Origin of the sequence: Thiomicrorhabdus sp. Milos-T2, from assembly GCF_000702325.1 — a bacterium.
Taxonomy (GTDB): Bacteria; Pseudomonadota; Gammaproteobacteria; order Thiomicrospirales; family Thiomicrospiraceae; genus Thiomicrorhabdus.
The window spans coordinates 345,528-403,198 of the sequence record NZ_KL370892.1 but is presented as its reverse complement, the minus strand read 5'-3'; the positions used below and the strand labels follow the sequence as shown (position 1 = coordinate 403,198).

The 57,671-nt window shown below is 38.2% G+C and carries 43 protein-coding genes (1 of these 43 only partly in view); 21 read left to right on the top strand and 22 right to left on the bottom strand.

Features of this window, described 5'->3' with window-relative positions:
* The 3 genes from BS34_RS0111885 to BS34_RS0111875 all read right to left on the bottom strand — a co-directional run.
* Positions 1–600 carry the 5' portion of a diguanylate cyclase gene (locus BS34_RS0111885; protein WP_029408724.1) on the bottom strand. The gene continues 1,104 nt to the left of window position 1, outside the view, so 600 of the gene's 1,704 nt are visible here — the first part of the coding sequence; it begins with the start codon at positions 598–600; the stop codon falls past the left edge of the window.
* An 11-nt stretch (positions 601–611) separates the two neighbouring features.
* Positions 612–998: a response regulator gene (locus BS34_RS0111880; protein ID WP_029408723.1), complete on the bottom strand. Its 387-nt coding sequence runs from the start codon at positions 996–998 to the stop codon at positions 612–614.
* 63 nt (positions 999–1,061) lie between these two features.
* Positions 1,062–3,302 (bottom strand): PAS domain S-box protein, encoded by a 2,241-nt coding sequence (locus BS34_RS0111875; RefSeq protein ID WP_051640886.1) that lies wholly within the window; start codon positions 3,300–3,302, stop codon positions 1,062–1,064.
* A 376-nt stretch (positions 3,303–3,678) separates the two neighbouring features.
* Between BS34_RS0111875 and cmoA the strand changes: the two genes are divergently transcribed.
* From cmoA to BS34_RS12770, 5 genes are all read left to right on the top strand, one after another.
* Positions 3,679–4,416, top strand: coding sequence for a carboxy-S-adenosyl-L-methionine synthase CmoA (gene cmoA / locus BS34_RS0111870; RefSeq protein ID WP_029408721.1), 738 nt, complete (start codon positions 3,679–3,681; stop codon positions 4,414–4,416).
* Between the two features lie 358 nt (positions 4,417–4,774).
* Positions 4,775–5,767 carry a tRNA 5-methoxyuridine(34)/uridine 5-oxyacetic acid(34) synthase CmoB gene (gene cmoB / locus BS34_RS0111865; RefSeq protein WP_029408720.1) on the top strand — a complete coding sequence of 331 codons (993 nt, stop codon included), beginning with the start codon at positions 4,775–4,777 and terminating at the stop codon, positions 5,765–5,767.
* Between the two features lie 832 nt (positions 5,768–6,599).
* Positions 6,600–7,742 (top strand): sensor domain-containing diguanylate cyclase, encoded by a 1,143-nt coding sequence (locus BS34_RS0111860; RefSeq protein ID WP_029408719.1) that lies wholly within the window; start codon positions 6,600–6,602, stop codon positions 7,740–7,742.
* A gap of 14 nt (positions 7,743–7,756) precedes the next feature.
* Positions 7,757–8,827 carry an ABC transporter substrate-binding protein gene (locus BS34_RS0111855; protein WP_029408718.1) on the top strand — a complete coding sequence of 357 codons (1,071 nt, stop codon included), beginning with the start codon at positions 7,757–7,759 and terminating at the stop codon, positions 8,825–8,827.
* A 41-nt stretch (positions 8,828–8,868) separates the two neighbouring features.
* The gene (locus tag BS34_RS12770) at positions 8,869–12,873 is read left to right on the top strand and encodes an EAL domain-containing protein (RefSeq protein ID WP_158661018.1); all 4,005 of its coding nucleotides are present in this window, start codon (positions 8,869–8,871) and stop codon (positions 12,871–12,873) included.
* Positions 12,874–13,478: 605 nt separating this feature from the next.
* On the opposite strand, the gene BS34_RS0111845 is transcribed toward BS34_RS12770, so the two are convergent.
* The gene (locus BS34_RS0111845; protein WP_029408716.1) at positions 13,479–14,594 is read right to left on the bottom strand and encodes a pyridoxal-phosphate-dependent aminotransferase family protein; all 1,116 of its coding nucleotides are present in this window, start codon (positions 14,592–14,594) and stop codon (positions 13,479–13,481) included.
* Positions 14,595–14,695: 101 nt separating this feature from the next.
* Here BS34_RS0111845 and BS34_RS0111840 point away from each other — a divergent pair, with 101 nt between their 5' ends.
* The 4 genes from BS34_RS0111840 to BS34_RS0111825 all read left to right on the top strand — a co-directional run bounded on the left by BS34_RS0111840 (position 14,696) and on the right by BS34_RS0111825 (position 20,233).
* The gene (locus BS34_RS0111840; protein WP_029408715.1) at positions 14,696–16,132 is read left to right on the top strand and encodes an FAD-linked oxidase C-terminal domain-containing protein; all 1,437 of its coding nucleotides are present in this window, start codon (positions 14,696–14,698) and stop codon (positions 16,130–16,132) included.
* The gene (locus tag BS34_RS12395; RefSeq protein WP_051640884.1) at positions 16,132–17,106 is read left to right on the top strand and encodes an FAD-binding protein; all 975 of its coding nucleotides are present in this window, start codon (positions 16,132–16,134) and stop codon (positions 17,104–17,106) included. The genes BS34_RS0111840 and BS34_RS12395 overlap by 1 nt, the downstream gene beginning before the upstream one ends.
* A gap of 15 nt (positions 17,107–17,121) precedes the next feature.
* Positions 17,122–18,333 carry a glycolate oxidase subunit GlcF gene (glcF, locus tag BS34_RS0111830; protein WP_029408713.1) on the top strand — a complete coding sequence of 404 codons (1,212 nt, stop codon included), beginning with the start codon at positions 17,122–17,124 and terminating at the stop codon, positions 18,331–18,333.
* 220 nt (positions 18,334–18,553) lie between these two features.
* Complete coding sequence (locus tag BS34_RS0111825) at positions 18,554–20,233, top strand: formate--tetrahydrofolate ligase (protein ID WP_029408712.1); 1,680 nt, start codon at positions 18,554–18,556, stop codon at positions 20,231–20,233.
* 84 nt (positions 20,234–20,317) lie between these two features.
* Here the strand turns inward: BS34_RS0111825 and BS34_RS0111820 are convergent, their stop codons facing one another.
* A complete protein-coding gene (locus BS34_RS0111820; protein ID WP_051640610.1) occupies positions 20,318–21,472 on the bottom strand; it encodes an IS4 family transposase in 1,155 nt (384 codons plus the stop codon).
* Positions 21,473–22,043: 571 nt separating this feature from the next.
* Between BS34_RS0111820 and BS34_RS0111815 the strand changes: the two genes are divergently transcribed.
* The 7 genes from BS34_RS0111815 to BS34_RS0111785 all read left to right on the top strand — a co-directional run bounded on the left by BS34_RS0111815 (position 22,044) and on the right by BS34_RS0111785 (position 33,086).
* On the top strand, positions 22,044–25,043 hold the full coding sequence (locus BS34_RS0111815; RefSeq protein WP_029408711.1) for a methyl-accepting chemotaxis protein: 3,000 nt from the start codon (positions 22,044–22,046) through the stop codon (positions 25,041–25,043).
* Between the two features lie 627 nt (positions 25,044–25,670).
* Positions 25,671–26,651 (top strand): AAA family ATPase, encoded by a 981-nt coding sequence (locus tag BS34_RS0111810; protein ID WP_029408710.1) that lies wholly within the window; start codon positions 25,671–25,673, stop codon positions 26,649–26,651.
* 78 nt (positions 26,652–26,729) lie between these two features.
* Complete coding sequence (locus BS34_RS0111805; protein ID WP_029408709.1) at positions 26,730–27,665, top strand: DUF58 domain-containing protein; 936 nt, start codon at positions 26,730–26,732, stop codon at positions 27,663–27,665.
* A gap of 11 nt (positions 27,666–27,676) precedes the next feature.
* Positions 27,677–28,186 (top strand): DUF4381 domain-containing protein, encoded by a 510-nt coding sequence (locus BS34_RS0111800; RefSeq protein ID WP_029408708.1) that lies wholly within the window; start codon positions 27,677–27,679, stop codon positions 28,184–28,186.
* Positions 28,186–29,211, top strand: coding sequence for a VWA domain-containing protein (locus BS34_RS0111795; RefSeq protein ID WP_029408707.1), 1,026 nt, complete (start codon positions 28,186–28,188; stop codon positions 29,209–29,211). The genes BS34_RS0111800 and BS34_RS0111795 overlap by 1 nt, the downstream gene beginning before the upstream one ends.
* Positions 29,212–29,220: 9 nt before the next feature.
* Positions 29,221–31,335, top strand: coding sequence for a VWA domain-containing protein (locus tag BS34_RS0111790; protein ID WP_029408706.1), 2,115 nt, complete (start codon positions 29,221–29,223; stop codon positions 31,333–31,335).
* Between the two features lie 5 nt (positions 31,336–31,340).
* The gene (locus tag BS34_RS0111785) at positions 31,341–33,086 is read left to right on the top strand and encodes a BatD family protein (protein WP_029408705.1); all 1,746 of its coding nucleotides are present in this window, start codon (positions 31,341–31,343) and stop codon (positions 33,084–33,086) included.
* 503 nt (positions 33,087–33,589) lie between these two features.
* On the opposite strand, the gene BS34_RS0111775 is transcribed toward BS34_RS0111785, so the two are convergent.
* The 4 genes from BS34_RS0111775 to BS34_RS0111760 all read right to left on the bottom strand — a co-directional run bounded on the left by BS34_RS0111775 (position 33,590) and on the right by BS34_RS0111760 (position 38,608).
* Complete coding sequence (locus BS34_RS0111775) at positions 33,590–35,752, bottom strand: AMP-binding protein (RefSeq protein WP_029408703.1); 2,163 nt, start codon at positions 35,750–35,752, stop codon at positions 33,590–33,592.
* Positions 35,753–35,888: 136 nt separating this feature from the next.
* The gene (locus tag BS34_RS0111770; protein ID WP_029408702.1) at positions 35,889–37,214 is read right to left on the bottom strand and encodes an MFS transporter; all 1,326 of its coding nucleotides are present in this window, start codon (positions 37,212–37,214) and stop codon (positions 35,889–35,891) included.
* A 93-nt stretch (positions 37,215–37,307) separates the two neighbouring features.
* The gene (locus tag BS34_RS0111765) at positions 37,308–38,033 is read right to left on the bottom strand and encodes a DsrE family protein (RefSeq protein ID WP_029408701.1); all 726 of its coding nucleotides are present in this window, start codon (positions 38,031–38,033) and stop codon (positions 37,308–37,310) included.
* A gap of 2 nt (positions 38,034–38,035) precedes the next feature.
* Complete coding sequence (locus BS34_RS0111760) at positions 38,036–38,608, bottom strand: RNA polymerase sigma factor (protein ID WP_084151656.1); 573 nt, start codon at positions 38,606–38,608, stop codon at positions 38,036–38,038.
* Between the two features lie 228 nt (positions 38,609–38,836).
* On the opposite strand from BS34_RS0111760, the gene BS34_RS0111755 reads away from it, so the two are divergent.
* On the top strand, positions 38,837–39,298 hold the full coding sequence (locus BS34_RS0111755) for a DsrE family protein (protein WP_029408699.1): 462 nt from the start codon (positions 38,837–38,839) through the stop codon (positions 39,296–39,298).
* A gap of 84 nt (positions 39,299–39,382) precedes the next feature.
* Entirely contained in the window at positions 39,383–40,684 is a 1,302-nt protein-coding gene (locus tag BS34_RS0111750) for a porin family protein (RefSeq protein WP_029408698.1), read from the top strand.
* A gap of 349 nt (positions 40,685–41,033) precedes the next feature.
* Here the strand turns inward: BS34_RS0111750 and BS34_RS0111745 are convergent, their stop codons facing one another.
* From BS34_RS0111745 to BS34_RS0111705, 9 genes are all read right to left on the bottom strand, one after another.
* Positions 41,034–43,097: a M3 family metallopeptidase gene (locus tag BS34_RS0111745; protein ID WP_029408697.1), complete on the bottom strand. Its 2,064-nt coding sequence runs from the start codon at positions 43,095–43,097 to the stop codon at positions 41,034–41,036.
* Positions 43,098–43,245: 148 nt separating this feature from the next.
* The gene (locus BS34_RS0111740) at positions 43,246–44,196 is read right to left on the bottom strand and encodes an IS110 family RNA-guided transposase (RefSeq protein WP_029407270.1); all 951 of its coding nucleotides are present in this window, start codon (positions 44,194–44,196) and stop codon (positions 43,246–43,248) included.
* Between the two features lie 294 nt (positions 44,197–44,490).
* Positions 44,491–44,910 carry a secondary thiamine-phosphate synthase enzyme YjbQ gene (locus BS34_RS0111735; protein ID WP_029408696.1) on the bottom strand — a complete coding sequence of 140 codons (420 nt, stop codon included), beginning with the start codon at positions 44,908–44,910 and terminating at the stop codon, positions 44,491–44,493.
* 219 nt (positions 44,911–45,129) lie between these two features.
* Positions 45,130–46,314 (bottom strand): organoarsenical effux MFS transporter ArsJ, encoded by a 1,185-nt coding sequence (gene arsJ / locus BS34_RS0111730; RefSeq protein ID WP_029408695.1) that lies wholly within the window; start codon positions 46,312–46,314, stop codon positions 45,130–45,132.
* 381 nt (positions 46,315–46,695) lie between these two features.
* Positions 46,696–47,718 (bottom strand): ArsJ-associated glyceraldehyde-3-phosphate dehydrogenase, encoded by a 1,023-nt coding sequence (locus BS34_RS0111725; RefSeq protein WP_029408694.1) that lies wholly within the window; start codon positions 47,716–47,718, stop codon positions 46,696–46,698.
* Positions 47,719–47,835: 117 nt separating this feature from the next.
* Positions 47,836–48,333: an arsenate reductase ArsC gene (locus tag BS34_RS0111720; RefSeq protein WP_029408693.1), complete on the bottom strand. Its 498-nt coding sequence runs from the start codon at positions 48,331–48,333 to the stop codon at positions 47,836–47,838.
* Positions 48,334–48,351: 18 nt separating this feature from the next.
* Complete coding sequence (locus tag BS34_RS12900; protein ID WP_084151655.1) at positions 48,352–48,981, bottom strand: MTH895/ArsE family thioredoxin-like protein; 630 nt, start codon at positions 48,979–48,981, stop codon at positions 48,352–48,354.
* Positions 48,982–49,033: 52 nt separating this feature from the next.
* Positions 49,034–50,026, bottom strand: a complete 993-nt coding sequence (locus BS34_RS0111710; RefSeq protein ID WP_029408691.1) for a permease — start codon at positions 50,024–50,026, stop codon at positions 49,034–49,036.
* 10 nt (positions 50,027–50,036) lie between these two features.
* Positions 50,037–50,972, bottom strand: coding sequence for an MBL fold metallo-hydrolase (locus BS34_RS0111705; protein WP_029408690.1), 936 nt, complete (start codon positions 50,970–50,972; stop codon positions 50,037–50,039).
* Positions 50,973–51,071: 99 nt separating this feature from the next.
* Between BS34_RS0111705 and BS34_RS0111700 the strand changes: the two genes are divergently transcribed.
* Positions 51,072–51,428 carry an ArsR/SmtB family transcription factor gene (locus tag BS34_RS0111700; RefSeq protein ID WP_029408689.1) on the top strand — a complete coding sequence of 119 codons (357 nt, stop codon included), beginning with the start codon at positions 51,072–51,074 and terminating at the stop codon, positions 51,426–51,428.
* Between the two features lie 232 nt (positions 51,429–51,660).
* Here BS34_RS0111700 and BS34_RS0111695 read toward each other — a convergent pair whose 3' ends face one another.
* The 3 genes from BS34_RS0111695 to BS34_RS0111685 all read right to left on the bottom strand — a co-directional run bounded on the left by BS34_RS0111695 (position 51,661) and on the right by BS34_RS0111685 (position 56,218).
* The gene (locus BS34_RS0111695; protein ID WP_051640881.1) at positions 51,661–53,493 is read right to left on the bottom strand and encodes a Na/Pi cotransporter family protein; all 1,833 of its coding nucleotides are present in this window, start codon (positions 53,491–53,493) and stop codon (positions 51,661–51,663) included.
* A gap of 120 nt (positions 53,494–53,613) precedes the next feature.
* Positions 53,614–54,216, bottom strand: coding sequence for a flavin reductase family protein (locus tag BS34_RS0111690; protein ID WP_029408687.1), 603 nt, complete (start codon positions 54,214–54,216; stop codon positions 53,614–53,616).
* A 334-nt stretch (positions 54,217–54,550) separates the two neighbouring features.
* Positions 54,551–56,218, bottom strand: coding sequence for a 2-isopropylmalate synthase (locus BS34_RS0111685; RefSeq protein WP_029408686.1), 1,668 nt, complete (start codon positions 56,216–56,218; stop codon positions 54,551–54,553).
* A gap of 161 nt (positions 56,219–56,379) precedes the next feature.
* On the opposite strand from BS34_RS0111685, the gene BS34_RS0111680 reads away from it, so the two are divergent.
* Entirely contained in the window at positions 56,380–56,844 is a 465-nt protein-coding gene (locus tag BS34_RS0111680; RefSeq protein WP_029408685.1) for an Lrp/AsnC family transcriptional regulator, read from the top strand.
* A 53-nt stretch (positions 56,845–56,897) separates the two neighbouring features.
* Here the strand turns inward: BS34_RS0111680 and BS34_RS0111675 are convergent, their stop codons facing one another.
* Complete coding sequence (locus BS34_RS0111675) at positions 56,898–57,155, bottom strand: hypothetical protein (protein ID WP_029408684.1); 258 nt, start codon at positions 57,153–57,155, stop codon at positions 56,898–56,900.
* A gap of 177 nt (positions 57,156–57,332) precedes the next feature.
* On the opposite strand from BS34_RS0111675, the gene BS34_RS0111670 reads away from it, so the two are divergent.
* Positions 57,333–57,533, top strand: coding sequence for a hypothetical protein (locus BS34_RS0111670; protein ID WP_029408683.1), 201 nt, complete (start codon positions 57,333–57,335; stop codon positions 57,531–57,533).
* The last annotated feature ends 138 nt before the right edge of the window (positions 57,534–57,671 follow it).

The window sequence follows — 57,671 nt, the reverse complement described above, 5'->3', positions numbered from 1 at the left end:
AGGAAAATTGATATCTATGACTAATATATCTGGTTTAAAATTAATAATAGCGGATTCAACATTTTTTAACTCGGTAATAGACTCAACAATATAGCCAAAATGCTCTAACTGAGATGTCAAAAATAGATTTAACTCCTCATCGTCTTCAATGAGCATAATTTTTCTATTAAAAGTGGAATCGTTAACAGGAACGACGGTTTCCTGAATCAATGTTTGCCCAATAGGCGCTGTTGCAGCGCTAACCATGAGAGCTAAAAGACTTTCTATTTGTTCACTCTGCTCTTGAGTTAAAGCATGATTATTATTAGTCTCAATGATCCCTTTTAATACAATCTCCAAAGCACGCGAATCATTACTTAGTTGAGTATGAGTAAACGTCCCTGCCGAACCGGTGAGTGTATGAACTAAACGGTGCAGTAACTCCAAGGATTCTTGGGTTTCTGTTGCAGTCTGTGTTGCTATTTTTACAGACTGCCAGGCCTGGTTAATTTCTTCAATTCTAGCAGGCAAACTCTGCTTAAATTTAGTTTGCATAGCCAATAATTTAGCCCGAAACTGCTCTTGAGATGAGATTGAATTTTCTGGTTTTTGTTCCGACATAAGGTTCTCTTTTAACTTACCGCTCTTTGCCACAAAGCTTTAACATTCTCAGGTAAAGTCATAGGGTCAAAAGGTTTAGGAATCACATCAATCGCACCTAAGGCTTTATAGTTCTCAACTTCCTGTTGCTGTACTTTAGCCGTCATAAAAATAACTGGGGTATTTTTTAAGCTAGGGATTTTACGAATTTCTTGCAATGCGGTTGGTCCATCCATGGTTGGCATCATGACATCAAGCAAAATCAAATCTGGGGCAAACTCTTCAGCCGCCTCTACTGCTTGCTGTCCGTTTTGACATAACTTTAAGGTATACCCACCCATCATCTCTAAAGCCATTTGGGCAATCGATTGAATATCTGGTTCATCTTCTGCATAGAGTATCTTTTGAAGCTCTGCCATTTCACTATCCTTTAAAACTATTTAACGTGACTTAAATCAATCTGCATCATTTATTAATTATTATTAATTATTTTTAGTCACAATTTTTTCAATCTTTTCGACTAATTCGTTATTGGTTGTTCTAGATTTCACCAGCGTCTCTGCCACCGGCATTTTCTGGTTAATCTTAATATCATCCGCTGAGAAAATGACCACCTCTGGAGTTTTTGAAAGCGTTCTAATATATTCAATTAAATCGAGTCCAGAACCATCGGGTAAACCAATATCCAACAACAATAAATCATAGCAATTTTCACTTAGTAACTTTTTAGCTTCCGCTAAAGAACCCGCTTGATTCATTTTAAACTTCTCACCTAATAGCATATCAACGAGTTTACAAATATCCTCGTCATCCTCAACATGTAATATGCTATTTTCTTTTGAAGTAGATAGGTGATTAATACTGTTTTCAATCGCATCTATAAATGCAGACTCATCAATGGGTTTATTGATCCACTCAACAATGCCTGCTAGGGTTTTACCTTCTCTGACCTTGGTTTGATTGGCTTTAGCAGAAACAAACACAATCGGTAAATTATGCTGTTGAGGGTCTTCTCTAAGCTCTTTATACAAATCTACGCCATTTTTTCCCGGAAGCATAATGTCTAACGTCATGGCAACATAGTCATTTTCTTGAAGTAATTTTTTAGCGTCATCCGCGGTGTTTGCGGTATCCGAATCAAACCCGGCTTGTGCTAGCATTAATCGCAATAACGAAGCAATATCGGCTTCATCTTCACAAATTAAGATTCTTTGAGAAGGATTGCCAGTATCCTTAGGAATCGCTATCGATTTTTCAACTACAACCTGTTCAGGTAAATCGATATAAAAAGTGGTTCCTACTCCCAGTTCTGAAACAAACGCAATACGACCATTATGTTTTTCAACCATCGCTTTAGTGATGTTTAAACCTAACCCCGTTCCTCCTATCTGGCGGGTGTCGGAGGAGTCTGCTTGAGTAAACTTGTCAAAAATTTTAGGTTCAAGGGCTTTAGGTATTCCAGGCCCATGATCTGTTACAGAGATACGAATCTGTTGATGGTGGCGAATAGCAGCAATCACAATTTCATCGCCTTCAGGTGCAAATTTAGCCGCATTTGACATAAGATTATTCATCACTTGCATCAAACGATGCTCATCTCCATGAATTTTTGCCCCACTGACTTCATTGTCTAGTACAAATTTAACATTATGTTGATTTGCATAACCATGATTAGACTCAATCGCTTGAGTTAATAAATGTTCTACATCTACCGGTGCAAAATTAAAATCCATTTTTCCTGATTCTAATTTTGAAACATCCAAAATATCGTTAATCAACATCAATAAACGCTCTGTATTATTGTGCGCCATATTAAGTAATTTTTGAGCTTGCTCATTAAACTCACCAGCCATGCCGCCGGTTAAAAGGCCAATAGAACCGCGAATGGAGGTTAAAGGGGTACGCAATTCATGGCTTACCGTAGAAATAAACTCTTCTTTAATTTTTTCAGATTCTTTACGCTCGGTGATATCTCTAACAATTCCAGTAAACAAAATTTCGTCATTCACCACCATTTCACTCACTGATAACTCAAGAGGAAAAACCGTACCATCCTTACGCAATCCTTCTACCTCTCGACCTATACCAATGATTTTTTTCTCTCCAGTTTGTATATGGTGCGCTAGATATCCGTCGTGCTGGTCACGATAGGGGTTTGGCATTAAAATTTTGACGTTTTCACCAATGATTTCATCAGCAGAATAACCAAATATCTTTTCTGCTGCAGGATTAACCGTTTCAACACAACCTTTATGGTTAATCGTAATAATTCCATCTACTACCGTATCCAAAATAGCTTTATTTCGGTTTTGTAAGTCTTTCTGTTTTTTGGTCGCTTCCACTTCTGCAGAGATATCATTTATAACCCCTGTAAACATGATCTCACCAGAAACATTCATTTCTGAAACACTTAATTCAATCGGAAAAATCGAACCATCTTTACGTTGAGCTCTTACCTCTCGACCGATACCAATAACTTTCTTTTCACCGGTATCGTGATAATGCCCTAAGTAGCCATCATGTTCAGAATGGTATGGTTCTGGCATAAGTACTTTTACATTTTGACCTAGAAGTTCAGATGATTCATAACCAAACATCTTTAAAACAGCTGGATTAACCGTTTCAATAATGCCCTTTTTACTAATGGTAATAATTCCATCAGGTACCGTTTCAACAATCGCCCGCATACGTGCGGCACTGTCTTTTAAATGTTGTGTTTCCATAATTCACCGAATGTGGTTTTGCCCAAATCTCAGTCCACTTTGGCCAAAATAATAAATTTAACTTTAAGCTTCATTTTAATACAAATACTCGGGCATTCTGAGGATTATATTTAATAATTCAACATCGACCATTAATAATGGTTATTTTCAATATAAACAACAAGTAACCCTCTTTATCAACACCGTATTTATGCTTAAAAATTAGTAAAAATGTATTCTGCCAAAAGATAATTTCAGCCTCTTAGTCGTAAACCGAGTAAAACTTCAATAAAATAGCACAACCTACTTTAGATAAACATTACCAAAATGTTATAAAGAGGGATGATGATTTAATCTGAAATCTAACATCTAAAACAACTTAACCTTGAGAGTTGATATGCTAAAAACTAGCCAAAAAGACACCATTTATGCCCAAGCACACGAAGCCATTGGTGCCTTTCAGTTTGATGATTCAGTTGTAGCGGTTTTTCCAGATATGATTCAACGCTCAGTACCAGGTTATCAAACCATATTAACCGGCATTGGCGAACTTACTAAAGCCTATGCACAAGCCCATACCAAGCTCTATGATTTAGGTTGTTCATTAGGAGCAGCAGCCTTAACCATGCGTCGCAATATTGCTGTACCCGGCTGTGAAATTGAGGCTATTGATAATTCAGAGGCTATGATTAAACGGGCTGAAGAGTTCTTACACGCCTATCATTCAGATATTCCCGTGAATTTGCACTGTGCCAATATGACTGAGATGCCAATTCAAAACGCGTCAGTAGTCGTGATTAACTTTACTTTACAATTTATTGACCCAGAAGAACGTGATGAACTGATTAAAAAAATTTACCAAGGGCTGCAACCTGGTGGGGTGCTAATTTTGTCTGAAAAAATTCATTTTGAAGACAACAAACTCCAAAATGCCATAGAACATATGCATTTACAGTTTAAACGCGCCAATGGCTACTCTGAATTGGAGATTAGTCAAAAACGCAGCTCTTTAGAAAATGTGCTCATATCTGATACAGAAGCAGAACATATACAACGTTTAAACAATGCCGGCTTTACCTCAGCAGGCATATGGTTTCAGGCATATAACTTTGCCTCTTTTTTGGCGGTTAAATAGAAACTATTAAAAACAGAACCTTAACCACAAAGACACGAAGTCGCGAAGGTTTTTAAGTTACCAGGCCTGTAAAATCATAAAAACCATACATACCAGTCAAACCAAAAACCGTCACCCTCTGGCTTGACCAGGGGATCTTTTCCAGACAAACGAGATTATCGGCTCAAGCCCGATAATGACAGGGTTGTATTTTAGGTTCAAAACACACTTACCCTCTACTCACAAAGTTTAGTTTGCCACAGGGCATACCAGGCCTGTAAACCATTATTTCTTCATGCCTTCGTGACTTCGTGGTTCAATCTCTCAGTTGTTCGATATAATAGTCGCTCAGTACAAATATTAACAAACAAGGTTTCACGTGAAGCAGCATTACGATACATTTTGGGAAAAATTGGAAGACGAACGTTTTAATGAATGGAAAGCGCAACTTCCAGAGTTAATTAACACCGCATTGCATCCGGAAGGTAATGGTAATTTACCGCGCTGGTTAGATGGCTTAGAGCGTGTTCGTTCTTTTACCGGTAACACCCAATTTGATTTGAACCAGTCTGCCATTACCGTTTCCCAAAATAGTCCTTTGAATGAAGCTGAAAAACTTGAGCTAGAAGATGCCTTACGAGTGTTTCATCCTTGGCGTAAAGGGCCTTTTTCAATTCACCATATTTTTATTGATACCGAATGGCACTCAGACTGGAAGTGGGATCGTGTTCGCCCCCATTTAGCCAATTTAAAAGGTCGTAAAGTATTAGATATTGGGTGTGGTAGTGGTTATCACCTATGGAGAATGGCGGGTGAAGACACTGAACTCGCCGTAGGCGTTGACCCTAGCTTACTGTTTATGAATCAATTTTTAGTACTCAAACACTTTATTGGTGAAACCGTCCCCGCCTATTTCTTACCACTGACTTTAGAACAACTGCCTGTTGCTAAAAAAGGTGGTGCATTTGATACGGTATTTTCTATGGGGGTTTTGTATCACCGTCGTTCGCCGATTGACCATATTTATGAGCTAAAAAATCAACTTTTACCTGGCGGCGAAATGGTTTTAGAAACCATTGTCGTACCCGAAGAATACGGCCAATTATTAGTGCCTGGTGAGCGTTATGCACAAATGCGAAATGTGTGGTTTTTACCTTCAGTAAAAGAGCTAACTCACTGGTTAGAACGTTGCGGCATGCAAAATGTACGCTGTGTAGATATAGACCAAACCAGCATAAAAGAACAACGCACCACCGATTGGATGACGTGGAACTCGCTAGAAAGCTTTCTAGACCCAGAAGACCACAACAAAACCATAGAAGGCTACCCTGCTCCACTTCGTGCAGTAATGGTATGCAATAAACCTAAATAAACCTAAATAAACCTAAATAAAATCATAGATATTATTTAGCGAAAATTTATCCATTCAACTCAAATTTTAACTTACCAGGCCTGGTAATTTAGGTGTAAAAAATTAAACTTAATCTGACAAGACACCAATTAATTTCTAACCTAACTTGATCAAAATTCATTATTAGATTTGAGTTATTTTCCACTTTTGTGATGCCTAATATTGAAGTTTGGACAAACGCCATAAGTCCCCTTGTAATAAATGGTGCAAGGTTCTTAGTGTAGTGAACGGTAAAAAAACGCTGCTGTTTGAGCGTAGCGAGTTCAGCGTTTTCAGTTCACAAGCTTAGAACTTGCCCATTTATGGAGTGGGGTTTGTTTTTTGGTTACTTATTGCCAAATTGCAAAAAGTAACGGGAAGCCTGAGTGACAAAATTTAAGGCAAAGGCGTAATATTTAAAAAGGCTTCTCAATCGCTGTCGTCGTAAATCTAAGCTTTTACAATTTAGGTTTTTATTCTCTTGATTAAGGGCATTATTTTTTTATAGCGATTAATCTATTTTTTTACCGCAGTATTTGCTAATGTAACTAAATAATTTCTGAGTTTTACTTATTAGGAGAGACCTATGCACGAGAGTATGCTCGAATAAAAATGATTAAAATTCACCCGATTTTTGTTGTACCCCAAGGGTACTTCCGTTGGCCGACAACTTGCGAATAGCTAGCTATTCCCTGCGTTTTCCGCCGCAAACAAAGAACTCGACGCCCGAAGGGGTAAGTCGAGAATCAGGCAAATTTTCCCTCATTTTTCTTTCGCACCTATCTCGTGCAAAGGTCTCTAGGAAATAAATTTCATGACAACCAAACCAAGCAGTGAAAAATTTACCGAAATCTTAGGCCTTATTCTTGGCGCTTTGGTGGTTAGTGTGTTTGCTACCGCACAGCAAGTAGTAGTTTTTGGAGAGGTTAAACTGGCTGGCTATGTTATACCAGTTTTTATAGGCTCGGTTTCTGGCTTTTTTATTGCCAAATGGTTCGCTAAACTCTCTACTGCCAAAAAAGAGATACAAAACTCTCATGAACGCCTAAAACTGGTTTTAGAAGGCTCTGGAATTGGGCTATGGGATTGGTACCCTCACACAGATCAAGTTAACTTTAACAAAGAATGGTGCAAACAACTTGGCTATGCTTTAGATGAAATAGAACCCCATTTTAATACTTGGAAAAACCTAGTACATCCCGATGATTTAGCGCAATGTTCTGTTGATATTCAAAATCATATTGATGGTAAAACTGAGCTTTACCAAAATATCCATCGTATGCAGCACAAAGATGGGCATTGGGTTTTCATCCTGGCTCGAGGTCAAATCATAGAACGTGATAACAACGGAAAACCTTTTCGATTCACCGGCACTCATAACGATATCACTCACCTTAAAGAGGTAGAACATAACCTCGAAGAATCTAATCAAAAGCTGAAACAGCTCTCTTTAGTTGATGGTCTTACTGGGTTACACAATCGAAGGGCCATGAATGAACGCTTAATTCAAGAATGGGGTCACTGGAAACGAGAAAAAAACCCTGTTAGCATACTTTTGATTGATGTCGATTTTTTTAAAAAATTTAACGATAATTATGGCCACCTTAAGGGTGATGCATGTTTAAAACAAATCGCCCAAATTTTAGAACATAACGCCAAGCGAACGAATGACATTGCGGTACGTTTTGGGGGTGAAGAATTTTTAATCATTCTTGCCGGTACCACTCGTTCTGAAGCGCTCATTATTGCAGAAAACATTCATAATGATATTACTCGTTTAGCCATTCCACATAAAGATTCTGAGGTTGGCAATTTAGTGACGGTATCCATTGGGGTAAATGGTTGTGATGATACACAAGACTGTCCCTCCTTTAATTCCATCATTGAAGGCGCCGATATTGCCCTTTATAAAGCCAAAGAATCCGGAAGACACAAAACCTGTTTGTACAATGCATAATTATCCGAGCACCTATGTCAGTAAATATTGCTATGTCAGTAAATAGATTAGTAAAGATTTTTTCTAAGTTCGTTTTATCTATACCTTTATTGGCTAACCCCCTATTCTCTAAACCTTTATTAGCTATCACTTCATTCGTTAAATCATTAATCAAACCACTTGCGGTTTTGACACTCTTAACGATGCTGACTCCATTAATAACCAGTTGCGAAAAAGCACAACCTTTAAACATAGCTTATCACTCATGGATAGGTTACCAATTTCCTTTTTTAAGTGATCAAACCTCCGACGATTCCATGTTGCATTATCGCCAAACCGCTGATTCTGCCGAATCTATGCAATTACTTAAATCAAAGCAAGTGGATGCCGCTTATTTAACGCTTGATGAAGTCTTGCGCATGCAAGACCAGGGGGTTGATTTAACCGTTGTATTAATCGCAGATATTTCTGCTGGAGCAGATATTGTTTTAGGACAATCTAATATTACAAACGCTCAAGAAATCAAAAACAAAACCATTGGCTATGAAGCAAATGCCCTTGGTGAGTTTATGCTTTATCACTTTTTAAAAAAGTACCAATTAACCAAAAGTGACGTTAACCTCGTTAATATAGATGTGAAAAACTCAATTAGCGCCTTTAAAAATAAGCAAATAGATATTGTCATTAGTTACTACCCTATTGCACAACAGCTCATAAAGCTTAATGCCGTTACCTTATTTGACAGCCAAGAAATTCCAGACACCATCGTAGATGTACTGGCGATTAGAAACCAAATAAGTGACCAAAAACACCACCAAATATTAGACGCTGTTAAAAAACACTTTAACGGAGTAAACTACTTAAACATTAACTATGAAGATGGTAAATATCAATTAGCCTCTCTATTAGATACTAATGCGCAAGAAATTGACTACAGTTTAAGTCATCTTATATTGCCTTCAGAACAAGCTAATTACCGATTACTTAATGACAAAGCAGCGATTAAAAAAGTTCTTACCGAACTGACACAACAAATGAAAGCAACGGGCTTAATTCATAACTTATCCAATAAAAAACCCATTTTTACCGATGAGTTTATTCAATAAGGCCTATAGATATACGCATGAATATATGCATGAAAAAACGCATGAATAAACAATTGAAAAGCCTATTATTATTACTCTCTTGGTTAAGTTTAATCTGTGCCAGCTCGGCCAATGCAAACCAAACCTTAACCTTAGGCGTCTATCAATATCAATCCAAAGAATCAGTCACTAATCAATATACACCGCTTGCCAAATACTTATCTGACGCACTGCCTGGCTATAACGTAGCGCTTAAAGTTTATACCTCTGAAGAAATAATTAAGGCCGTTCATCGCAAAGAAGTGGATTTATTATTCGTTAATCCCAATCTATATGAAGTGGTGCGCCAAGAAGTTCTTTTAAACGGCGTTACCGCTACTCAACAAAAAATTTATAACGGGCAAGCTTTAGCCAGTTTAGGCGGGGTTATTTTTAGCCAAAAACAGAGCGGTATTAACACCCTGCAAGATTTAGTAGGCAAAACGGTTGCCATACCTACCTTTAATAACACTGGAGCTTACCGTGTTCCGCTTTATGAGGTTTACAAAGCCGGTATCAATTATAAAAAAATTAAATTCACTGAAGTTCAAAATAATGATTCGGTTGTTCAAGCCGTTTTATCCGGAAAAGCTCAGGCAGGGTTTGTACGCACCGGGATTCTTGAAAGTTGGTTAAAAAACCATCATTTAGCGATTGATGATTTGCATATTATTAACCAGCAAAAAAACCGGGCCTTTCCGCAACTTCTTTCTACCCGCCTTGTACCAGAATGGCCATTTCTTATTTTGCCAGGCCTGGATGACAACCTAAAACGCGATATTGTTGTTGCTCTATTTTCCCTTAGAGAAAATGACCCCGCTGCAAAAAAAGCCGGTATTGCAGGTTTTGTAGCGCCTTTAGATTACAAACCTATTGAAGAGATAGTAAGAGAATTAAAACTGCCTCCTTATGATATTCCCGAAACCATTACAACCACTGAACTATGGCATCAATATAAGTGGGCTATTCTGTGTATCATGTTCGCTTTAATCATTCTGCTTAGCTTTTGGCTGCGTTCTGAAAAACAACGCAAAACCATATTTGACCAGGAGCAAAGCTTATTACATCAAGCAAAAATTGACGAACTGCTTTTAAAACTACCTAAATTTGCTGAAACGCATAGCGAAGCAGAAGTCATGCAGTACGCTATGGAAAATATAGAAACATTAACCCATAGCCCCATCAGTTTTATCCACTTATTTGATGCTAAAAAAGAACAAATTGAGCTGGTTATATGGTCGCATGAAACCTTAAAAAACTATTGTCATGTAGAAAACTATGAGCCTCATTACCCTTTACAGTCCGCTGGTGTTTGGGCAGATGCCGCTCGTCAAAAGAAAGTAGTCGTTATTAATGACTATAACAACTATCCACATAAAAAAGGCTTGCCAGAAGGACACGCTACTTTATCAAGAATGATTTCTATTCCTGTAATAGATGAAGGAGAGGTGGTACTGCTCGCTGGAATAGGGAATAAAGCCAGCGATTATGTTAAAAGTGATATTGATACGTGTCAATTAGTTTGCAATGAACTTTGGAGATTAATGAAAAGCGACCGTTATCTTAAAAGCATTCGTCAACATCAAACTCAATACGCACGCTTGTTAAATGATTTAGGTAAAGATTATTTTGTGTTTTCACACAATGGCCTAGAAGGTGTTTTACTGTTTGTTTCTGAGGGTGTACAAGAAATCATGGAGTTTAAGCCAGACGAAGTCTTGAATAGGCCTTGGTTTGAAAAAGTGGAATGGGACAAAGATTCAATTGAGATTGGCTTACAATCTATTTCGGCTATTGTTAATAAAGATGTGACTGAAAATGACGTTAATTTATCGTTTATCACCCCCTCGGGCAAACATAAAACCCTTTATATACAACATCATGGGGTGTTTGAAGGAGGTAAACTCATCTCTATTGATGGGTTAGTGACCGATATTACCGATAAAATCGCTAGTCAAAATAACCTAAAACAAGCAGATACGGTTTTTACATCTGCCAATGAAGGCATTTTAATTTGCGATAAAAACAACCATATTTTGCGGGCTAATCAACGTGTATTTGACATCACTGGCTACAGCCAAGAAGAGCTCATTGGCTTTAACCCCAGAATATTTAGCTCTGGGCATCAAGATCATGCGTTTTACAAAAAAATGTGGCATGCCTTGTTAAAAAATGGTCTGTGGGAAGGTGAGATATGGAACCGTCGTAAAAACGGAGAACTTTATCCCCAAAGCATTAAAATCAGTACCGTTTGCAGTGAAAACCAAGAACCTCAATATTTTATTGCCCTTTTTTCTGATATTACTTACCAAAAAGAGCACGAATTACAGTTAGAAAAAATGGCGCATTACGACGCCCTGACTAAGTTACCTAATCGTTTTTTACTATCTGACCGAATTACCCAAGCGATTTCAAGGGTGCAGCGTAGTTCTGAAATGTTGGCGGTCATGTTTATTGACTTAGATGGCTTTAAACAAGTAAACGACCATTATGGGCATCAAGCCGGTGATTTTTTATTGCAAACGCTTGCTGCACGTTTTTCTGATACCGTACGAGAAAAAGATACCGTATCCCGCATTGGGGGCGACGAATTTATTGTCTTAGTGACTGATATTAAACATTTACAGGAGTTTGCTAAAATTGAAGCTCGTCTGTTAAAAGATGCTGCCGAACCCGTTATCTATGAAGACCATTCACTTGCTATCTCATGCAGTATTGGTGTGGTTTATTATCAAAACCAATATGCCCAAGAAATCGGCTCAGAGCAGTTAATACGCTATGCTGATCAGACCATGTACCAAGCCAAGAACCAGGGTAAAAATCGCATTCAACATTACCCATGGAATAACCTCAAAGGTAAAAATACCTTATTAACCGCATTGCAAAATAATGAATTCGTTCTGTATTTTCAGCCAAAAGTTGATTGTAAAAAGGGCAAAATTCGCTCATTAGAAGCCCTTTTACGCTGGAATCATCCAACAAAAGGTTTACTCGCACCCATTGAGTTTTTAAAACAGATTAACCAGTATGACTTAATGGATGAATTTACAGAATATGTACTAGAACAAAGTGTTAAGGCTTTAAGGTTTTTTAATGACGCCGGCTATGATATTGGAATTAGTCTTAATATTAATGGCACGTTTTTATTAAACCCTAAATTTAATCATCAATTAGTCCATCTTTTTGAGCAAGACCCCGATTTGAAACCGAAAAAGTTAACACTTGAAATTTTAGAAAGCTCAGCCTTATCAGAAGTTCAACGCATTTCTAGCCAAATTAAAACGTTGCAAACTAAAGGGTTTAAGTTTTCTATTGATGATTTTGGTACCGGCCATGCCTCTCTTAACTACCTAAAAAACCTTCCTGTTGACGAGGTAAAAATTGACCAAGAGTTTATCAAAGAGATATTCACTGAAACTAACAGTTTAAGTATTATCGAAGCCATTAAATCTATGGCCGAAGCTTTCAATTTAAGGGTTGTTGCTGAAGGTGCTGAAACCAAGGCCCATGTTCAACTCTTATTGCAGTTAGGTATTAATACTATACAAGGGTATGCTCTTGCAAAACCGATGACAAGAACCGATACCCTAGCCTGGCTAAAAAACCCTAATATAGATGCCACATGGCAAGACTTGTCTGAAGTAACACCTATTAAAAAGCATATTTTAAAAGCACAACTAGCTCATTTAGCTTGGGTAAATAGCATTGAAAATATTATTTTGCATGATGCGCCAATTGAAGATAAAAAAACTCTGTCATCAAGCCATTGTGAATTTGGTCACTGGCTAAAAGCTCAGGGACATGAAATTTTTACTCGTAAAGAGACATTCTCTGAAATTGACTTATTGCACCAACAGCTTCATGAACTTGCTAATCAGGCAATAGAATGCAAATTGGTTAATGATTTGCAAAGTGCAAATAAAGCATTAACCGTGTTAAAAGAAGATAGCCAAACATTTACTCATTTGTTACAAAAAAGCTTACCCAATCAAAATCTACCAGGCCTGGTAGATTTATTTAAAGCATAAAAAAACACCCTATATTTTTAATCCATATAGGGTGTTTCAGTTTTAACTTAAGTTTATTTTAAGTTTGGCTTACGCCTAGTTGTGAAGGTTGTAAATAAAATGTTCTACATTAAGCGCACTACATTAGGCCTAATACATTAGGTGTAAAAAATTAAACTTAATCTGACAAGACAACAGTTAATTACTAACCTAACTTGATAAAAATTCATTATCAGATTTGAGTTATTTTCCACTTTTGTGATGCTTATAATATGGAAGCTTGGGCAAACGCCTTAACTCCCCTTGTAATAAATGGTGCAAAGTTCTTAGCGTAGTGAACGGTAAAAAAACGCTGCTGTTTGAGCGCAGCGAGTTCAGCGTTTTCAGTTCACAAGCTTAGAACTTGCCCATTTATGGAGCGGGGTTTGCTTTTTGGTTACTTTTTTGCCAAATTGCAAAAAGTAACGGGAAGCCTGAGTGACAATATTTAAGGCAAAGGCTAATATTTAAAAAGGCTTCTCAATCGCTGTACTGTGAAGTGACTCCCAGAGTTGGTGTCCCACTTTTGGGGGTCACTTCACTGTCTGATTAAATCTAAGCTTTTACACTACATTAAGCTTTCTACATTACTTACCTAAAACGTCTTTAAGGGCGGCTAAACAAAATAAGACTTTTTCTGGTCTTGCGCTATCACCCATTAGACCAATACGCCAAACTTTACCGGCTAATCCCCCTAAACCAGCACCAATTTCTAGGTTGTAATCGTTTAATAGTTTGCCGCGTACTTCAGCGTCATCAAAACCTTCAGGAATCACTATTGAGTTTAACTGCGGTAAACGCTCGCCTTCTGGGACGACAAAGTTAATACCCATTGGTTCTAGCCCAGCTTTAAGCTGCTGATGTACCGCTGCGTGACGTGCATGAGAGGCTTCTAGGCCTTCTTCTTTTAACATCACTAATGACTCATGCAGAGCATAGAGCGTATTAACCGGTGCAGTATGGTGGTAGGCACGTTTAGCACCTTGCCCCCAATACCCCATCACCAGGTTTAAATCCATAAACCAACTGGGTACTCTAGTTGTACGATTACGCACCTTATCTAAGGCTTTTTCACTGAAACTCACAGGTGATAAACCGGGTACACAAGAGAGACATTTCTGAGTCCCTGAATAAATGGCATCAATTCCCCATGCATCCACTTTTAGCTCAACACCAGCTAAAGAGGTCACCGCATCTACAATGGTTAAACAATCATTGTCTTGCGCAATTTTACAAATCGTTTTAGCATCTGAAAGTGCTCCGGTAGAGGTTTCTGCGTGAACAAATGCGACAATCTTAGCGTCTGGGTTGGCTTTACAAGCTTCTTCTACTTTTGAAGGGGTAACGGCTGTACCCCATTCATCTTCAACCACAATCGCTTCACCGCCAAAACGTTCAATGTTCTCTTTCATGCGGCCACCAAAAACACCATTAATACAAACAATGACTTTGTCACCCGGCTCAACAAGGTTTACAAAACAAGTTTCCATTCCTGCTGAACCTGGAGCAGAAACAGGCATAGTTAGTGCATTTTCTGTCTGAAAAGCGTATTTTAGTAGTTCTTTGATTTCATCCATCATGCCAACAAACGCTGGGTCAAGGTGACCAATGGTTGGACGAGCCATAGCTGAAAGCACTCTTGGGTGAATATCTGATGGTCCTGGACCCATCAATGTACGAATTGGTGGATTAAAAGATTGCATATTGGGCGCCTTTTTTGAATAATAGGTTTTTAATAAAACTTGATTCAAATCAAGTTTTTCACAATTATAGTGTTAAACCGCAGTGAGATACAAGGTTAAAAATGGATGTTATTCAAGCTTTAGAAGAAGCATTAAACAAAAACTCTATCCTTTCAAGCGAAGAAGCTTGCAGACCTTACGAGTGTGACGGGCTTTCCGCCTATCGTCAAAAGCCCTTAGCGGTTGCGCTTCCAGAAGATATTGATGAGGTTAAACAAGTTCTAAAAATTTGTAAGGCTCATGATACTCCGGTCATTACTCGTGGTTCTGGAACAGGGTTAGCAGGTGGAACCTTGCCCCTAGAGAACAGCGTAATCCTAGGGCTATCAAAACTCAACAAAATTATTCATGTTGATCCTTTGCAAAGAACCGCCATTGTGCAACCGGGTGTTAGAAACATTCAGGTTTCAGATGCCGCAGCCAAATATAATCTTTATTATGCACCCGATCCGTCCTCACAAGTCGCCTGTTCAATTGGTGGTAATGTAGCCGAGAACTCGGGAGGGGTTCACTGTTTAAAATATGGTTTAACCGTACATAATGTGACCTCATTAACCGTATTAGATATGAATGGCGAAACCATTATTTTTGATGAAAAAGATGATGGCATTGATTTATTAGCACTATTAAATGGTTCAGAAGGCCTATTAGGTGTAATTGTAGAAATCAAGCTCAAGCTAATCCCCAAACCCGAAGCCGCTCAGTTAGTGATGGCCGCCTTTAATTCCGTAAAAGCCTGTGCAGATGCCGTCACCAACGTGTTAAAACAAGGCATTGTTCCAGCAGGTTTAGAGATGATGGATAAGTTCTCGATACAAGCTGCTGAGGATTTTGCTCAAGTGGGTTACCCCGTTGATGCGGCAGCATTACTGCTTTGTGAGGTAGATGGCAGTCACGATCAAGTTAAAGTGGATGCCAAGCGTGTCGCAGATATTTTGACAGAGAACGGTGCTTATGAAATTAGAGTGTCTCAAAATGAAAAAGAACGCATTGAGCTTTGGCAAGGCCGTAAAAATGCCTTTCCAGCCGTTGGGCGCTACTCACCAGATTATTACTGTATGGACGGCACTATCCCACGCAGTCGTTTAGCCTATGTTTTAGAAGAGATTGATCATCTCTCTGAAAAGTACGGTCTTAAAGTGGCCAACGTTTTTCATGCCGGTGACGGTAACTTACACCCTCTTATTATGTACGATGCCAATAAACCCGGTGAACTGGAAGAGACCGAAAAGTTTGGTCAAGAAATTCTTAAACTGTGCGTGGATGTTGGCGGAACCATTACCGGTGAACACGGCGTGGGTGTTGAAAAATTAGACTCTATGTGTCATCAATACCCAGAAGCAGAACTCGAGATTTTTCACGGTATTAAAGCGGTGTTTGATAATTCAGGCTTACTTAATCCCGGTAAGGCGATTCCAACTTTACACCGCTGTGCTGAACTGAGCCATATGCATGTGCACAATAACCAATTACCTCACCCTGAGCTGGAGCGTTTTTAATGTCTATGCAAAGCTCAATTTCTCATTATTCAGATCAAATTAAACAAGCTGTGGTCGATAAACAACTGTTGCAAATTGCCGGTAATCAAAGCAAAGTGCCAGTTGATGACGATGCACAGCTGCTCTCTATTTCTGACCATAGTGGCATTGTCAGCTATGACCCCGCTGAGTTAGTGGTCACCGTAAAAGCGGGTACTAAACTCTCAGAACTCAGTGCCGTTTTAGCTGAAAATAACCAAATGTTAGGTTTTGAACCGCCTGAATATGGAAATTCCACCATTGGCGGCACCTACGCTTGCTCGCTAACGGGGCCTTCTCGCCCTTTTAGAGGAGGCTTACGTGATTTTGTTTTAGGTACACAATTAATTGATGGCCAAGGCCGTGAAATGCGTTTTGGCGGTAAAATGCTAAAAAACGTCGCCGGTTATGATGTCTCGAGAATGTTATGTGGTTCAAAAGGCTCTTTGGCTCTTGTCACCGAATTAAGCTTAAAAGTCTTACCACTGTTAGAAGAAAAAACCTACTGTATTCCGATGCCCGAAGGGGAAGCGATTTTACTGATGAATAAAATGCAAGGAACGTCTTTACCCTTGACTGGCTGCGCCTATTTTGAAGGTCAATTTTATTATCGCGTAGCAGGTGAACACCCTACTCAAGACAATCGTGTTGAAGTCAGCGCCTGTTCTAATGCGGTTTGGAAAACCTTAAACCCTTTTCAACCGACCTTAGCACCCGGTGAAAAACTGTGGCGTTTAGATGTAGAAAGCACTAACCCCGCCATAGAAAATACCATTGCCGTGGGAATGGGCGGCACACGTCGTTGGGTGGCCAGTAAAAACAAACCGAATCACCCTTATGTGACCTTATGGCAATCACGTTTTGCACCACGAAACAATGATAAACCCTGTGTTCAAAAGATTAAAGCAGGTTTAAAAGAGGTATTTGACCCTCATCACATTTTTAAAGATTTATAAGCGACCTGTTTAACTATGCAAACTCAACTACCAAAAGACTTACTTGCGACCGAAACCGGTCAAACTGCCGATAAAATTTTACGTTCTTGCGTACATTGCGGTTTTTGCCTCTCTGCTTGCCCAACTTATGGCTTATTAGGCGATGAACTGGATTCCCCTCGCGGACGAATTTATCTCATAAAAAGCGTTTTAGAAGGCAATGAAGTGGGTTCAGATACCTTAAGCCATCTTGACCGCTGTTTAACTTGTCGCTCTTGTGAAACGACTTGCCCATCTGGAGTTGAATATGGTCACCTATTGGATATTGGACGCGAAATGGCGGAAGAGAAAAGTCCACGTAACCCAATACAGCGTTTAGTGCGCTACAGTGTTCGTAAAAGCTTAACCACCCCCTGGTTCTTTAATTTAGTGATAAAGACCATGCCATTTTTACGCCACTCTGAAGCCGTGCAATTTAGTGTGGATGAACTCACGCTTAAGCAAAAATTGCAGGACCAAAAAGAAGCGCTTAAATCGAGTGTATTGCTTATCTCCGGTTGTGTGCAGCCCGCTTTGGCTCCCAATATTAACCAATCCAGCATCAAAGTATTAAATCGTTTGGGGCTCAATGTTTTAGAAACGCCACAACAACAATGTTGTGGTGCAGTCGATCATCACCTATCCGGAAATGAAGACGCTAAAACCAAAATAAAGGCCAATATTGATGCTTGGATTGCTTATTTAGACCAAGGTGTGCAGGCGATTATTTCGAATGCCAGTGGTTGTGGGGTCATGATAAAAGATTACCCTCATCTAATGCGTGAAGACGCTGATTATGCTGAAAAAGCGCAACGTGTTGCCAAACATACCTTTGATATTGCTGAATTTTTAAGCACCCAAGATTTGTCTATTTTTACCCACTATAAAAATCAAAAGGTGACTTTTCATTCGCCTTGTACTTTACAACACGGTCAAAAACTACCAGGCCTGGTAGAAGATATATTGCGCCGATTAGGTTATCGAATCAGTCATGTCAACGATTCACATCTGTGCTGTGGTTCTGCAGGCACTTACTCAATGTTTCAACCTAAGCTATCTAAACAACTGCGTAGTAATAAGTTGGACAACCTATTGGAATCCAACCCTAAAATCATTGTAACTGCTAATATTGGTTGTTTAATGCATTTACAAAAAGGCACTAAAGTGCCGGTTAAACATTGGATTGAACTACTCTATACCGACTCTTGAGTAGTAGAGATAACAACATCAAGCAACAACATTAAGCATCAACATTGAACATAAGCATTAAACATAAGCATTAAATATAGACATCATAACCAGATGTAATCCACTCGTTGAACCCTCAGGCTAAACTAAGCGATAACAATTATAAATTATATGTAGTTTAGGATGTCCTAAGGACCTTAGGGTGATTAAATTATGGTGATTAAATACAGGAACTTCTATCATGTCTGACATCGAAATTGCGCAAAATGCCAAGATGAAACCCATCATTCACTTAGCTGAAGAAAAATTTGGCATCCCAGCTGAGCATTTAGATCCTTATGGGCACTACAAAGCAAAACTTTCACTAGAATATGTCGACAGCCTGTCTCACCAACGCAGTGAAGAAGGTAAATTGATTTTAGTCACCGCCATTAGCCCCACACCAGCGGGAGAGGGTAAAACCACGACCACCGTCGGTTTAGGAGATGCCTTAAACCGGATTGGTAAAAAAACCATTATGTGTCTTCGTGAACCTTCTCTTGGCCCTTGCTTTGGTATGAAAGGGGGCGCAGCCGGTGGCGGTTATGCTCAAGTGGTGCCTATGGAAGATATTAACCTGCACTTTACCGGAGATTTTCATGCCATTGGTGTGGCTCATAATCTACTTTCAGCCATGATTGATAATCACATCAACCACGGAAATGCTTTAGATATTGATCCACGCCGAATTAAATGGAAACGTGTGGTGGATATGAATGACCGTGCTTTGCGTAATATCACCATAGGTCAAGGGGGTCCAGCCAACGGTTATTTGCGTGAAGATGGCTATGACATTGTTGTGGCGTCAGAAGTCATGGCTATTTTATGTTTAGCAACCAATCGTGCCGATTTAAAAGAGCGTTTAGGGCGTATTATCATCGGTTATAAATCTGACCGAGTTACCCCAGTTTATGCCAGTGATTTAAAAGCTCATGGTGCCATGGCTGCGCTATTAAAAGACGCCATTAAACCCAATATTGTGCAGACGTTAGAAAACAACCTTGCCATTGTTCACGGCGGACCTTTTGCGAATATTGCCCACGGTTGTAACTCTGTGACCGCCACCCAAACGGCTTTAAAGTTGGCAGATTATGCGGTAACAGAAGCGGGGTTTGGTGCTGATTTAGGCGCAGAAAAATTCTTAAACATTAAATGTCGTTCGGCAAAATTAGCCCCATCAGCGGTCGTTATTGTGGCGACGGTTCGTGCCTTAAAATTTCATGGTGGCGTTGAACGTGACCATTTAAACCAAGAGAACTTACAGGCCTTAGAAAATGGATTTGAAAACTTAGAACGCCATCTTCATAACGTGACCCAAAACTTTAAATTACCGGCAGTGGTTTGTGTCAATCACTTTACATTTGATACCGATGATGAGACCGCACTTTTAGTCAAAAAAGTCGAAGCTTTAGGTGTGAAATGTATTATTTCTAAACACTGGGCAGAAGGCGGTGCGGGGGCAGAAGAATTAGCACAAGCCGTTGTAGAGATTGCCGAAAACCGTGACCCTGGGTTTGAATACCTTTACCAGCCAGAAATGCCGCTTTGGGACAAAATTGAGACCATTGCCACTAAAATGTATGGCGCAAAGGCCATTACTGCCAGTGCCAAAGTTAAGGCAGAAATTGCCCGAATTCAACCCCAATATGGCAACTTACCGATTTGTATGGCAAAAACGCAAATGTCATTTTCTACCGACCCCATGGCAAAAGGCGCGCCCACTGGTCATATCGTTGAAATTAGTGATATTAAACTAGAAAACGGTGCCGGATTTATTGTGGCCATCGCCGGTAACATGATGACTATGCCAGGCTTACCCAAAGTGCCAACGGCAGAACGTATTGATATTGATGATGCCGGCGTAATTACAGGCCTGTTCTAAAAAATTTAATGCAATTTCGCTCCTGAATCTTTAAACCTACCAGGCCTGGCACTAGTGTCCGGAATAATATTTCAGTACCACAATTCATATACCAGCCTCCCATAGCGGAAGTTGGTATTTCTTAAACTCTTCCCGTTGTTGTTTTCGCCTAAAGTATTCACTCTGCTGAATAGGTCTTTCAAACAACCCATGAGCAAGCCGCCAAAACGTTACTCTCAACGGTTCTGCTGACTTATTTTTCATCTGTTCAAGCTTAATCAATAGATACACAATAAGGGCTGATAGCACTTGGATACGAACAGCATTACTGTTTTGGCCAATGAAGCTTTTGATTTTGAGGTGTTGTTTAATCCATTTAAAAAATAATTCAATTTGCCAGCGTTGCTTGTATAGATGGGCAATCTCTTGAGCTGAACGCTCGAAGTCATTGGTAATCAATACCAATTCACCTTTATTATCGTCACGTTTGACAACAACACGGCGCATCTGGAATTGACCAAGACGTTTTTTCTGGCTTGAACCACTAAACTCAATGCATTGGTCTTCAAGAATATGAGGGGCTTTTTCATCGAGTTCGTAGGATTGTATGACGGTAATTGCCGCTCTTTTTTTCAAACGACAGACCAGCTGGATTTTTTGGTCATTGAGCTTTTTCCACCAGAGGTAGTCTAAGTACCCTTTATCCATCACATAGGTTGAACCTGGTTCTAAATTCCACTCTCGTGCTTGAGTAATATCAGGAATATTGGCCTGTGTGATTTCAAAACAAACAGGGACTTGGTTGGATAGTTCTAGTTGCATATGCAGCTTAAAGCCTGTGACTCGAGAACCTTGTACTGCCCAGTCAAAACCTTTACCGAGCAGTTGAATTGGAGAAGAGTCTATTAGATAGGTAAAAGCGTGGAGTTCTTTTCGTAATTGTCGATTCACACCAGCCATGAGTTGTTGGCAAAGTGCTTGGTAGACATCAGCAGAGCGTTTACGGTTTGCTTCAGATAATGTGCTGCGTTTCAGCTCTTTTACGCCTAAGTGGTAGTGGTGAGAGGATTGGGCGTTAAACCCTTCAACCAACTGGCGTAATGATTTAGTGCCACTAAGTTGTGCGTACATCATCGCGACTAATTGATTCCAGCTACTAAACCCTTTGGCGTGTTTATCGGTTTGATATTGATGAACAAGTGATTGAAAAGTGGTACGAATGGGTTTTAAAAATTGGGCAAATCGGGTAGAGTTAAACATAGCCGTAATCTCATTGTTTTTGAAGTCTATTTCGTGGTGGAAATACTTCTATCCTAGGAGTTACGGCTTTTTTGTCAAGGCTTTTAATATTTATTCCGGACACTAGTGCCAGGCCTGGTAGGTTTATTTTTTACCCTTTTTATTCGTTCAATCTCTTCCAACAAAACCCACTCAAAACAATAAATTTTAAATTTATCTTATATCTCATCAAGTTATGTACCCAATAGTGGCATTTAGTTTGCTTGCGCATTATTTAATTAAAATCATACTGAGACCTTTGCACGTGATAGGTGCGAAAGAAAAATGAGGGAAAATTTGCCTGATTGCGGCGGAAAACGCAGGGAATAGCTAGCTATTCACAAGTTGTCGCCCAACGGAAGTGCCCTTGGGGTACAACAAAAATCAGGTGAATTTTAACCATTTTTACTCGCGCATACTCTCGTGCAATGGTCTCATACTACATTTAGCCTTTCTTTAAAGATTGCCTTAAAGCTTACTTTGAAAGACGATACAATATTGAAACTATGCAATATAGAAGATACTAGTCTATACCCATTATAGGATTGTAATTATGCGAAATAATCAGCCGGTTACGCAAAAAGAAAAACACTTAAAAGAAGGGTTTCTTATAACTTCTCATACCGACCTTGTTGGTAATATCACCTATGCAAATGAAGCCTTTGTTGAAGCCAGTGGCTATACCCTTGAAGAGTTGATGGGACAACCGCATAATTTGCTGCGCCATCCCGATGTGCCAGAACAAGTCTTTGCAGATTTTTGGGGAACCATTCAGGACGGACGTCCATGGCGTCAAATTGTTAAAAATCGCTGTAAAAATGGGGACCATTACTGGGTTGAAGCCAATGCTACGCCAATGATTGAAAACGATGAAATCGTCGGTTATATGAGTGTAAGAACCCCAGCGACTCGAGAACAAATTACTCAAGCTGAAGCGGCTTATAAAGCGATCGCCGAAAACAAAATTAAGTTACGTAATGGTGAAGTAGATACATTAACACGCCGTTATAACCCGCTAGCTCACTGGCCACCTTTAGTCACCTTAATCCCCTCAGTTTTACTCGCTATTTCTAATGAAGTTTATAGCTTAGTATTTGGCGGTTCAAACTTTCTACTTGAAAACCTAGTCATTTTTATGACCTTGCTCTCTACAACCCATGTCGTTTATTACTTACACCGCATTAAAGGGGCTATCAGTGCCATTGATGAAATTGCCAATAACAACCTAAACGGTCAGATTAATACTCACGGGAATAATACATCGGGAACCATTAATAGACGCATTAAAACCTTACAAATACGCTTGGGTGCTCAAAAGAATGAAGTCATGGTGACTAACCGCCGTTCTACCCGTTTAGAAGCTGGTTTAGATAACCTAAATACCTATATTATGCTTGCGGATCAGGCTGGCACTATTACCTATTACAATGCATCACTAAAAGACTACCTGCGCGAACTTGAGCCTGAAATTCAAAAAGAGATAGCAGACTTTTCTTATGACAAGCTGTTACATAAAAGTGTGGCATGTTTATTTGAAAAAAATCCACATATTATGGAAAGTTTGATTAATTTAAAAGGAGAGGAAACTTTCAAATTTGAGTTTTTTGGTGCCCAGTTACAACTCTTATTAACCCCAATTCAAGACCATGATGGCCATCCTTTAGGGGTAGTCATAGAGTGGCAAGATATTTTCCAAGAGATATTTGTGCAGGACAGTATTGCCACCTTGGTTGATGATGCCAACCACGGTCGCTTACATTCAAGAGTTGATACTGAACAGCTTGAAGGTTTTTATAAAACCTTAGCTGAAGACATTAACAAATTAATGGATGGCTTACAAAACACCTTAAAAGACATCGCAATTTTAATTGGTGGCTTAACAGCTAAAGACCTAACAGTTAAGCCAGAAGGCCATCATGAAGGTCAATATGGCTGGACAATTAAAAACTTAATAGACGGCATCCACTCTTTAAGAGTCTCTTTTTGTAGAGTAAATAATCAAGCTGATGAGGTTACGCAATCAGCCAAACACGTTTCTAAAAGTAACCACGATTTAGCTGAGTCAATTAAACAGCAAAGTCATGAACTTTTTGCCACCTCATCAGCTATGCGACAACTCACTGAAAAGGTCAATGAAACCTCTCAACAAGCAAACTTATCAAATGAACTCGCTTTAAAAACTCAACAAAATGTTGAACAGGGTAATCAGAGCATGAATGAAACCATTCAAGCGATGCATGAGATTAACCAGGTGAGTGAACAAATTACCGGCATTGTTACCTTAATTGACAGTATTGCCTTCCAAACCAATTTACTAGCACTTAATGCGGCCGTTGAAGCAGCTCGTGCGGGTGAACACGGTAGAGGGTTTGCAGTCGTGGCTGGCGAAGTTCGTAACCTCGCACAAAAATCGGCTGAAGCCGCTAAAGATATTAAATCTTTAATTGACACCACTGCCTCTAAGATTGCTGATGGTACTGAAAAAGTGCAAAACACGGGTGAGTCCCTTCAAGAAATTATTCAGCAAGTGCATCAAATGTCAGAAAACATCTCTGGGATTGCAAGCAATGCATTATCACAGTCTCAAGAAATTGATACGGTGAACGAGAACATTAAAAACCTCAATCAAGCAGCAGATCACAATGCTACCTTAGTCATGGAAAACTCTTCTTTAGCGGATTATTTAGGCGATGTTGCCAATAATATGGATGACTTGGTAGGGGCATTTGAATTAGGAGAGTGCTCAGAATCAGAAGCAACCGGTTCTGAACTTAACCATAATGTACCTTTAATTTTAGTGGTTGATGACAATATTTCAAACCTTAAAGTCGCCACCATGTTACTTAAAAAATCTGGCTATGAAACTAAAACGGCATCCAATGGTAGAGAAGCCATTTTGCAGACTGGACGTTATCATCCTGCCGCGATTTTAATGGATATAGAAATGCCTGGAATGGATGGACTTCAAGCCTCTAAAGAACTAAGAAATAGTGGCTTCAAAAATCCAATTCTTGCTTATACAGGTCATTCTGATGAATATATTAATACCGTTGAGAAAGCGGGAATGAATGACATTGTTAAAAAACCGATTAATGCACAAGATGTTGTCAATAAACTGACTTTACAAAATGTAAAACCTAACTTGAAAAATTCAGAAAGTGTTAAGGCCAAGCGTCAAAATATTATTGAAAATTCAAGCAATGCAAAACAGTTCTCAGAAATGATTACTGCCCACTTAGGTTGGAAACTTAAAATTCGTAAATTTATTGATGGAGCCGATATTGGCGTTACCTACGATTCAGCTATTGACCATACCGCTTGTTCGTTAGGTAAATGGTATTATCAAGGAGCTGGTCAACAGCTTATGCATCTGCCTATTATGAAAACCTTAGGTGAAGAACACATGCAAATGCACCAATTAATCAAAGTGATTATGGATGCATTCCACATTGATGATTACGAAACCCTTGAAGCCTCTATTCTAAAAATGGATGCACAAAGTGATAAGGTAGTAGCTTGCCTTAACCAACTGATTGATATGGAAGGCGAATAAACAAACCTTTTAACCACGAAGACACGAAAGCACGAAGATTTCTAATATCTAGAGACCTTTGCACCCAAGGGCATAAACACGAGATAGGTGCGAAAGAAAAATGAGAGAAAATTTGCCTGATTGCGGCGGAAAACGTAGGGAATAGCTAGCTATTCGCAAGTTGTCGCCCATCGGAAGTGCCCTTGGGGCACAACAAAAATCGGGTGAATTTTAACCATTTTTACTCGTACATACTCTCGTGCAAAGGTCTCATCTAATACCAACTTAAATTTAACGAATAACCAAACTAAACGTAATAAATTAATCGCTGTTAAACTTTACAAATACTGAGTTTATAGGCGTGACTTAAGATTGTTAGGCTATGATTTTCGAATCACTTTTATTTGTTTTTTTAACCTTCGTGCCTCTGTGTCTTCGTGGTTAATTTTACAATACTGGATAATCAATCACAAAATACGGATACCCGTAAATTGTTAATACCCTTCTAAAACATCGTCAATCAAAACGACTAGGCATAAACCATCATGATAAGGGTTTATGCTTAATTCAATTGGCAATTATTTTTATATGATTTAATATAGTGGCTTCAAGATACTTTGCAGATGCTATTAATGAATAGGAAATATTGTGTCAGATACGGTTCAATCCCAATTAGCAGAACGATTTCAAGCTTTAAAAAGCCATATTAACCAACATATTATTGGTCAAACTCACCTAACTGAACGCCTTTTACTGGCTTTATTGTCAGATGGACATTTATTGGTTGAGGGCCCACCAGGCCTGGCTAAAACCAAGGCTATTAAAGTGTTGTCTGACATGCTAGAAGGAAGCTTTCACCGTATTCAGTTCACCCCCGACTTATTACCTTCTGATATCACCGGTACTGATATCTATCGCCCTGAAACCGGAGAGTTTGTCTTTCAATCGGGCCCCATTTTCCATAATTTAATTTTAGCCGATGAAATTAACCGTGCTCCCGCCAAAGTTCAAGCGGCTTTACTAGAGGCAATGGGTGAAGGCCAAGTGAGTATTGGTAAACGTAGTCTGCCAATGGAAAAACTATTTATGGTTATGGCCACCCAAAACCCGCTAGAACAAGAAGGAACCTACCCTTTACCAGAGGCACAACTTGACCGTTTTATGATGCATGTCAATGTGGATTACCCGGATGCAAAAAGTGAACACAAAATTTTAGAATTGGTTGAAAACGAAGCTCGCCAAGCCACTCAAAAACCGATATTTGATGCCTTAACGCAAAATGACCTGTTTGCGGCTCGTGAGGCGATTCTTGACCTACATATGGCTGAATCTATCAAAACTTATATTGTAGAGCTAGTTATGGCAACCCGCCAACCTAAACGATACAGTGATGTATTAGATACGTGTATTAGTGTTGGAGTCAGTCCACGTGCCACCATTGCTTTATCACGTTGCGCACGAAGCCATGCCTGGTTAAGCGGTAAAGACTTTGTGAGTCCTGATGATGTTCAAGCAGTGATTCATGATGTTTTTCGTCACCGTTTGATTTTAGACTTTGAAGCAGAAGCTCAAGGGATATCTGTTGACGAAATTATTGACCAAATTCTTAATTTTGTTCCTGTTACTTAATTTTGACACTTGTTATTACTGATGTTATTTCGCTCGTTCAACTCATCATATCCAGACAAAAAGTAAAAGTTTGTGTCTATGTCTGATAAATCACAACAATCCGACTCCCTCTATAGCGAACTGCCAGACTTAGTTGCTTTTCGGTTTCACGTGAAACAAAAGAAACTCAATCACCAGCAAAACTTATTAGCGGCAAATAGTGGTGATCATCTGGCTATACGTAAAGGTCGAGGCATGACCTTTAGTGAAGTTCGTCAATATCAACCTGGGGATGATATTCGTCATATTGATTGGCGGGTAACGGCACGTACACAAAAAACTCACACTAAGGTGTTTGTAGAAGAGCATGAACGCCCTACATTATTAGTGACTGAACAAACACCCCACCTATTTTTTGGCTCTAAAGTACGCTTAAAAACAGCACAGGCGTTAAATCTTTCAGCCGTCTTAGCTTGGGTTTCGCTTAATCATAATGAACGCGTTGGAGGGATTACCTTTAACCACTTACAAACCTTGTGGATTCCACCAAGAAGAAGCCCCAAAACCGTATTACATCTTTTACAAAAGGGCATTGAGTTACAACACCAAATTAATCGCCCCATGGCACCGGATACCCAGGCCTGGGTAGATACCTTAACTCAATTAATAAAAGTGAATAAACCGGGAAATAAAGTGTTTTTAATTGGCGATATGATGCAACTGGTTAAACATGCTGCCCCTCAACTGCATAAGCTTAAACACAATACTGATATCACCGCGATTCATATATACGATAATTTAGAAAGAGAACTCCCTAAATTAGGTTGGCTAAGTATGACGCAAAGTTTTGTTGGCGATAAACTTATAAAACTCGACAGTTTTAGAGCAAAAACCCGTGACTCTTATAGTACTTTGTACAAAGAACAGTGGCATGAAACCCAAGAGCTGTTCTCTAAGCTCAAAATTCCATTGGTTGAAATTGGTACACACCAAGAACCGTTAATGGCATTGATTCAACACAAATTGATTCAGTAACGAGTAAGACCATGCAAACAAATAATCCTCTACTTGAACAACTTCGCGATATACAACTGCCTGACCCAGTAGGCTGGTGGCCGTTGGCATTTAGCTGGTGGATTTTACTGTTTAGTATTATCGCGATTATTACGGGGGCTATTTGGTATTACCTAGACTTACGTCGTCGTAATATTTACCGCCGTAGTGCTTTACAGCAAATAGACGAGATTATGCAAAAAACAGATATGAGTGATAACGTTAAAATCTCTGCTATTAATGCGGTGTTAAAGCGTGTGGCGCTCACCGCTTACGGCCGTTTAATTACTGCCTCATTACATGACCAGGCCTGGTTAGATTTTTTATCGGAAACGGCGAGTTATATTCCTCAACCTGACCACTTACAAGATGTTTTAAATTTTGCCTATAAACCAAGTTCTGAAGATAAAATCGACTTTACCCAAAGTAATCTTTCACCTAACCGGGCGTTAGAAATTTGGCGAGACTACGCCAAAAAATGGATTAAGGGACATCATCAATAATGGCTATGACGAACCTAATCGAAACCATCACTAATCTAAGCTTTGTGTGGCCGTGGATGATCGCTTTTTTACCGCTTCCTTGGATTATTCGTCGAGTCATTAAACCCCTCCATAAAGAGCATTCTCCGCTACTTGCGCCGCAAATCATTGCACGTATCGAAGACCAGTTGCCTACTGAAAACTTAATTGAAGCCGAACAACCAACCAAACGCATTCCTCTCATCGCCATACTGTTATGGATAAGTTTAATTATTGCGGCAACTCGCCCAGTTCTCTACCTAGATTCGACCCCCTTTAAAGTCAGTGGTAAAGAGTTGATTTTAGCGGTGGATTTATCTGGCAGTATGCAAAAAGCGGATATGTATTTAAATGGAGATGAAGTCAATCGATTAGTGGCCGTAAAATCGGTAGTCTCTGACTTTATTAATCACCGCCAGGGTGATCGAATGGGTTTAATTGTCTTTGGTACTCAAGCCTTTTTGCAAAGCCCATTAACCTACGATTTAAAAACCGTCAATACCTTACTAACCGAAGCCGAAATAGGCATGGCAGGAAATAATACCGCCATTGGTGATGCCATTGGTTTAACGCTTAAACACTTACATGAAACCCATAGTACAAAAAACGCCGTGCTGATTTTACTTACCGATGGTTCAAATACCGCAGGCACCGTAAATCCGTTAGATGCTGCTAGTAAAGCCCAACAAATGGGGTTAAAAATTTATACCGTAGGTGTCGGTCGTGTCAAAAGTCGTACGGGTTTAGACCTCTTTATGACCAATAAGTCGGATATGGACATAGACACCTTAACCAAAATTTCGGATTTAACAGGTGGTCAATTTTTCTTAGCAAATGACACGAATCAACTTGCTGAAATTTACCAAAAAATTAATGAACTTGAATCGGTTGAACATGAGATTTTTAACTATCGACTCCGCACCGAATTTTATCCATGGCCATTAGCACTGGCGTTGCTGTTTAGCGGATTATTAGCTTGGTCACAATTAAGAAAAGTGGGGGCATAGTAAGAGCACATGGAAGTATTAAATAGCATTCACTTTTTACGTCCTTGGTGTTTTTTGGCCCTGTTACCCATTGCCTGGCTAATTTGGCGTGCTTGGCAAGCCAATGCTAAACAAGGTGCCTGGCATAAAGTTATTGATCCCAAATTTCGTACTTTATTACTCGGTGAAGATAACTCTAATGAGCCTTCTGTAAATGAAAAAATAGGCTATTTAGGCATTACCACTGCATGGATTTTAGCGGTGTTAGCGCTTTCTGGGCCGTGGGTTAAATCTATTGAATTACCCGCTCAAAAAGCCCAACAAGGTGTGGTCATTGTTTTAGATTTATCGCTATCTATGTTGGCAGATGACTTAAGCCCTAATCGACTATCACGCGTTAAATACAAGTTAACCGACTTACTAAAACAGCATCCAGAATTTGCTACTGGCATGGTAGCTTATGCTAGTTCTGCACATACCATTAGCCCTATTTCTGAAGATAATAGAACCTTATTAAACTTATTGCCCAGTCTTAACCCCGTGATGATGCCTAATTATGGCGCTAACCCCCTTCTTGGTTTTGAAAAAGCCACCAAACTCTTTAAAGGGGCCAATATCACCCAAGGCCATATTTTATGGATTACCGATGATATTGAAAAACAAGAGGTGGAAACGGTTACCGATTGGTTCGATTCGCACGCCTATAGCATGACCGTTATGACGGTGGGTACCGATAGAGGTGGCGTGGTACAAATTCCTAATTACGGTTTGCTAAAAGATGAAGATGACAAACTGATTATGCCTAAGCTGCCTCTTCAGCGTTTTCAGCAACTTAGTCAAAATAGTGATATTGAGTGGATTCCTTTAATTCCAGGTGAAGGCAATGTAGCTGAGCTACTTCCCCAAAAACTAGCTGCCACTGACGATTCAAAATCTCAAGAAGGTAATGAAGGTAATGATCGTCAAAAAGACGTTAAACACCCTTTGGATATAGGTGCTTATTTCTTATTCTTAATTATTCCATTAGTTGCGCTTATTTTTAGAAGAGGCACCTTATTAGCATTCACCTTGGTTGTTATTGCTCCCACCGCCTTATTAACCCCTCAACCCAGTTATGCCAAAGATTGGTTAACCGAATTACCTTCACTCTCCTCTATGTTTAAATCACCAGACCAGCAAGGTTACGATGCCTGGAAAAAGAAAAAATATGAGGCCGCGGGTGCGCATTTTGAAAACCCTCAATGGCGTGCAAGTGCACTTTATCGCCAAGGAAAATATGCCGAAGCAGCCAAAATGTTCAATTTGGATAAATCGCCTACGGGTCACTATAATCGTGGCAATGCTTTAGCGCTTTCAGGAAGCCTTCAGGGCGCAAAAGAAGCTTATGAAAAAGCCTTACAAATTAAGCCTGATTTTAAAGATGCACAAGCTAATTTAGCCATTATCAATAACCTTTTAGCTCAAAAACCGCCAGAAAACAAACCCAAAAACCAGCAAAACCAAGATGATAAAGAGCAGAATTCTTCATCAAAAAATCAAAAGGGCCACACCCAAAATCAGGAAAATAACGCTGGTAATCAACAAGAGCAATCGTCAAACCCTTCTGATTCTGATGCTAGTTCAGATAAAAATTCAGATAATACCTCTTCAACCAATGCTAATGACAAGAGTGATAACTCCGGTAACGCAATCAATGAGTCCAACGGTTCTGGGGATTCTAATGATTCATCTCAACCATCACCAAACACATCAAAAAATCCACAATCCTCATCTAACTCTCAAGAAATGGGGAATCAAAACAGCAATAATCAAACACAGGGAGCTAATGACTTAGATAAGCCCGCTATTGCAGAAGGTGATAATTCTCAGGATGATAAAAAACCAAACCCAAAAGACCCAGCCTCTGAAATGTCGCCTACTAAGCTGGATGATGGTTCATCTCAATCAGCGCAATCAAAGTCATCCAAAACAACTGGAGAGGGTTCTAAGTCTAATCCTCGTCCTAAGCTCAGCGAAGAAGAACAAGCTAACCAAAACTGGTTAAAACAAATTCCAGATCAACCGGGGCTATTCTTAAAACGTAAATTTGAATATCAATTTCAGCAAAATCCTCGCAAGGATCAAGCTTCAGACAAACAGTGGTAAATATCATGAATCAACCAATTGTCATCACTTCTCGTCATTCACTACTCAATAAACTACCAGGCCTGGTGTTATTAATGTGCTTAACGCTTTATTCTGCTTTTGGCTGGGCGGATTCTATTACCGTGAAAACTGATCGCCAAAATGTAGAATTAGGCGATATTGTGACTTTAACCATTGATACCGATTTTCAAACTAGCGACAGTAAACTTGATTTAAGCACGTTAAAAGACCAGTTTGATGTCATCAACAAGCAACAAAGCAATCAAATTTCTATTGTGAATGGTAGCTATAGTTCTCATACTATTTGGCGTATACAAATACTCCCTAAACAAGTTGGCACCCTAATGATTCCGCCATTTGAGATTAATGGAGTTAAAAGCCAGCCCTATCCTATTAAGGTTACAAAAGCCCAATATAGTGATGATAACCGTCCCTACTTTTTAGAATCTAGTGTTGATAAAACCCAAGCTTATGTTCAAGAACAAATTATTTACACACTACGTTTCTATCATAAAGGCAGTTTAGTCAATGGGAATATTCGCCCACCACAATTTGGTAATGCCCTGGTTGAGTCTCTCAAAGAACAATCTGTTTATGGTAAAACCATTAATGGTCAACAATATACGGTTTATGAATGGCAATATGCTTTGTTTCCTCAGTCAAGCGGCGACTTTGCCATTTCTGCACCCTCTTTCACAGGCGTTTTACATTTAAGAGGTAAACAAAAAGGGGTTCAGTCGGTTGCCAAAAAAATGGTTATAAAAGTATTACCTGCGGTTAAAAATCCACAAGGCTACTGGTTACCTGCTCATTCACTATCGCTTACTCAAAAATGGCAAAATCTACCAGACACCATTCGTGTAGGTGATAGTTTGCGCCGAATTATTACACTTGAGGTTGATGGCTTAAAAGAGAGTCAACTTCCAACGATTACCACTCAAAATGGACAAAACTATAAAGTCTATGCTGACGAAGCAAAAAACAATCAAACTCTTTCTGAAAAAGGGGTTCACAGTATAAAGGTGATTTCTCAAGCTATCGTACCCACTCAAGAAGGGACCTTAACGCTTCCTGATGAAAAAATCACTTGGTGGAATACTCAGACCCAACGCCTAGAAACCACGGTACTCAAAAGTCAGCCCTTAACCATTTGGGCGGCGGATCCAAGCAACACGAATATTCCCCCTGTCACTCAAACTACATCCAATACAAACAAGGCAGAAAATGCCCTTAATCAAGGTAAAAACCAAGAGTTAAATAATCAATATATTCGACCTAACTACAGCCAGGTACCGGAACAAGCCAGCGTGCTTTTAATTCCATTTTGGGTTTGGCCAATTATGTTAGCCGTGGTTATTTCATTATGGCTTATAACGTTATTATTACTATTACGAACTCGTAAACAAATAAACGCTTTGCAATTGACTATTGGTAAAAATCCAACAGTGATTACTGAAAATGGCAGTGTACAACAGAGCTTTAATCATCAGTGGTGTGAGATGCCTTTACCCTCTTTTTATAAAGAACTTTTAAGACAGCTACATGATGATCTAAACATTAACAATGTCGATGCAATACCTAATGAGAAGCTAAAGGCAGCCATCTTTCAATTAGAAGCTCATCTTTTTGCAGGACAAAATCTAGATGACAGAACGCAGCAAACAATCTGTGATAACTGGGCATCACTCATTACTCGACACAATACACAAGCCAAAAAGAAAGGCGAATTAACCGATTTATACCAAAACTAAGCCTTATTTAAAGCTACCAGGCCTGGTAGCCTTGGAAAAGGCAATAACACTGAATTATTTGTAAACGCTTAGATTTAATCAGACAGTGAAGTCACCCCAGAGTTAGTGTCCAACTTTTTGGGGTCACTTCATAGTACAGCGATTGAGAAGCCTTTTTAAATATTAGCCGTTGCCTTAAATATTGTCACTCAGGCTTCCCGTTACTTTTTGCAATTTGGCAAAAAAGTAACCAAACGAAGAACTTGGCTGCAGAGACAAGAAAAAACAAACCCCACTCCATAAATGGGCAAGTTCTAAGCTTGTGAACTGAAAACGCTGAACTCGCTGGTGCCCCGTAGGAAATGCCCTTGGGGTACTCAAACAGCAGCGTTTCTTTACCGTTCACTACACTAAGAACCTTGCACCATTTATTACAAGGGGACTTATGGCCTTTGTCCAAGCTACAATATTAAGCATCACAAGAGTGAAAATGATTCAAATCTCATTAAAGATAAAAATAGTCGTTAACTACTAAAATGTCGTTCTGCTATTTTTTGTACTTCTGGATAATTAGTTTTACCCGTACCTAAAACTGGAACAGCTTCTACTAAGATAACTGTCTTCGGAATCATTAACTCAGAAACTAGAGCATCTTTAGCGGCATCTGTAACGGTTTTTCTGCTTAAGGTATTGTCATCAGTCACTAACACCAATTGCTCGCCTTTACGCTCATCTGGCACGGCTACAACCACATGATGGCCTTCTGGACTTGCCTTATTAATGTAAGTTTCAACTGCGGTTAATGAAACCATCTCGCCGCCAATTTTGGCAAAACGTTTAGCACGCCCTTTTATCCAAACAAAACCATCACTATCAACTTCAACAATATCACCTGTATCATGCCAACCACCTTCTGGTGGTTGCAACAGGCCTGGTTTATCTGGCATTAAGTAACCCAGCATGATATTGGGCCCTTTTACATGTAAACGACCACCTTCTTCAATCCCGGGGACAGGTTCTAAACGGTGTTCAACCGCAGGTACAAATTGACCTACCGAACCATGTTTGTAGGCAGTGGGAATATTGACCGCTAGCACGGGGGTCGTTTCTGTTACGCCATAACCCTCATAGATAGGTTGATGGTATTTACTAGCGTAAACCTCACGAGTTTCTGGACGTAAACGCTCAGCACCTGCAATTAAGGCACGAATACTATAAAAATCAAAATTATCTGCTTTACGGGCATAACCACTAAAAAAGGTGTCTGTTCCAAATATATAACGTGAGTTAGTTTGGTAAACCATCTCTGGAACAATCCCGTAATGCACCGGCGAAGGATACATATAGACTTGAGCACCTTTTAATATTGGCCACAACATACCTGCAGTCAGCCCAAAACAGTGAAACGTAGGTAAAGCATTAAATATTTTTTCAGTTGGTAATAGGTTGAGCATGGCATTAATTTGTTCAATATTGCTCACCAAATTATTATGCGAAAGCACAACCCCTTTTGGCACCCCTTCAGAACCTGAAGTAAACAAAACAACCGCTTCATTTTCAGCCGACACTTTGTAACCTGGTAAAGATTTTGGAGGCGTTACCAGGCCTGCTAACTTTGAACCTAATCCAATCGTTTCACGCACGTCTTCTAAATAGAGGAAACACACATTTTCAGACAATGCATCAACTAACGGTTGAATTTCAAACGCCTCAACAAACTTTCTAGAGGTCACAATCGTTTTTAGTTCTGCGGTTGTGCAGGCTGATTGAATCGCCGCTTGTCCAGCAGTAAAGTTAATCATAGCAGGCACATAACCATAGGCTTGCAAGGCAAAAAATGTGGCTGGCATACCCGATACATTCGGTAGCATTAACCCTACACGCTTTTCATCTGTTAATTGTTTTTGTAATGCCTTACCTAAAATAACCGAAGCTTGAGTCAATTTTTTTAGACTTAATTTCGCCTCATTAATATCTTCAATCACTTGTGCTTTTGCTTGATATTGGCCTTTAGCCGCCAGCAGTTTTGAAAAGATAGATTCAGATTTAACTGCACCATAGTAGCCGCCATCACGCAGTAAATTGAAAACAATACTTTTATAAAACTTATGTTTTTTAGAACCCTTAATAGCAGGGTCTAACTTAATTTCCGCAAAAGGTTGAATGCTAAGGGTAATTTTAGGAAACCAAAAACGTTTAATAAACGCATATTTTGTTCCATCTAAATATGAAAAACGGCTATAAAGAGCGCCTCCAATATTTACTGGCAATACGGCTGCATTGGTTTTTTCAGCGACTAAACCTGTTCCTTCATACACTTTCATTATTGCGCCAGTAGTGGTGATTCTTCCCTCTGGAAATATCATGCATTGACGGCCTTTTTTAAGTTCGTCAATCATATGTTTGGCAGCGTACGCACTATGAATGTCAACAGTAAAAAAGTGGCTCATCGATAAGATAAAACGCTCAGTCCACTTTTTAGTGTGGGACTTATCGACCATAAAAGTCGTTTCACCTGGAATAAACAAATCAAGTAAAGGACCATCCAGTAAAGAGACATGATTGGCAATGATTAACACCGGTCGCTCACTTTCAATGGCTTTTTGGTAGTTATCTAACCCCTTTACCTCCACACGATAAATAAGCTTAAATAACCCTTTTACGATTAGTTTAAATAACCACTTCATTCAAAATCCTATCTTTTCTTTAAAACGCCTCTTTGCGCTTTAATATTGTTCTTTGTCTTTGTTCTTTATCTTAGTCTTTGTAACTTTTTCGTTTCAACAAAATATGACACTTGGGCTTAGCTTTGTGAGTTCAATTTTATTGCGAAGCTAAAAACCTTTTTGCAAAAAGTAGTGCGACTAACAATACATTCACAGCCGCCAATATCATTAACATATTGAGTAAACTTAGCTCAAAAGCAAAACCTATCATTAATAATATCGCTGAAAGCACCATTAATAATGCGTTCATTATGTTGTTAACAGCGACCATTCTAGCACGTACCGAATTAGGTGTATGCGTTTGCAATAGTGTGTAAAGCGGCACAATATAAGCCCCTCCCAGTACTGCCAGCATTCCTAATGCAAAAAAACTGATATTAGCGGGCCAAATAACGATAAATTCTAAGAAATTTAAAAGCGTTTCATGTGGAACATTTTGTGCGGCGGCTAACTCAACAAAATCGGTATTCTCAATACTTATTACCGTTATCAATAAAGACAAGGACATGCCTAGTAACATCAGCCAATGCCATCTAATATGCACTTGTGAAGACATAAATTTAGAAACTAAACCTGCTCCTACGCCAATTCCAATTGAAAACAAGGTTAAGTAGGCGATAACAACATTGTCATTAGCTTGTAAGTCATATTTAACTAAGGTTGGCATTTGACTGAGTAAAACAGCGCCAATAAACCAAAACCAAGAAATTGCCAGAACAGAGAAAAAAGCCGTTTTGTAATTAAGGCTTTCTACAATCATTGAGCGAGTACTTTTAAATATATTTAACTCTATCTGCAAAGTGTTATCTGCCGCTTGACCTTGTTGCACTTGTAAACTGATTAGATAACCAATAATTGCGACCACAATAACCGCAACAGACATGACCTTTAAACCGTCTTCTAAAAGAACACCAAACCCACCCAAAATAGTGCCAAGAAGAATTGCGATAAAGGTAGAACCACTAAATAGTCCATTACCTTTTATTAAGGCATTATCTGTTAGTATTTCAGGCAAAATAGAATACTTAATAGGCCCAAAAAAAGCAGACTGACTACCCATTAAAAACAACGTTAAAAACAGTAACCAGAGATCCTGACTTAATAAAGCTATTGCACCCAATCCCATGATTAAGACTTCAGCCAATTTAATTTTTTTTATCAGAATATATTTAGGGTAGCGGTCAGCAATTTGACCCGCTAAAGATGAGAATAAAAAAAAGGGTAAAATGAATAACCCTGCCGCTAAGGTAATTAATAAACCCGTATCACCAGCAGAGTTTGATAACCGAAAAGTAATCAACATGACCAAGGCATTTTTGAATAGATTATCATTAAAAGCGCCTAAAAACTGTACCCAAAACAGCGGGTAAAAGCTTCTATTTATTAACAAACATCGTTGCTCTGGTTTTGGCGTATTAATCATTTATAAATTCATATTGGTAATATTTAGATTAGTTTACCTCATATCGTCTTTCCGACATATCCAAAATAATATCAACTCCATCAAGTAGCGTTATTAAATTTTAATATAGTTCCAACCAGACTTTAGTCTTTCCACTACGGCATCTATCGCGGGTTTATCTTTCTTAACTTGCGGTAAAACGGTTATTGGTCTTCCCTCTTTTTTGGCACGTTCTAATGCTCTTTTACAGGCAAACAGTGTCAAATTTGGGTATTTACCCACCAATCTCAACAACTCTTTACTATTGGGATTATTGACATCAAACAACTCAACCCCTTTATAGTTTGAAATAAGGTCAACTCTAATGTTGGGATCAGAATCATCTAATAAGCTTTCAATTTGTTTAATGGTTTTTTGCTCTTTTTCAGGGAGGTCAGAATCTAAATGTACCAGATAATTCTGTGAACTTTCTGCAACGGTTTGATGCATCATCGGCGAATCCGCCAAATTATTAGCCATATACAACTTTAAAGCACCTGAACCGATTAACAAACCCAAAAAAAGTGAAGCAGCGGCAGCTTTTGAAGTCGTCCACCAAGGCGTATGTTTGTTTTCCAACGTATGTTTGTTTTCAAAATTAGGTAGTTTGCTATTAACCGGTTTAGGTATATTCTCGGTATAAGCTAAAGACATTTTAGTTTTTAGTTGATTAAGCTCTTCAAGCTTCTCTTTAAGCTTTAAATCTACCGCAATCGCCGCTTCCACTTCGGCTGCTTCTTCATAACTCAATTCACCGTCTATATAAGCGTGCAAATGATAAGTTTCAATAGAATGTTTCATCTCTATCTCCGCAATGGAACAATGTTGGTTCCATACTTTTCAATGTGTTTCATACGTTTTAACAGACTCTCACGCCCTCGTGAAATTCTGCTCATAACCGTGCCAATGGGGGTTGCTGTAATATCTGCAATTTGTTGGTAACTAAACCCTTGTAAATCTACCAAAGCAATGGCCTCTCTCTGTTCAAAAGGTAAACTTGCCATTGCCTTATATAAACATTCTGATTTTTGTTGAGCAATCATCTCAGTTTCACTGCAATCCTTAGAAAAAAATTCATCGATTTCATTCTCATTTGTCCACTGCCATCGTTTGTTAAAACGCATAACATCTAAAAAAGTATTTCGCATGATTGTGGCAAGAAATGCGTCTAAATGCTCTAAATTTTCAATATCATTAGATTTTTCTAAGGCTTTCAGCAAAGTCTCTTGAACCAAATCTTCCGCTTGAGCTGGTTGGTGACACCAAGCATACGCCAAACGATATAAGTTTTGGTATTTCTCTGCAAATAATGCATTTAATTTTCGTTTTTTTTGTTTGTCCCCAAACAAATTTTTAACCTTAATGGATAACGTCATAGTGGTTTTTATTTCTTATTCAAATTAGCTCTTTTTTGATACTAATCTATAAATTTTTATTTGTAAAACCTTTTATATATTAGCAATTTACGATATTTAAAAAGTTGTTAGGCCAATAAAATCTTTCATCTTAAATCAATGGAATAATTTATTCGGTTCAAACGTTTACTAGTTAAGCGCGCCAAATTTTGAACCAAAATAAGAACCAAAATAATCAAGGAAATTTTTATGAAAAAACTCAATTTAGTCAAACTGATGGGCTTTATGTTTGCTCTATTTACATCACTCCCTAGCAATGCAGCTCCCCAAAAAGAGGCTCCCTTACCTGATACCTTTGCAGAACATAAAATTGTTTTGCAAATTAGTGACAACAATCCTTTTAAACAAACCTTAGTTCTAAACGTTGCTGGGAATCTTCAACGTTACTACGGTGCTGATAATGTTGATATTGAAGTAGTGGCCTTTGGTCCTGGTTTACGCCTCTTATTTGACGGTAATGTGAATACTCCACGTATTAAGATTTTAATGGATTCTGGTGTTCGTTTTAGTGCCTGTGAAAACACGATTAAAAACATGGCAAAAAAACTTGGCCATAGACCTGAACTTCAAGAAGGGGTAACTAATGTCGCTGCGGGTGCAGGCCGAATTTTGCAACTTAATGCCGCTGGATGGCAGGTTTTAAAACCTTAATCAAAGACACGTAAATAACTATCAAGACAAAAAAATAAAAGATAAAAAACAATTAGCAACCTTAGAGAGATAAAGAGAATAAATATGAAGACAATTACCCAATTTAATAAAACAGGCCTAATTTTAGCGATTACCACCGTACTTTGCAGTACTCAGGTTCAAGCAGCAAACTGGTTAATGTTACAAGGGACTGAAAAAAACGATCAAGCTCCTAGAGCTAAAGTATGGGGGTTTGCACAAATTGATTATCAACAAACAGATGATACAAAGCTTAAAGCAGGGCCTGGTATTGGACAATCAGCAGCCTTTAACCAATTAGCACCACAGCTAACGAATGCTAGCGGTTTTAATATTAAGCGTGCTCGTATTGGGGCACGTGGTGCCAACTTTCCGTTAGATAAAGATGTTAACTACTTTTTAATGATGGAATTTGGTAACAACGGTATCACAACAGGAGGCAAAGCTTCACAAGGCCAACTCACTGATGCCAGTATTACAATTAACAAAATCCCAGGTGCTCGTATTCGTGCAGGTCTATTCAAAACACCTGGTTCAGAAGAATCTTTTAAAGGGATTCCAGTCTTTAACTACGTTAATTTTACTAATGGGACAGGTCGTTTACTTGTTGAACGTTTCTTCACAAATTCATCAGGTGATACCGCTCGTAAATCATCTGTTGGTGCCGTTAGAGATACCGGTGTTCAGATCTTTGATTCTTTTAAAACAGGTGAGTGGGAAACTAGCTACGCCGCTATGTTTGGTAATGGTAATGGGCTTGCATTACAAGATAACGATAATGATAAAGATACCTACCTCTACCTTTCTACTGAAAAGGCTTTCGGGAAATCTAAAGGGCCACGCAGTCATAGTATGAAGTTCTATGCTTGGAGTCACAATGGAAAACGCACGATTGATGGTACATCAGGACACAAGCTAGATCGTGCTGGTTTAGGTGCAACCTATTTTGATGGTAAATACCGTGCAGCCGCTGAATATATTACCGCTGACGGCATGATTTATAACGGAACAACTGGGGCAAGAACCCCTGCAAACGGGGGAACTTTTAGTGTTCTCAAAGATCAAAAGGCAGATGCCTACCAAATTGACCTAGGTTATCGTGTAATGCCTAATATGGAACTAAACGCACGTTATGATGTTTTAAATTCTGCGACAGATTCGAATGGTGATGGAGGTGCGACGGCTAAACGTGTTTTCACTACAACCACATTGGGTGCTCAGTACTTCTTTAATAAAAAGACATCGGTACGTTTAAACTATGAAATCCGTAATATTGATGCACCAAATACTCCGGCATCTTCCGCTGTTCATACTATCCTTGATAGTATAGACAACCGCCTTTCTGCACAATTAATGATGGTATTTTAATATTGACTCATCACAAATAAAAAAAGCCTACAATCTCTGAAAGCCTTATAGAGACCTTTGCACGAGATAGGTGCGAAAGAAAAATGAGAGAAAATTTGCTTGATTGCGGCGGAAAACGCAGGGAATAGCTAGCTATTCGCAAGTTGTCGCCCAACGGAAGTACCCTTGGGGTACAACAAAAATCAGGTGAATTTTAACCATTTTTACTCGCGCATACTCTCGTGCAAAGGTCTCTTATATATTCATTCTTGTTGTATTGGTTCATTTTAGCTCTAAGATAAACCAATTTGCCTTTACTCTTTTGAGTAAAGGCTTTTTTCTTTGTAATAATTCATAAACCATAGATATTTTAAGCCGCAATCCCACTGTGTCTTAATAACGCATCAATCTCTGGTTCACGACCTCTAAAGGTTTTAAACAATACCATCGGATCAATTGAGCCACCTGCCGCTAAAATGGTGTTTTTAAAGTGCATACCTGTCTCTGCATTTAAAATACCCGTTTCTTCAAACAGACTAAAGGCATCTGCTGATAAAACTTCTGCCCATTTGTAACTGTAATAACCTGCCGCATAACCGCCTGCAAAAATATGGCTAAAGCTGTGTAATTGTCGAGCGTAACTTGGTGGTTGTACCACCGCTACTTCATCTCTAATTCGTTTAGCAATATCTAAAACACCTTCTGGTGATTCTGGGTTATAAAAGGTGTGTAAATCAAAATCCACCAATGCAAATTCAATTTGGCGTAACATCATCATCGCTGACTGAAAACCACGGCCTTTTTGCAGTGCTTCAAATAAATCATTAGGTAATATTTCACCCGTTTCAACATGTGAAGAGATGAAATCTATTCCTTCACGCTCCCAACAAAAGTTCTCCATAAATTGCGATGGTAATTCAACTGCATCCCACGGCACACCTGCAATACCAGAAATATCTAACTGTTCCATTTTGGTAAATAAGTGGTGAATCCCGTGACCAAACTCATGAAATAACGTAGTCACTTCATCATGGGTTAAACAGGCTTCTGCATCGCCAATAGGTGGTGTAAAGTTACACACTAAATAGGCTACTGGTGTTTGTAATTGACCATTAGGATGTTTCCAGCGTGTAATGGCTGAATCCATCCAAGCACCACCGCGTTTATTTTCACGGGCGTATAAATCTAAATAAAAATGCCCAATCACTTGATTAGTATCATCGGTTAATTCAAAAAACCGCACATCTTCATGCCAAGTCTCAACACCTGTTTTAATATTAATTTTAATACCAAATAAATTTTGAGTAATTGAGAACAAACCCTGTAAAACTTTTTCTACGGGGAAGTAAGGGCGTAGTTTTTCTTGTGAGAGCGAAAGTGTTTGGTTTTTAAGTTTTTCAGATGCATAGGTCACATCCCAAGGTTGAAAATCTTCAATGCCAAGTTCCGTTTTAGCAAAGGCTTTTAGGGTGGCTAATTCTTGTTGAGCCTGTGGTTTTGACTTAACCGCTAAATCTCTTAAAAAACCTAAAACCTGATCAGTTGACTCTGCCATTTTGGTGGCTAATGAGTATTCTGCATAATTTTCAAACTCTAATAGAGTCGCTAATTGATAACGGTCAGCACGAATAATTTCAATTAATTCACTATTATCAAACTCGGTATTATCTGCCTGGTCTGAGGCACGAGTTGAGAATGCCTTATAAACTTCAGCTCGTAATTCTCTATTGTCTGCATGGGTCATAACCGCTAAATACGACGGAAAATCTAACGTAACACACCAACCTGTTAACGACTTTTGCTCTGCTAATTGCTGTAATAGCCCTATTGCCGATTCTGGCAGGCCTGCTAATTCTTTTTTATCTTCAATATGCTTTGACCAAGCCTGGGTTGACTTAAGCACGTTATTACCAAACTGACTGCTATTTTGTGATAAACGCTGTTTTAACTCTTTATAGATAGCTTGCTTCTCGGCTGGCAAAGCAATACCGCTTAAACGAAAGTTACGCAGTGCATTTTCAATGACTTTTTTCTGTGCAAGATTGTAATCTGGGTACTCTTCACTCTGTGAAATAGCATTGAACTTTTTATATAGACCCGCATTTTGTCCATTCTCAGTGTAATACTGCGTTACCTTCTCTAAACAGTTGGTATAGGCTTTATGCCAATCGTCACTGTTCATAACCGCATCTAAATGCCCAACAGGCCCCCACACTTTTTCAAAACGATTATCGATGCTCTCAAGAGGTTCTACAAAATTTTTCCATGTAGGCTCTTGCGTTGAAGCAACTAGGTCATCAATGACTTGTTTATTTTCGGCCAACAGTTGTGAAACGGCAGGTTCAATATGTTCCACGTGAAACGCATTAAATTCTGGAAAATGTGAATCCGATAAAAAAGGGTTTGGAGTTACTGCTATTGAAGATTGTGTCATAAGGAATAGGTCTTTTAATTGGTCTTTTATTTGAATATTTGTATAGGCTATTAACTGATAAAGTTAATGATATAGCGCATATCTATTTGTATGGGTATTTATTAAATATTCAACTCAATTTACCAGATACCGTGTTTGATTTTCATAGTCAAGCACCAATCTTATATTCTGGATCAAAGGGTTTACCACTCTTCAGAATAGCATAAACCAGATGAATTAATTTGCGCATTACCGCGGCAACTATCTTCTTACCTGCAACCCCTCTTTTTCTCAGATTGTCTGCAAAGGATTTTAAGACAGGGTTGTATGCAATACTATTTACCGCAGGCATGTAGAGACACTTCCTTAAATTTGCATTGCCCATTTTTGAAAGCGATGAGCGATTTAAACTACTACCCGATTGCTGTATTTGTGGAACAAGACCAGAGTAACAGGCTAAGGCCTTTGCATTATCAAAACGATAAATGTCTTTGATATGAGTGATGAGTTCAATCGCTGTTTTTTCACCCAGTCCTTTAATGGACTTTAATAATGCCATCTGCTTAGCCAATTCAACATCCTGTTGAACGCAGCCTTTCATTTGGGATTGAATCTTTTCAATCTGCTTTTCTAACTGTTTAATCTGAGCTATTTGAATTTTCTGTACTTCAATTTCTGTCGAACTTTGCATTTGGTTTTTAATGCGGGTTTTTGTTTGAATTAACAAGGATTGAAGTGCTGAGAACTCTTGTAGCTTAGCGATAATCGGACTGTCAGGCTGCCAAGGTTTGAGTTTGTGTACTTCACAAAAATCTGCGATGAGCTTAGCATCTTCACTGTCGGTTTTAACACGCTTTAGTTTGGATTGTGCATGATGTTTGATTTTAAATGGGTTGATCACATACACAGGGTATTCTTGTTCGTAAAGATGCAATGCGAGGCCTAAATAGTATTTCCCGGTGGCTTCCATCGCGATGTGTGGAGAATCAAAAAGGCTCATCCATTTGATAAACTTTTTAAACCCCGCTGGGGTGTTATTAAAAGTGACACTTTGCTTTTGAGTTGAAACCGCTACGTCAAAGGTGTCTTTGCTGATGTCTATGCCGATGTATATTTTCATGTTCGAAATACCTATTTTATGCTAGGATTTAATTTCGTTTAGTAAGTTCACACTATGGCTATACTAACCTTATGAATACAGGCTAGGAGTCTTGTCCTGCCTAAGATACCGTTCAGTTTATAGTGTGTGGGGATAAAGGTCTTAATCTGATAACCTGGATCACTCTGGGTGTCATTGGCCTGGTAGCAAGATCTCTTTATCCCTTTACTAAGCGTCCTTAATAAATTCTCCACTTCTGGAGAACACTTTCAACATATAAGGCCTGGTAAATTAAATAGTTAAATCCAGTGACGATTACTCGCCTTGAATCGTTATTACCAATGTTCTTGAACCACCCTGATTACGGTGTTCACATAAATAGATACCTTGCCAAGTCCCTAGGTTTGGAGAGCCATTGGTAATTGGAAGCGTTAAATCAAATCCTAAAAGGCTACTTTTTAAGTGTGCAGGCATATCGTCTGAACCTTCATAGGTATGAGTAAAATACGGTTTATTTTCAGTCACAACATCATTAAAAAAGCTTTCAAAATCATCACGCACAGAGGGATCAGCATTTTCATTAATGGTGAGTGATGCGGAGGTATGCTTAATCAGGATATGCATTAAGCCAATATTAATATCACGCAGTTCTGGTAAGTTAGAAAGAATTTCATTGGTAACTAAATGAAAACCTCGTGGCTGTGGCTTTAAGGTAATTGTTTTTTGAATCCACATAATTGCGACCTTATTATTCTAGGATTTGTGATTGATATTTTTATAAGTTAACCACGAAGTCACGAAGACACGAAGATTGATTGGGAAAAAGATATAAGGAAACCGTTAGAGAATTATAACTCAGCTGAGACATTCATCGAATATCCTCTAACTTTCAACTCTTTAATCTTCGTGACTTCGTGTCTTCGTGTTAATAAAGGTTGTAGTGAGATAACTATCTTAAGAGCTGGGTACTCTTAATACCAGGCCTGCTGACATTATAATGAAAACGGTTGAAAACATTAAGCAGGCTTCCATTCCAAATGTTTGATAAACATAACCTGACAACACCGTACCCATTAAGCGACCGCCGGCATTTGCCATATAGTAAAAACCTACGTCTTTTGAAGCCCCATCTTCATTGGCCATTGACACAATTAAGTATGAATGTACTGCCGAGTTAACGGCAAAAAACAGCGCAAACAGACCTAACCCAATAATAATCACTAATTGTGGGCTATTAGATAATTGCCAAGCCATAACTAAAGGGACTAGTGCTAAAGCTAAAGCCAGTTTCATAGCCGTGCTGACTGTTGGATTACTATTTTGTTTTTTCGATAAGCTGAGTATTCTTGGTGTACTAGCTTGTATGAACCCATAACCAATGACCCATAAGGCCATAAAGCTTCCAACCTCATGAAAGCTCCACCCTAATACACCTTGTAAATAGATTGGTAAGGCCACAACAAACCAAATATCACGTGCACCAAACAAGAAGAACCGGGCGGCAGACAACCAATTAATGGCAGCCGATTTTGAAAACATTTCATTAAATTTGCTCTTACTTTTAGATTTACCTAAAGACCCATCTAAAAATAATAGTGAGACAATTAAGGCCACTAATAACATTGCAGACATCACCCACATTGAATTAGCAAAACCAACCCATTCAAGCAACACTGCACCTAAAAAGAAGCCAACGCCTTTTAATGCATTTTTAGAACCCGTTAATAAACTAACCCATTTATAGAGCGTTCCATCAGCATCACTCGCCAAAGATTTAATACTACTTTTGGCACTCATTTTATTTAAGTCTTTAGCTATACCGGATAATGCCTGAGCCGCCATCACATAGACAACCCCTAGCCATTCATTAGGGACCGTTAACATAAGAAGAGCAATTATTTGCAGGCTCAGACCAATATTCATGGTGACATTAAGCCCTAACCTTGCGCCTAACCAACCCCCAACTAAGTTGGTTACAATGCCAAAAAATTCATAAAACAAAAACAGCATAGCAATCTCTAATGGGGAATAACCAAGCTGATAAAAATACAATAAAACCAACATGCGTAAAGCACCATCAGTTAATGTATAGGCCCAATAATTGGCCGTCACAATGGCATATTGTTTGGTTGCATTCATTTGTAAAACCTTTTTCCTAATCCAAATTAAACAGGCCTGGTAAATATACATTTAACCAGGCCTGGTGATTTATAACTCAACAATAATAGAACGGAACTTTGCTTTAACAATCATTCCTAAAAAGCACTCATATAGAGATCTTTGCACGAGATAGGTGCGAAAGAAAAATGAGAGAAAATTTGCCTGACTCTCGACTTACCCCTTCGGGCGTCGAGTTCTTCGTTTGCGGCGGAAAACGCAGGGAATAGCTAGCTATTCACAAGTTGTCGCCCAACGGAAGAGCCATTGGTGTACAACAAAAATCAGGTGAATTTTTACCCTCAAGGGGCACCTAGAACCATTTTTATTCGTGCATACTCTCATGCAAAGGTCTCTTATAACTTAACTCACAGAATTATTATCATTAGCAACCTTAACCGCTAATTCCATCATACGAGAGACATAACCTATTTCATTGTCATACCAAGCCAATAGTTTTACTTGAGTTCCATTAACGACCATGGTCGATGGAACATCAATCACACTAGAGCAAGTTTCACCTTCGTAATCAACAGAGACCAATGGACGAGTTTCAAAACCTAAAATACCCTTTAGATAAGTTTCTGAGGCTTCTTTAAGCACACCATTAACCTCTTCAACAGAAGTTGGGTTTTCCATTTCTAAGACTAAATCCGTTAGCGATGCATTCATCAGTGGTACACGCACCGCCACCCCATTTAACTTGCCATTAAGTTCAGGAAAGATAGTACCTATTGCCGTAGCTGAACCCGTTGAGGTTGGGATTAATGATTCAAAACTGGCACGTGCTCTACGCAAATCTTTATGGCCATGATCCACTACTTTTTGAGTATTGGTTCTGTCATGCATTGTTGTAATCATGCCGTGTTTAATGCCGAGCTTTTCATGCATTACTTTAATGACAGGTGCAATACAATTGGTGGTACAAGATGCGGCTGTAATAATTGGGTCTTGTCCAGCAACCACAATGTCATCATTGATTCCCATCACAATATTCTTTATCCCCTCTTTCATCGGAGCAGCAACAATGACTTGCTTAACACCTTGATCAAGATAAGGTTGAATTGTTTCAATCGTTCTAAATTTTCCTGTAGATTCAATAACCACATCTACATTTAAATCGCCCCATTGAGTATCAGAAACCACTTTATTCATTGAATAGCCAATCACGGTGTCAGCCACAATGATTTGCCCATTTTGTTCAATAGCCTCATGATGCCAGCGACCATGAGCTGAATCAAAATTGAGTAAGTGGGCAGAACCTACAGCATCGGTTGCGATTTCATTAATATGTACAATCTCAACTTCTGGCCAATCAAAAGCAACACGCATTGCCAAACGACCCATACGACCAAAACCATTGATGGCTATTCTAATTTTTTTCATTATTTTTAAATCCCTTTAGAGACCTTTTCACGAGTTGGGGAGGTAAGAAAAAGATAAAGAATTATGGTCTTTTTTAACCATTCATCGACTCTTGCAAAAGTCTCTAGTTATTAGTCTCTAGTGATGACTTAAATTGTGTATTTCTTCTTTTAGCTTTAGGTGCTCAAGTTTGCTAATAGGTAACTGCACAAATAAATTAATTCTATTTTCTAGGGAATGAAGTATTTCTCTTATAGCGTCAATATTGAGGTCATCACTATATGGACTATCTATTGCCCATACAGAAGTGATGGTATGGTCTGGCCAAATAGGACAAACCTCTCCTCTTACCTTGTCACATAAAATAAAAACAAAATCCATTTGCGGAGAATCTTCTTTAGAGAATTCATTCACACTTTTTGAATATAAATTCTCGGTAGGTAACTTAGCATGCTTAAGTGTTTCTATAACCTGTGGGTGAACTTCACCACTAGGTTCACTGCCAGAGCTATAAGCGTTAAATTTATCTTTGCCCCAATGATTCAAAAGCGCTTCGGCAAGAATACTCCTCACTGAGTTTTCTTGATCGATAAATAAAACGTTATACATATATATTCTCCAGCGTTTATTATTCATTTTTATTGTTCTGTTTTATTAAGCTTTTGTTAACCATTCTTCAATTAACTGTTTTGATGGCATTCCACCACTATGCACCACCTGTTCATTGATAACAATACCTGGTGTACTCATAACACCATAAGAGGCAATTTGTGCAACATCTTCTACCTTAATGACAGAAACTTTAACAGCCATTTCACTTGAGGTGGCTTCTATTAATTTAATAGTATTATTACAGGTAGTACAACCTGTCCCCAATACTTTTATCTCTAAAGTATCGCCTTCACAACAAGAAGATTCTTTTGCCGTATCAGAACCTGAACAACATGATTCTTCTTTACTATCGGAACAACAATCATTTGACTTTGTTTCACGTGAAACATCATCACCACAACAAGCCGATGAACTTTTAGACTCTTCAGGAGTTGAACAACAAGTACCAGTTGTATCTGAAATACAGCACGCTCCCGTATTTTTATCTTGTGGTAAAAAACGACTTACCGGACACCAACCCGTAAAAGTAGCCTGCAATGCATTAAGCCCCGCAAACAAAGTTAACCATAGCCAATTAGGTTTAAGTAAATCAACTTGTCCACTAAAGTGGGCTAACAAAATTGGCACAATAATCATTAACGAAATCATGCGAATCATAATATTACCTTTCATAAAAACTTCCTTTAAATATAAAAATTAAAAAATCAAAATCAAAAATTTATTACTAACTTACCAGGTCTGGTAAGTTAGGTTGAATAAAATTAAATAAATAACCGACCAATATAAAGGCCACCGTAAGTACCCCCACAAAAATACCTAATGCCTGCCATTTAATCACTTTACGTAAAATAAGCAGTTCCGGTAAAGAGAGTGCAGCAATACTCATCATAAGCGCCAAACTTGTCCCAATGGGAACTCCTTTATTGATCATCGCTTCAATCAAAGGAATGACGCCAGTGGCATTTGAATAAAGCGGTACGCCCACTAAAACAGCGGCAGGTACACTCCACCAGTTAGACGAATCTCCTAGATAGGTACTCACCCAAGCCTCTGGAACAAAGCCATGAAAAGCCGCCCCTAATGCAATACCAATAAATAGCCAATGCCAAATACGTTTAACAATCACTTTTACTTCATTCCAAGCAAATTCATGGCGTTGATTAAATCCACCACTATTGGCTTCTAGTTCTTGTTGTTGGCGCATTTTAATATCCCAAACATACGATTCTACCCAACGTTCTGGTTTAAACCATTCAATAACGATAGAACCAATATAAGCAACCACCAGGCCTGCTAAAACATACAGCAAGGCAACTTCCCAACCCAAAATGGTCATTAATAAAACTACCGCCACCTCATTAATCATTGGGCTAGCAATTAAAAAAGCGAAGGTAATACCAATAGGGATTCTTGCCTCTACAAAACCAATAAACAGAGGAACCGATGAGCAGGAACAGAATGGCGTGACGCCACCCAGTGTAATCGCAAGTGAACGCGCCAACCACTGAGGACGACCCGCCACGATTTGCCTAACACGCTCGGTTGAAATCATTGCCCTAAGCAGCCCCATGACATAGATGATAACCACCAATAAAAAGAAGATTTTAGTGGTATCCATCACAAAAAACTGAACGGCAGCACCTATTTGAGTGTCGGGTGAAAGCCCAAATAATTGAAAGGAAACCCAATCACCCAAAAGAGTAAACACTTCAAACATAGTGGTTTACCTACATCTCATTTTCAAATTGAAGATAAGTACGGTTTAAGATTGTTTTATGCCAAGAATCATAGTGTTTTAGGTGTTTAAATTCAGGCCAGTCTTTGTTGTCATCTACAGCTTGTTGCACACCAGTCATATCTTCAGCGGCCGCTGATAGTACTGTAACCAACTTATCTAAATAATTACCGGTATCTTGATTTGCTTTATCCCAATCACAAACTTGACCATGCCCAGGAACGATAAACTTAGCAGGTAAAGTTTGTGCTTTGTGATAAGCCTTTTGCCAACTTGCTACATTTGAAAATGGGTGAACCCCTAGCATACGATCAACATAGATTAGGTCACCAGAAAATAACACAGATTGCTTAGGCAACCATACAACTGCATCACCCGGAAAATGCGCATCACCAAAATATTTCAACTCAAATACCACACCACCAATTGTAATCTTTGCTTTATCCCCGGCTAACTTTTCAGTTGATGATAAAGGCTTAGTTGTAGAAAAAGATTTTGATACAAAGGTCATGTGGCGTACTTCCTCATCACCCTTTGATTTTTGAGTAGTCACGGTTTTTTCCAGCGCATAAATTTTTGCACCCTTTCCAGCAAAATACCCGTTACCCAACCAACGATGGTCCTGACTACCGGTATTAATAACTGCAATAATAGGTAAATTGGTTATTTTTTTAGCCGCCTTTTCAAGCGCCTTAGCTGAAGGTATTCCAGCACCTGAGTCAATTAATACTGCCCCTTTCTGTGTCACCACAAGACCAATATTATTATTTAAACCTAAGTTTTCAGGTGTGCGATCATTTATAGGTCCAATATAAGCATAAACATTATCTGTTACCTGATTAAATTTAAAATCCATGGCTATAACAGGGGCAGTAAATAAACTACTGACCAAAAATACCGACGATAAAATTAACTTTAAACTCTTCATATAAAATCATAGTCTATTAAATACGTATAAACGGATGTATTGATATTATTATCTTATTTATGGTAAATTACAACTTATAAATTAATTCTAAAAAAGAATATGACACTAGATAATATGAAACTAGATAACATTACCCAACTATTTAAAGCCTTATCAGATCCAATTCGTTTACGAATTCTTAATTTGTTAATAACAAAAGACTCGTTTTGCGTGTGTGAAATAGTTGATATTTTAGGAATTGGGCAAAGCACTATTTCAAGACATTTGGCTTATTTAAAAAATTCAGGTCTGGTTGAATCTTGGCGTGAAGGTGTTTGGATGCACTATTCTTTAATAAAAGAAAATATGACAATAATTGAAATGGAAAACTTAAAACTACAACTAGAACAATGTGATTCTATAATTGAAGATAACAAAAGACTTAAAAAAGGTAATCTGGCCTGCTCTAACGAATAAAAGACATGGATAACTATAAACCATAATAAAAATATGGTTAATATTATTAATTAAAGATATTTTTCTATAAAAACATCAAACTTGATAAAAAATCCTTAAATATAAGCTCATATAGTAGTTTTTATAGAAAACCTAGCCATATGCATTAGCTATATTGAAAAAATGGCAACAACATATAAATTTGAAAGCCATTTTTTTAACAAATAAATTTAAATTGCAAAAAAAACCTAAGTTAATCCACTTTTTCAAAACCTGGGTTATCTATCTTATTTTCAATCGGAACTTCAATTAATTGTAATCTTGCAATTCGTTTAGCTAAAGTATGTAATTGTTTAAATCCATCTACCAATTGCATTTCAAATCTAAAAATCGTTAAACGCTCTTCAGTTGGTTGAAACTTTTTTATTTGATGCTTAAGTGCTTCTTGAATAAGCAAATCAATCGTTGGCTTAATTGCAATAACAGAAAGCGCTGGTTCTTTATTCTGCTCACTAATACTCAACAAAGCTCTGTCTATTGATTTACCCACTTCATTAGAGAGTTGTCCCACAAGTTGATTCATTGTTTCACTCGGTTTAGTACTATTCTGAAACAAACTGTGCAATACATTTAAAACATTAAATTCTATCGTTTCAAGCATAGATTCCATAACGTTTACAACATTTAACAACTTTAAGTATTCATTTTGTTCATTTGACGATAATTCTGACTGGTTGATTTTACCCAAATATCGTAAAATTTTTCGTTGATAACTTCTAAAGCGCTGAAGATTTAAATCTTCTCTAGATAACTTATCTAGATTTGGATTCTCTATTAATGACATGACTCGTTTATAAAAAAATGAATGTTTTTGTTGATAAATTTCAATCTCTTGACGTACAGCCTGCATTGCCATTGAAGGAGTACTTAACAGGCTCTCATCCAAAAACTTAATTTCAAATTCAGCAGAATTTTTTTCATTATCCAAAATAGGCACTATTTTATTAACCACCCAAATAAAAACGGGTATCAACGGTAAAAAGATTACCAGTGAAATAAAATTGAATAGGGTATTAGCATTAGCAATTTGGCGCGGAGTGTGTTCTGCCAAAAAGGCAATATTCATTGTATTTTGATTAATATCAATTAGATTAGGATTGGTTAAATAGGCAGAAAAATGAGCTAATTCTGGAATAAAAGGAAGAAATATTAATACTCCAATAACATTAAAAAGAAGGTGAATATAACCTGTTCTTTTAGCTTCTCTTGATTTACCAATAGTCGCTAATAGAGCCGTGACCGTAGTACCTACATTTGCCCCCATTGCCAAGGCAATACCCGCTGGTAATGTTAAAAAACCATTGCTCGCCATAACAATAATAATACCGATAGTTGCTGATGAGGACTGCACTAAAGCTGTAAAAATAAAACCTATTAATATGCCATAAATAGGGGTTTGCATTTGTAGCATTAGATCTAAAAAAGGTTGGTAATCCTTAAGTGGTGCCATGCCCTCACTCATAATATTCATACCAAAAAAGATAAGGCCTAAACCCATAATTAGACGGCCAATTGCAATTTTCTTATTGAGTTTAGAAAAAAATTGTATGGCAAATCCTACTGCAATCATTAATAAAGCAAAATTAGTGACCTTAAAAGCAATCACCTGAGCCGTTATGGTTGTACCCAAATTGGCTCCCATAATAACCCCTGCTGCCTGTCCTACTGTCATTAGGCCTGCAGATACAAAGCCAACAGTCAGCACACTGGTAACAGATGAAGATTGAATTACAGCCGTAACACCCGCTCCCGTAATCGCACCCATCACTCTATTTGTTGTAAGTTTTGCTAAAAGGTTTTTCATCTGCTCACCTGCTACCACAAGCAGGCTTTTAATAAGTTGCTCCATACCATATAGAAATAGGGCTAACCCCCCTAAAAGTTTCATTAACATGAGAAACCAATCAAGCTTTGGAGCATTTTCTCCTGCAAAAGCTATAGAAGAAAATAGCATTATGCTCAGAGATAAAATAAACGTAGCGATATAGGCAAAGTTATATTGATTTAAATAACGATAATTTTTCATGATAAGTATCTTAAAAAGAATGACTTATTAACCATAGCATAGTGGCAAAAAAAAACCCCGCATTTGCGAGGTTTTAGTTTAAATTGATTTTATGTTCCACATGAAACAATCATTAGATATTTAAGGACGGGGTAAATTAATGTCTGCCTTAGAATGACAATAATCATTACCACCCAATTTACCAATTGTATCTAGTAAATTTGCTTGGATTATATTGTCTTTCATTACTGATTCATCAACATGTATTGCTACAACATCAAGTAACACTAATACCCCACCAATAGGCTTATCAGAGATAGTAATGGTTTCTTTTAAAGTACATTCGTAACGAACTGCTGCCGATTTAATACTAGGCGGATTCACTTTATGACTAGCGACAGTTTCAATACCAATTTCATCAATTTCACTTTGCGAAGATGAATAACTAGCACAACTGGCATTCATTAAATCTGCTTGATTCGCCGGTACAATATGCACCACACACTCTTTGGTTTCTTGTAAGTTAGCCAACGTATCTTTGGTAAATATATCTCTAGAAGGGACATTGGTAAAGGTTAAAACTGGCGGATTACAACTTGCCACACTAAAAAAAGAATAAGGTGCTAAGTTAGTTAAACCTTGCGCATTTTGAGTGCTAATCCAGGCGATTGGCCTAGGAACAATACCACCTGTTAATAATTGATAGAGCTCAACAGGGGTTGAATCTTGAGGGGTTATATACATCGTTTTTACTCATTATTATCAGACAATATAAATATTATGAGACCTTTGCACGAGATAGGTACGAAAGAAAAATGAGGAAAAATTTGCCTGATTGCGGCGGAAAACGTAGGGAATAGCTAGCTATTCGCAAGTTTTTCAACAAAAATCGGGGAAATTTTAACCATTTTTACTCGTGCATACTCTCGTGCAAAGGTCTCATTATGACACACTAATATAACAACCATATAAAACAAATATTACCAGGCCTGGTTAAATACTCTAGAAAATTAAAACGAACTATTTTTATCCAAGTTTAATTTCTTTAATACTCATTATTGCAAAGGGTTTTAATAAATTAAGTGTTTCTATTTAGCCCTTTTAACAAAGCCATTACCATTGCTGAAACGGTATCTTTTGCTTTAGCAACGCCTACTGAACGACTATTATTTATTTGTAAATAGACATAAGCCATAGCTTGAGCATTTTTACCCTGTTCACCATTTGGACTTTCATCCAAGGTATGTAAAGCATGTTCAGCGTAATCCATAACATCAACTGAATACCCTGTACGTTTGTGCCAAGCGTCACATAATGCACTTAAGGTTCCGTTACCGGTTCCTTGCCAAAGTTCACCATTTACCTCAATAGATAAATGCTCTAAATCACCCTCTCTATGCAGTTGATAGTGATTGATTTGAATAGCAGTATCTTCTAATTCATATTGGTTAGTAAACTCATTATATAACTCTCTATGACTCACCACCCCGCCCTGCTTTTCTGCTAATTTTTGGGCAATCGGTGCAAAATCTAGTTGTACCCATTTTGGTAGATTTAAACCATATTCTTGAGCCAAAACAAAGGCAGAACCTGCTTTACCTGATTGGCTATTGACTCTAATAATTGCCTCATAATCACGCCCTACATCTTTAGGGTCAATTGGTAAATAAGCGACATTCCAGGGAGCATCTGCTTTTTGCTTTAATAGACATTTACGAATCGCATCTTGATGACTACCTGAATAGGCGGTATACACCACATCACCCACCCAAGGATGACGTGGATGGGTTTTAATCTGCGTTACCTCTTCTACCACAGGAATCCATTGATTTGGATCAGATAAATCTAATTTAGGGTCTATTCCTTCACTAAATAAATTCATGGCTAGGGTAACAATATCCATATTACCAGTTCGCTCACCATTACCTAATAACGTGCCTTCAATACGATCAGCACCGGCTAATAACGATAATTCTGCCGCGGCAACAGCACAACCACGATCATTATGAGTATGAATTGAAATTAACGCAGACTCACGATTTTTAAGATGCGTAATAAAGTATTCAACCTGGTCTGCAAAACGGTTTGGAGAAGTACTTTCTACCGTTGCTGGTAAGTTTAAAATGCATTTATTGTCTGGGGTAGGTTGCCAAACGTTCATAACGGCTTGGCAAACTTCTACCGCATAATCGGTTTCCGTTTGCGAAAAACTCTCAGGCGAATATTGAAATATCCACTTAGAACCAGGATGAGATTCATTGGCCTTTTGGGCATATTCTTTAACCCATTTTGCGCCCTGTATAGCCATTGCTTTAATTTTGTTTTTAGTTTTTTCAAACACATTCTCACGTTGCACAATTGAGGTGGTGTTATAAACGTGTATCACGGCTTGCTTAACGCCCTGCAAAGACTCATAAGTACGTTCAATTAAATGTTCACGAGCTTGAACTAATACTTGCACAGTAACATCATCAGGAATCAAATCTTCTTCTATTAAACGACGAGTAAAATCAAATTCAAGCTGACTTGCTGATGGAAAACCAATTTCAATAGTTTTAAAACCCATATTCACCAGTTGCTGCCAAAGAGCTAATTTTTGGTCAACGGTCATGGGGTTTGCTAACGCTTGATTACCATCACGTAAATCAACACTCACCCAAATAGGTGCTTTTTCTAAAAAATTATTTGGCCACTGGCGATTTGTTAATTGTGGGCTAGGAGTTCGCTGATATTTTATTGGATTCATTATTCTCTTCTCTACGGCAATGTAGGTTATTTAATAACTCCTATTTTATTACCAGGCCTGGTATATTTTATTGTGAATAATTCTATTTATACGTTTAATAATGATATAGAATTTATATAAAATAATAATTATTAACATATGATGCTAAATATAGAGAATTTATGAAATTAGATAACTACGATAAAGCGATTTTAAAGGCATTACAGAATAATGGTCGTTTAACCAATCAAGAAATAGCTGATCAAATAGGTTTGTCGCCATCAGCTTGTTTAAGACGCTTTAAGGCTTTAGATGAGTCTGGAGTGATTATTGGCTATAGAACCTTATTAGATTCTAAAAAATTGGGTTTAGATTTAATGGCTCTGGTACATATATCAATGGACAAGCATACTAAAGAACGTTTTTCAGAATTTGAAAAAACAGTGATATCTATGCCTAATGTTTTGGAGTGTTTATTACTAACCGGCCAAACAGCCGATTATCAATTAAAGGTACTTGTTAAAGATTTAGAAGCTTACCAAGATTTATTACTCAATCATATTACTCAGATTACAGGTGTAAGCGGGGTTCATACCAGTTTTGTCTTAAGAAAAGTCGTTAATAAAACCGCAATGCCTATTTTATAGGAGATGTTTATCAATAAAGTTAGTTAATTAGATTATTCAGGCTCAACAGTCGGTTATTTAGATTTGTTAGCAAACCCAACCCCTTTTTTGGTTTTGGCAGTCAACTCAAGGTTTTCAATAATTTCTTTATAGTCTAAACCTGCTTTTTTCATCTCTACAAAACAAACGACAATCACCGCAATTGGGTTAGGTATTTCGCCCTTCTTTTTGTAAGATTGAATATTTTTTTCACTCACCTTTATTAATTTGCTGAATTTAGGCAAAGTGATTTCTGCGTCTAATAAATGTTTTTTAAACTCAATGAACGTCATTTAGTAAAACCTATAAATTAAAATATATATTTTGCATCAGCATGCAATGCAAGGCTCTCATTATATAAACATACTCAAAATATTTGTATTTAAATTCTATTAAAGTTATTATTAACTATAAGTTATTACTAAAAGTTAGTAATAATTTTTTTTATATATAAGTTAAAGGTAATAAAAATGGCTAAAGCACTAAAGAAAAAAATCGTTAAAAAAGCAACAACTAAAGCAACAATGAAAGCCGTTGCTAAAAAAGACGTTAAAAAGAAAAATGCTAAAAGTGTTATTAAATCTGCAACTAAAAAAGTTATGAAAAAAGGCCTTTCTAGCAAGAAAAAGGTAAAAGTCGCCGCTAAAAAAGCTGTCAAAAAAGCGGCATAACTTCAAATCCCCTCTATTTATAAGAGAGGGGATTTTAAACACCCCCCTTAAAACTCCCTTCTTAAATAAAAAAACTCTCTCAAATACCTAATTTCACGTATTAAAATCATTATTTATTCCAATAATTTACTTATTTTG

Coding starts and splice junctions, on each gene's coding strand:
- BS34_RS0111880 (WP_029408723.1), bottom strand. CDS start 998: ATGGCAGAGCTTCAAAAGATACTCTATGCAGAAGATGAACCAGATATT.
- BS34_RS0111875 (WP_051640886.1), bottom strand. CDS start 3,302: ATGGAAACACAACATTTAAAAGACAGTGCCGCACGTATGCGGGCGATT.
- cmoA (WP_029408721.1), top strand. CDS start 3,679: ATGCTAAAAACTAGCCAAAAAGACACCATTTATGCCCAAGCACACGAA.
- BS34_RS0111860 (WP_029408719.1), top strand. CDS start 6,600: ATGACAACCAAACCAAGCAGTGAAAAATTTACCGAAATCTTAGGCCTT.
- BS34_RS0111855 (WP_029408718.1), top strand. CDS start 7,757: ATGTCAGTAAATATTGCTATGTCAGTAAATAGATTAGTAAAGATTTTT.
- BS34_RS12770 (WP_158661018.1), top strand. CDS start 8,869: ATGAATAAACAATTGAAAAGCCTATTATTATTACTCTCTTGGTTAAGT.
- BS34_RS0111845 (WP_029408716.1), bottom strand. CDS start 14,594: ATGCAATCTTTTAATCCACCAATTCGTACATTGATGGGTCCAGGACCA.
- BS34_RS0111840 (WP_029408715.1), top strand. CDS start 14,696: ATGGATGTTATTCAAGCTTTAGAAGAAGCATTAAACAAAAACTCTATC.
- BS34_RS12395 (WP_051640884.1), top strand. CDS start 16,132: ATGTCTATGCAAAGCTCAATTTCTCATTATTCAGATCAAATTAAACAA.
- glcF (WP_029408713.1), top strand. CDS start 17,122: ATGCAAACTCAACTACCAAAAGACTTACTTGCGACCGAAACCGGTCAA.
- BS34_RS0111825 (WP_029408712.1), top strand. CDS start 18,554: ATGTCTGACATCGAAATTGCGCAAAATGCCAAGATGAAACCCATCATT.
- BS34_RS0111820 (WP_051640610.1), bottom strand. CDS start 21,472: ATGTTTAACTCTACCCGATTTGCCCAATTTTTAAAACCCATTCGTACC.
- BS34_RS0111815 (WP_029408711.1), top strand. CDS start 22,044: ATGCGAAATAATCAGCCGGTTACGCAAAAAGAAAAACACTTAAAAGAA.
- BS34_RS0111805 (WP_029408709.1), top strand. CDS start 26,730: ATGTCTGATAAATCACAACAATCCGACTCCCTCTATAGCGAACTGCCA.
- BS34_RS0111800 (WP_029408708.1), top strand. CDS start 27,677: ATGCAAACAAATAATCCTCTACTTGAACAACTTCGCGATATACAACTG.
- BS34_RS0111795 (WP_029408707.1), top strand. CDS start 28,186: ATGGCTATGACGAACCTAATCGAAACCATCACTAATCTAAGCTTTGTG.
- BS34_RS0111790 (WP_029408706.1), top strand. CDS start 29,221: ATGGAAGTATTAAATAGCATTCACTTTTTACGTCCTTGGTGTTTTTTG.
- BS34_RS0111785 (WP_029408705.1), top strand. CDS start 31,341: ATGAATCAACCAATTGTCATCACTTCTCGTCATTCACTACTCAATAAA.
- BS34_RS0111775 (WP_029408703.1), bottom strand. CDS start 35,752: ATGAAGTGGTTATTTAAACTAATCGTAAAAGGGTTATTTAAGCTTATT.
- BS34_RS0111770 (WP_029408702.1), bottom strand. CDS start 37,214: ATGATTAATACGCCAAAACCAGAGCAACGATGTTTGTTAATAAATAGA.
- BS34_RS0111765 (WP_029408701.1), bottom strand. CDS start 38,033: ATGAAACATTCTATTGAAACTTATCATTTGCACGCTTATATAGACGGT.
- BS34_RS0111760 (WP_084151656.1), bottom strand. CDS start 38,608: ATGACGTTATCCATTAAGGTTAAAAATTTGTTTGGGGACAAACAAAAA.
- BS34_RS0111755 (WP_029408699.1), top strand. CDS start 38,837: ATGAAAAAACTCAATTTAGTCAAACTGATGGGCTTTATGTTTGCTCTA.
- BS34_RS0111750 (WP_029408698.1), top strand. CDS start 39,383: ATGAAGACAATTACCCAATTTAATAAAACAGGCCTAATTTTAGCGATT.
- BS34_RS0111745 (WP_029408697.1), bottom strand. CDS start 43,097: ATGACACAATCTTCAATAGCAGTAACTCCAAACCCTTTTTTATCGGAT.
- BS34_RS0111740 (WP_029407270.1), bottom strand. CDS start 44,196: ATGAAAATATACATCGGCATAGACATCAGCAAAGACACCTTTGACGTA.
- BS34_RS0111735 (WP_029408696.1), bottom strand. CDS start 44,910: ATGTGGATTCAAAAAACAATTACCTTAAAGCCACAGCCACGAGGTTTT.
- arsJ (WP_029408695.1), bottom strand. CDS start 46,314: ATGAATGCAACCAAACAATATGCCATTGTGACGGCCAATTATTGGGCC.
- BS34_RS0111725 (WP_029408694.1), bottom strand. CDS start 47,718: ATGAAAAAAATTAGAATAGCCATCAATGGTTTTGGTCGTATGGGTCGT.
- BS34_RS0111720 (WP_029408693.1), bottom strand. CDS start 48,333: ATGAATAATAAACGCTGGAGAATATATATGTATAACGTTTTATTTATC.
- BS34_RS12900 (WP_084151655.1), bottom strand. CDS start 48,981: ATGAAAGGTAATATTATGATTCGCATGATTTCGTTAATGATTATTGTG.
- BS34_RS0111710 (WP_029408691.1), bottom strand. CDS start 50,026: ATGTTTGAAGTGTTTACTCTTTTGGGTGATTGGGTTTCCTTTCAATTA.
- BS34_RS0111705 (WP_029408690.1), bottom strand. CDS start 50,972: ATGAAGAGTTTAAAGTTAATTTTATCGTCGGTATTTTTGGTCAGTAGT.
- BS34_RS0111700 (WP_029408689.1), top strand. CDS start 51,072: ATGACACTAGATAATATGAAACTAGATAACATTACCCAACTATTTAAA.
- BS34_RS0111695 (WP_051640881.1), bottom strand. CDS start 53,493: ATGAAAAATTATCGTTATTTAAATCAATATAACTTTGCCTATATCGCT.
- BS34_RS0111690 (WP_029408687.1), bottom strand. CDS start 54,216: ATGTATATAACCCCTCAAGATTCAACCCCTGTTGAGCTCTATCAATTA.
- BS34_RS0111685 (WP_029408686.1), bottom strand. CDS start 56,218: ATGAATCCAATAAAATATCAGCGAACTCCTAGCCCACAATTAACAAAT.
- BS34_RS0111680 (WP_029408685.1), top strand. CDS start 56,380: ATGAAATTAGATAACTACGATAAAGCGATTTTAAAGGCATTACAGAAT.
- BS34_RS0111675 (WP_029408684.1), bottom strand. CDS start 57,155: ATGACGTTCATTGAGTTTAAAAAACATTTATTAGACGCAGAAATCACT.
- BS34_RS0111670 (WP_029408683.1), top strand. CDS start 57,333: ATGGCTAAAGCACTAAAGAAAAAAATCGTTAAAAAAGCAACAACTAAA.